Origin of the sequence: Mycobacterium sp. E787, assembly GCF_001668725.1 — a bacterium.
GTDB lineage: Bacteria > Actinomycetota > Actinomycetes > Mycobacteriales > Mycobacteriaceae > Mycobacterium.
Map to the genome: position 1 here is coordinate 168,453 of NZ_LZKL01000055.1, position 55,413 is coordinate 223,865.

Below are 55,413 nucleotides of genomic sequence, written 5' to 3' on the forward strand. Positions count from 1 at the left end.
GAAGCTCAAGGAGCTGGCCTACATGCACGCCGAGGGGTTCGCCGCCGGGGAGCTCAAGCACGGCCCGATCGCGCTGATCGAAGACGACCTGCCCGTCATCGTCGTGATGCCCTCGCCCAAGGGCCAGGCCACGCTGCACGCCAAGCTGTTGTCCAACATCCGTGAGATTCAGACCCGCGGCGCGGTGACCATCGTGATCGCCGAGGAGGGCGACGACACCGTGCGCCCCTACGCCGATCACCTCATCGAAATCCCTTCGGTGTCAACGCTTCTGCAGCCGCTGCTGTCGACCATCCCGCTGCAGGTGTTCGCCGCGTCGGTGGCGCAGGCCCGCGGCTACGACGTCGACAAGCCGCGAAACCTGGCCAAGTCCGTCACCGTCGAATAGCCGAATGGGTTCCGCCGTACAATCTCCGGGCGGTCAAGTCGTGCGAGCGAGGGGGAGGCGCATTGTCGGCGGATGGTTCGGCCCAGCGGGGCAGGCGCTCGGGGCGAGTGTTGATCGTCGGTCTGGTGGTTCTGTTCGTCGCGACCTACGCCATCACGGTGGGGCTGTATTCCCGATCCGGCTGTGGCTGCCCGCGTCAGGTCACCCAGGGCCAGCCGGCGCCCGACGGGACCACGGTGACGATCGATCTCCAAGAACTCCAGTCGGTCAAGGGCGGGCTGAGCGGCAATATCACCGTTTCGCCGGGGCATGAGCTGCTGGATCCGCTGACCGGCGGCCTCACCGAAGATCTCGCCGTCGCCGTCCACTCCGCGGTGACGCCCACCAAGCGCAGCTGGGCGAAGGGCACGGTGCCGGGCGTGTCTCCCGTCCCGCTGACCATCACGGGCGACCCTTCGGATTGGCCTTTCGACCACTACCACTCGGGGCCGATCACGGTCGATCTGTTCCGCGGCGCCTCGCCGGTGCCGCAACGGGCGTCGGTCACCTTCATCGACCGCATTCCGGGCTGGCGCGTCGACATACCGGTCAGCGCCAGATCGGGTATCGCCGCGCCCATCGCCGCGCCTTACCGGGTGGAATTGCGCCGGTCGCCGAGCACGGCGGCATTCGCCGCCGTCATCGTCGCCATGATGATCGCGATCGCCGCGATCGGACTCTCGGTCGCCGTGCTGACGGCGCTCGACCGGCGAAAGTTTCAGCCGCCGATGACGACGTGGTACGCGGCGATGCTTTTCGCCATCATGCCGCTGCGCAACGCCCTGCCGGACGCGCCGCCGATCGGGTCGTGGGTCGATGTCACCGTCACGTTGTGGGTGATCGTCGCGTTGGTGAACGCGATGCTGCTCTACATCTTCTGCTGGTGGCGGCACCTGAGACCCGAGCCGGCCACCGTCGCGTAGCAACGCCGGGCGTGCAAAAGTTGAACTTGTGGCGAACGCATCGGTGGGGACCCGGCTGCGGCGGATCTGGCTCGCGGTGTGGCATTTCGTCACCGGAGCGCCGCTGACCTACTGCTGGCTGCTCGTGCTGACGATCACCACGATCATCCAGAACGAACTGCCCGGGCGGCAGCTGCACTGGGTGCTGCTGCACCGGTCCACCAACATTCACGCGCTGGGAACCGACCCGCTCGACGTGCTGTTCTCCAGCCTGCTGTGGCTCGACGGCAAGGACCTGGAACCCTACCTGCTGCTGTTCACGCTTTTCCTCGCGCCCGCCGAACACTGGCTCGGCCAATTGCGTTGGCTAACAATCGGTTTGACCTCTCACATCCTGGCCACCTACATCAGCGAGGGCATCCTGTACTACGCGATCGAGGAACACGAGGCGCCGGAACGGCTGGTGCACGCCCGCGACATCGGGGTCAGCTACTTCCTGGTCGGCGTGATGGCCGTGCTGACCTATCACATCGCGCGGCCGTGGCGGTGGGGTTACCTCGGGGTGCTGCTCGTCATCTTCGGCTTTCCGTTGCTGATGATGAGTCGCCACGGGGTGAACTTCACCGCGATCGGTCACTTCGCCGCGATCCTGATCGGGCTCTGCTTCTACCCGATGGCGCGGGAACGCAAGGGTCCGGCCTTGAATCCGGCGAGACTCAGAACCGCTTTCCGGCGAGTCGGTTCCGGGGGGTAGGCGGTGGGGCGGCCGGTCCGCGCGCCCAGCCGTCGCCCGACGCCATCGCGTGCGCCCACCTCGTCGCCGACGACGCCCACGAGCCGGTCCAGCGCGCGAAACCACGCGCCCGCCGCGGCTAGGTACGCTTGGCGCTGACGTAGTGCAGCCCGGTGCCCGTCTCGCGGTCCGCGCCGGCGGGCAGCGGAAAGCCCTGGGCGGCAAACAGATCCGCAACGCTCACGGCCGAGGTCGCCCAGCCGTGGCCGTCCAGGTACTCGACCACGTCGTGGCGGTCGCCCGCATACCACAGGTCGGTCATCTCGATGTCGAAGCCGTGTTCGCGCCATTGGTCGGTGACGTCCCGCATCCGGTCGGCCATTGCCTGCACCGCATCGGCGGGCCCCCGGAAGTTCTCGGTGGCCAGTTGGCTCCCGGGCGGGCTGAGCTCGGTGATGTTGTCCAGCAACCGATCCTGCGCGTCCGGCGGCAGGAACGGCAGCAGGCCCTCGGCGCTCCAAGCGGTGGGGCGGGCGGGGTCCAGGCCGGCCGTGCGGAGCGCCGACGGCCAGTCGTGGCGCAGATCGACAGGCACCGTCCGCAGGTCGGCGGTCGGGGCCGCGCCCAGTTCGGCCAGGGTCGCGGTCTTGAAGTCGATGACCGCGGCCTGGTCGATCTCGAACACCGTGGTGCCCGCCGGCCAGCGCAGCCGGTAGGCGCGGGCGTCCAGGCCCGAGGCCAGGATCACCGCCTGGCGGATCCCGTCTCGGGCTGCGGCCAGGAAGAAGTCGTCGAAGAAGCGGGTACGGATGCCCATCATGGCGCCCATCCGTGCCATCCCGAAGTCCCCGTTGTCGTCGACCTCGGCCGGATCCAACTCACCGCCGGCGACGCGGGTGAAGAAGTCGATGCCGACGGCGCGAACGAGCGGCTCGGCGAACGGGTCGTCGATCAGCGGGTCCTCGCCGCGACTGGCCAGTGCGCGCCCCACCGCGACGCCGGTGGCCGTGGCCCCGACGCCGTTGCTCAGGTCCCACGTGTCGTTGTCTGTCCGTGCCATAACCGCCCCCCGTCCGCCGTTTGATTCGAGCCGTGCGCGAGGGTACGCCCCGACATGGAATGCTTGCGATGATGCGGCATTACTACTCCGTCGACGCGATCCGGGGCGCCGAAGCTCCGCTGTTGGCCAGCCTGCCCGACGGCGCTCTGATGCGCCGCGCGGCGTTCGGGCTGGCCACCGAGATCATCGCCGAGCTGACCGCCCGCACCGGCGGGGTCGCCGGGCGCCGGGTGTGCGCGGTCGTCGGCTCCGGCGACAACGGCGGTGACGCGCTGTGGGCGGCGACCTTCGTGCGGCGGCGCGGCGCGGTCGCCGACGCGGTGCTGCTCAATCCCGACCGCACCCACCGCAAGGGGCTGGCCGCGTTCCGCAAGGCCGGCGGGCGTGTGGTCGAAAGCGTCTCGCCGACAACGGATCTCGTCATCGACGGCGTGGTGGGGATCTCCGGATCGGGCCCGCTGCGGCCGGCCGCGGCGCAGGTGTTCGCGGCCGCAGGGGAGATACCGGTGGTCGCCGTCGACATCCCCAGCGGCATCGACGTGGCGACCGGCGCGATCACCGGGCCCGCGGTACACGCCGCGCTGACGGTCACCTTCGGCGGGCTCAAACCCGTGCACGCACTGGCCGACTGCGGGCGCGTCGAGCTGATCGACATCGGCCTGGACCTACCGGAGACGGACGTGCTCGGCTTCGAGGCCGCCGACGTCGTCGCGCGCTGGCCGGTGCCCGGCCCGCACGACGACAAGTACACCCAGGGCGTCACCGGGGTGATGGCCGGCTCCTCGACCTATCCGGGTGCGGCCGTCTTGTGCACCGGCGCGGCCGTCGCCGCCCACTCCGGCATGGTCCGCTACGCCGGCAGCGCGCACAAGGAGGTGCTGGCGCGCTGGCCCGAAGTGATCGCGGCACCCGGCCCCGCGGCGGCCGGGCGGGTGCAGGCCTGGGTGGTCGGGCCGGGGTTGGGCACCGACGACACCGGGGCGGCGGCGCTGTGGTTTGCGCTGGACACCGACCTCCCGGTGATCGTGGACGCCGACGCGCTGACCATCCTGGCGGCCCATCCCGAGCTGGTGGTCAACCGCACCGCCCCGACGGTGCTTACCCCGCACGCGGGTGAATTCGCCCGGCTGGCGGGTAACCCGCCGGGGGACGACCGCGTCGGCGCGTGCCGCAAGCTGGCCGACAGCTTCGGCGCCACCGTGCTGCTCAAGGGGAACGTCACGATCGTCGCCGACCCCGGCGGCCCGGTGTACCTGAACCCCGCCGGGCAGTCGTGGGCGGCCACGGCGGGGTCGGGCGACGTGCTGTCCGGGATGATCGGCGCGCTGCTGGCGTCGGGGCTGCCGGCCGCCGAGGCGGCCGCGGCCGCGGCCTTCGTGCACGCCCGTGCCGCCGCGATGTCGGCCGCCGACCCGGGCCCCGGCGAGGCGCCGACGTCGTCGTCGCGCATCATCCCGCACATCCGGGCCGCTATAGCCGCCCTGTAGAGACCTGTAGAGAAAGGATCCGCCGTGTCCCGCAGCCATCCGTCCGTGCCGGCCCACTCGATCGCCCCCGCTTACACCACCCGCATGTTCACCGCGCCGATCCCCGCGCTGCGGCTCCCCGAGGAGTCCATGGATCCCGAGGCCGCGTACCGCTTCATCCACGACGAGCTGATGCTCGACGGCAGTTCGCGGCTCAACCTGGCCACGTTCGTCACCACCTGGATGGATCCCGAGGCCGGCAAGCTGATGGCCGAGACGTTCGACAAGAACATGATCGACAAGGACGAGTACCCGGCCACCGCGGCCATCGAGCAGCGCTGCGTCTGCATGGTGGCCGACCTGTTCCATGCCGAAAATCTCAAGGACGACGACCCCTCGAGCGCCATCGGCGTGTCCACCATCGGCTCCAGCGAGGCCGTGATGCTGGGCGGCCTGGCGCTGAAGTGGCGCTGGCGGGCCAAGGTCGGAAAGGGCTGGGAGAGCCGCCGGCCCAACCTGGTGATGGGCTCGAACGTCCAGGTGGTGTGGGAGAAGTTCTGCCGCTACTTCGATGTCGAACCGCGCTACCTGCCGATGGAGGAGGGGCGCTACGTCATCACGCCCGAGCAGGTCGTCGACGCCGTGGACGAGGACACCATCGGCGTGGTGGCGATCCTGGGCACCACCTACACCGGCGAACTGGAACCGATCGCCGAAATCTGCGCGGCGCTGGACAAGCTCGCGGCCGGCGGGGGCGTGGACGTCCCGGTGCACGTCGACGCCGCCAGCGGCGGCTTCGTCGTGCCGTTCCTGCACCCCGATTTGGAGTGGGACTTCCGGCTGCCGCGGGTGGTCTCGATCAACGTCAGCGGCCACAAGTACGGGCTGACGTATCCGGGCGTCGGGTTCGTGGTGTGGCGCAGCGCCGAGCACCTGCCCGAGGATCTCGTGTTCCATGTCAACTACCTTGGCGGCGACATGCCGACCTTCACGCTGAACTTCTCCCGCCCCGGCAACCAGGTGGTCGGCCAGTACTACAACTTCCTGCGGCTGGGGCGCGAGGGATACACCAAGGTCATGCAGAGCCTGTCGTCGACGGCGCGCTGGCTCGGTGCGCAGCTGCGCGAGGGGGAGCACTGCGAGCTGATCTCGGACGGTTCGGCGATCCCGGTGGTCAGCTTCCGGCTGGCCAAGGACCGCGGCTACACCGAGTTCGACGTCTCCCACGAGCTGCGCGGCTACGGCTGGCAGGTGCCCGCCTACACGATGCCCGACAACGCCACCCACGTCTCGGTGCTGCGCATCGTCGTGCGCGAGGGCCTCTCGGCCGACCTGGCCCGGGCGCTGCACGACGACGCGCGCGCCGCCCTCGCGTCGCTGGACAAGCTCAAGCCAGGCGGGCACTACGACGCCCAGCACTTCGCGCACTGAGCGTTTGGCGCCGAGCGTCGACTTGTTGGGCAATCAGGGCCGTGATCTGCGCAACAAGTCGACGCTCGGCGACGCTTGGCGGGGTTCTGGGAGAATGGCGCCCGTGGTCGTTACGCCGATATCCCTGACGCCCGGTGTTCTCGCCGAGGCCGTGGTGGACCTGGGCGCTGTTGCGCACAACGTCCGGGTGCTGCGCGAGCGCGCCGGCGCCGCGCAGGTGATGGCCGTCGTCAAGGCCGACGGTTACGGCCACGGTGCCACCCCGGTCGCCCGCGCGGCGCTGGCCGCCGGGGCGGCCGAGCTGGGCGTCGCCACCGTCGACGAGGCGCTGGCGCTGCGCGCCGACGGCATCACCGCGCCGGTGCTGGCATGGCTGCACCCGCCCGGCATGGACTTCGGGCCGGCGCTGCTGGCCGACGTGGAGATCGGCGTGTCCTCGGTGCGCCAGCTCGACGAGGTGGCCGACGCGGTGCGCCGAACCGGTCGGACGGCGACGGTCACCGTCAAGGTGGACACGGGGCTGAACCGCAACGGCGTCGCCCCGGCGCAGTACCCGGCTATGCTGACCACGCTGCGCCGGGCGGTCGCGGAGGACGCCATCCGGCTGCGGGGGCTGATGTCGCACCTGGTGTTCGCCGATCAGCCCGAGAACCCCATCAACGACGTTCAGGCCCAACGGTTTTCCGACGCGCTGGCACAGGCGCGCGCCGAGGGTGTGCGGTTCGAGGTGGCGCATCTGGCGAACTCATCGGCCACGATGTCGCGACCCGACCTGGCCTACGACCTGGTACGCCCCGGCATCGCGGTGTATGGCCTGAGCCCGGTGCCCGACCTCGGCGACATGGGATTGATCCCGGCGATGACGGTGAAATGCCCTGTCGCGCTGGTGAAGTCGATTCGCGCCGGCGAGAGCGTGTCCTATGGGCACACCTGGACGGCGCGGTGCGACACCACCCTGGCGTTGCTGCCGATCGGCTACGCCGACGGCGTGTTCCGCTCGCTGGGCGGGCGCCTGGAGGTGCTGATCAACGGCAGGCGCCGCCCCGGTGCCGGCCGGATCTGCATGGACCAGTTCGTCGTCGACCTGGGTCCCGGGCCCGTCGACGTGGCCGAGGGCGACGAGGCCATCCTGTTCGGGCCCGGAACCCGCGGCGAACCCACCGCACAGGACTGGGCCGACCTGCTCGGCACCATCCACTACGAAGTGGTCACCAGCCCCCGAGGGCGGATCAGGCGAACCTATCGCGAGGCCGAAACCGTTGAGCCCTGAGGAAACCCGCAGGCGCCACCGGGGCAGGGCCTGGCTTGCGGGTGGCGCCGGCGTGACCGCCGTCGCCACCATCGTCGGAGCCTCGGCCCGCCGATCGATGACCCAGCGCACCACCACCCGCGAAGACCCTTACGCCGACGAGGATTTCGAGCGGATCGACGACGACCGCGCCTACGTGGTGACCACCCGCGACGGGGTGGCGCTCGCGGTCCGCGAGGCCGGCCCGTTGGACGCGCAGGTCACCATGGTCTTCGTCCACGGATTCTGCCTGCGCATGGGCGCCTTCCATTTCCAGCGGACCCGGCTGCCCAACCGGCTCGGTGCGCCCGTGCGGATGGTGTTCTACGACCAGCGCGGACACGGGCGCTCGGGCGCCGGCGAGCCCGAGACCTACACGCTGACTCAACTGGGCGAGGACCTTCAGACAGTGCTGAGGGCGGTGGCGCCGCGCGGGGTTGTCCTGCTGGTCGGCCACTCGATGGGCGGCATGACGGTGTTGTCGCACGCGCGCCAGTTCCCCGAGCAGTACGGCAGCCGGATCGTCGGCGCCGCGATCATTTCCTCCGCGGCCGAAGGGGTCACGCGGTCCCCGCTGGGCGAGATCCTGAAAAACCCTGCGCTGGAAGCGTTCCGGTTCACCGCCCGGTCCGCGCCCAAGCTGATGCACCGCGGCCGCAACGTGTCGCGGTCGCTGATCGGCCCGATCCTGCGGGCCGCGTCCTACAGCGACCTGCAGGTCAGCCGGAGCCTGGACGCGTTCTCGCAGCGGATGATGAACGGCACACCGATCGCCACCATGGTCGGCTTCCTGGACGCCCTGGAAAAGCACGACGAAACCGCCGGGCTGTGGACGCTGCTGAAGGTCCCCACCCTGATCGCCTGCGGTGACCACGACCTGCTCACGCCGGACGAATACTCGCGCAAGATGGCGGCCTCGCTGCCGTTGTCGGAGTTGGTGATCGTCAGCGGCGCGAGCCACCTGGCGCTGCTGGACAAACCCGAAGCCATCAACGACGGGCTGGTCCGGCTGGTGCACCGCGCCGTCCCGGGCAAGGTGGCCCTGCGCTACCGGCGGCTCAAGCAACGGCTGCGCCGCCGTGGCTGACGGTGATGCGGGCACTGCCACGTGCGAGCGCGTCGAGGACACCGTCGCGCTGGGATCGCGGCTGGGTGAGCGGCTCAAGGCCGGCGACGTGGTGGTGCTCTCCGGCCCGCTCGGTGCGGGAAAGACGGTGCTGGCCAAGGGAATTGCCGCGGCGATGGACGTCGACGGGCCCGTCACCTCGCCGTCCTACGTGCTGGCCCGGGTGCACCCGCCGCGGCGGCCCGGCGCGCCGGCGATGATTCACGTCGACATGTACCGGTTGCTGGATCACGGCGCCGACCTGCTCGGCGAGCTCGACTCGCTCGACCTGGACACCGATCTCGAGGACGCCGTCGTCGTGGTCGAGTGGGGCGAGGGCCTCGCCGAACGCCTCTCCGAGCGGCACCTCGACGTCCGCCTGGAGCGGGTCAGTCACTCCGACGTCCGGATCGCCACCTGGCAGTGGGGGCGGCCGTGAATCTCGTTCTCGCCCTTGACACCGCCACCCCGGCCGTGACGGCGGGCCTGGTACGGCTCGAGCGTTGCGTCCACACCGTGCTGGCCGAGCGGGTCACCGTCGACGCCCGGGCGCACGCCGAGCGGCTGACACCCAACGTGGTGGCCGCCCTCGCCGACGCCGCGCTGACGATGGCCGATCTCGACGCCGTCGTGGTGGGCTGCGGCCCCGGCCCGTTCACCGGGCTGCGGGCCGGGATGGCCACCGCTGCGGCGTTCGGCCACGCGCTGGGCATCCCGGTGCGTGGGGTCTGCAGCCTGGACGCCATCGGGGTGCGCACCTCCGGCGACGTCCTGGTGGTGACGGACGCCCGCCGGCGCGAGGTGTACTGGGCCCGCTACCGCGACGGGTTCCGCATGGCCGGACCCGGAGTCGGCGCCCCCGCCGACGTCGACCCCGGGCCGGCGCGCGCGGTGGCCGGCTCGCCCGAGCACGCGGCGCTGTTCGGCCTGCCGGTATGCGGGCCCGTCTCGCCGACGCCGGCCGGCCTGGTGGCCGCGGTACCCGACTGGTCCGAGCGCCCGCTCCCCCTGGTCGCGCTGTACCTGCGCCGGCCCGACGCCAAGCCCCTGGCGGCCCCCCGATGACGGCCTGCAGCGAGTCGGTGACCATCGGCGCGTTGACACCGGCGGACGCACCGCGCTGCGCCGAGCTGGAGGCCCAGCTGTTCCCCGGCGACGACCCGTGGCCCGCGGTGGCCTTCAACCGCGAACTGGCCGGCAAGCACAACCACTACGTGGGCGCGCGCGTCGCCGGCACGCTGGTCGGCTATGCCGGCATCTCGCGGCTGGGCCGCACCCCGCCGTTCGAGTACGAGGTGCACACCATCGGCGTGGACCCGGCCTACCAGGGCCGTGGCATCGGCCGCCGCCTGCTCGACGAGCTGCTCGCCTTCGCCGAGGGGGGCGCCGTGTACCTGGAGGTGCGCACCGACAACGAGGCCGCCATCGCGCTGTACCGCAGCACCGGGTTCGAGCAGATCGGCCTGCGCAAGCGCTACTACCGGGTCAGCGGCGCCGACGCGTACACGATGCGCAGGGAGCCGCGGTGACGGTCGTACTGGCCATCGAAACCTCGTGCGACGAAACGGGAGTCGGCATCGCGCGGCTCGACGCCGATGGAACCGTGACGCTGCTGGCCGACGAGGTGGCCTCCAGCGTCGACGAACACGTCCGCTTCGGCGGCGTCGTCCCCGAGATCGCCTCCCGCGCCCACCTCGAGGCGCTGGGCCCCGCCATGCGCCGCGCGCTGGCGGCCGCGGGCCTGGACGGGCCGGACCAGAAACCGGACATTGTCGCGGCCACCATCGGGCCCGGGCTGGCCGGCGCCCTGTTGGTGGGAGTCGCCGCGGCCAAGGCGTATTCGGCGGCCTGGGGTGTGCCGTTCTACGCCGTCAACCACCTGGGCGGACACCTGGCCGCCGACGTCTACGAACACGGGCCGTTGCCCGAGTGTGTGGCGCTGCTGGTGTCGGGCGGGCACACCCACCTGCTGCACGTGCGGTCCCTCGGCGAACCGATCGTCGAGCTGGGCAGCACCGTCGACGACGCCGCCGGCGAGGCCTACGACAAGGTGGCGCGGCTGCTGGGGCTGGGCTATCCCGGCGGCAAGGTGCTCGACGACCTCGCCCGCACCGGCGATCGTGACGCCATCTCGTTCCCGCGCGGCATGACCGGCCCGGGCGACGACGCGTACGCCTTCAGCTTCTCCGGGCTGAAGACCGCCGTCGCGCGGTACGTGGAAAGCCACCCCGAGGCCGCGACCGCCGACATCGCCGCCGGCTTCCAGGAGGCCGTCGCCGACGTGCTGGCCAAAAAGGCGGTACGCGCGGCGACCGCGCTGGGCGTCTCCACCCTGCTGATCGCGGGGGGTGTGGCCGCGAACTCGCGGTTGCGGGAGCTGGCCACGCAGCGTTGCGCGGCGGCGGGCCTGACGCTGCGCATCCCCCGGCCGCGGTTGTGCACCGACAACGGCGCGATGATCGCGTCCTTCGCCGCGCATCTGGTGGCCGCGGGGGCGCCGCCGTCGCCCCTGGACGTGCCCAGCGACCCCGGTCTGCCGGTGGTAAAGGCGCAGGTGGGCTGATGTTCGCTCAGCGCGGACAGGCTGACACGACAGAAGCACCAGGGCGGCCTTGAGTGCTAGCACTCGCATGTATAGAGTGCTAGGTGGCAATCGGCCAAGCCCTGTGCCGGCACCCGCGACGACGGCGCTCGGGCAACGGATGGATGCTGGATCAACTGATGATTCGGACGGTTCGGGGCTGGCCCCGGACCGACCGCCAACTCCGGTCCGGGGCACCCCGCCCCGGACCCGAGACCTACAAATGTCCGGGGTGAACGCCCCGGACGCGTAATTAACCCCGTCGGGGCCGCAGGCCCCGGCCCGATCGAACTAGTGGAGGGCTCCAATCGTGGCGAAGGTGAACATCAAGCCACTCGAGGACAAGATTCTCGTGCAGGCCAACGAGGCCGAGACCACGACCGCGTCCGGTCTGGTCATTCCTGACACCGCCAAGGAGAAGCCGCAGGAAGGCACCGTCGTCGCCGTCGGCCCCGGCCGCTGGGACGAGGACGGCGAGAAGCGGATCCCGCTGGACGTCTCGGAGGGTGACACCGTCATCTACAGCAAGTACGGCGGCACCGAGATCAAGTACAACGGCGAGGAGTACCTGATCCTGTCCGCCCGCGACGTGCTGGCTGTCGTATCCAAGTAAGGACCGTGTTCCGCCCCGGCGATCCCCGTCATTGCGCGGGTGATTTCCGGGGCGGCATGCGTTCGCGGAGTTTGAATTGCCCGGCTCTTCAGCGGTCCGTTCACACGGACCGCATCGTCGCCGGGCGGAGTTCGAGTTGCCCGGCTCCTCAGCGGTCCGTTCACACGGACCGCATCGTCGCCGGGCGGAAGGAGCCTGATGAGCAAGATCATTGAGTACGACGAAACCGCGCGCCGCGCCATGGAGGCCGGCGTGAACAAGCTCGCCGACGCGGTACGGGTGACGCTGGGACCGCGGGGCCGCCACGTGGTGCTGGCCAAGGCATTCGGCGGCCCGGCGGTGACCAACGACGGCGTCACCGTCGCGCGTGAGATCGACCTGGAGGACCCGTTCGAGAACCTGGGCGCGCAGCTGGTGAAGTCGGTGGCCACCAAGACCAACGACGTCGCCGGTGACGGCACCACCACGGCGACCGTGCTCGCGCAGGCCTTGGTCAAGGACGGGCTGCGCATGGTCGCCGCCGGCGCCAACCCCATCGCCCTGGGCGTGGGGATCGGCAAGGCCGGTGACGCGGTGTCCGAGGCGTTGCTCGCCGAGGCCACCCCGGTGGCCGGCAAGGAAGGCATTGCGCAGGTGGCGACGGTGTCGTCACGCGACCAGCAGATCGGCGAGCTGGTCGGCGAGGCGATGACCAAGGTCGGTGCCGACGGCGTGGTCAGCGTCGAGGAATCCTCCACCCTGAGCACCGAGCTGGAGTTCACCGAGGGCGTCGGCTTCGACAAGGGCTTCTTGTCGGCATATTTCGTCACCGACTTCGACTCCCAGGAAGCGGTGCTCGACGACCCGGTGATCCTGCTGCACCAGGAGAAGATCAGCTCGCTGCCCGATCTGCTGCCGATGCTCGAGAAGATCGCCGAGAGCGGCAAGCCGCTGCTGATCGTCGCCGAAGACGTCGAGGGCGAGGCCCTGGCGACGCTGGTCGTCAACTCGATTCGCAAGACGCTGAAGGCCGTCGCGGTCAAGGCGCCGTTCTTCGGCGACCGCCGCAAGGCGTTCCTCGAGGACCTCGCGGTGGTCACGGGCGGCCAGGTGATCAACCCCGACGCCGGACTGCTGCTGCGCGAGGTCGACACCGACGTGCTGGGCTCGGCGCGGCGCGTGGTGGTCGGCAAGGACGACACGATCATCGTCGACGGCGGCGGCTCCAAGGAGGCGGTCGAGGCCCGCATCAAGCAGCTGCGCGCCGAGATCGAGAGCACTGACTCGGACTGGGACCGCGAGAAGCTGCAGGAGCGGCTGGCCAAGCTGGCCGGCGGCGTGGCCGTCATCAAGGTCGGCGCCGCCACCGAGACCGCCCTCAAGGAGCGCAAGGAAAGCGTCGAGGACGCCGTGGCGGCGGCCAAGGCCGCGGTCGAGGAGGGCATCGTCGCCGGCGGCGGAACGGCACTCATCCACGCCCGCAAGGCGCTGAAGGAGCTGCGCGGGACGCTCAGCGGCGACGAGGCGCTCGGCGTCGACGTGTTCTCCGAGGCGTTGGCGGCGCCGCTGTACTGGATCGCCAGCAACGCGGGGCTGGACGGCGCGGTCGCGGTCAACAAGGTCAGTGAGCTGCCCGTCGGGCAGGGGCTGAACGCCGAAACGCTCGCCTACGGCGACCTGCTCGGTGCCGGCGTCATCGACCCGGTCAAGGTGACCCGGTCGGCCGTCGTCAACGCGGCGTCGGTGGCCCGGATGGTGCTCACCACCGAGACGGCGGTGGTGGACAAGCCCGCCGAGGCGGAAGACGACCACGGCCACGGCCACGGTCATCACCACCATCACTAAGTAGTTGATGCCCGACTGTGGGGCTGATGTAGAAAACTCGAGGGTTTTCATGCACAGGCCCCACGGTCGGCGTCCTGCGGCAGGCCCCCGCATCCGTCCAGGAACGGGGGCCCTGCGCATCGGCGGTGAGCTTCGGTCCTAGCCCGTGCGGCTTTCCGTCGCTGCGCAATACGGTTATGTGTCTGCCGCTCGACGAGACGGTCACGTTCGTCACGGTTAGTCCCACCTGATGACCGCCCGGGTGACGGCTCGTTCGACGGCTTGAATCTGCTCGTGCTACTTGAGTGCCCTCGGCCCGATGGTCGGGTGGGTTTTCGTCTCAAGGTGCGTCACAATCGATGCCAAAGCATCACGTTCACGCTCATCTGCGGGTCATAACCCGGCGGCTTGCTCGAGGTCTTTGAGCGACGTCTCCAGGTGGACCAGCAGGCGCTGCAGGTGTGGCACGGCGCGGCGGCATCCCACGAGGCCGAAGTCAAGCCTGTCGCCGCTTCCCACCAGCGTGATGTTGAGCGCCTGCCCGTTGGCCGCGATCGACATCGGATAGCTGCCCTGCAGCCGAGCGCCCTTGGCATACAGCGGGTTTCGGGCGCCAGGGACGTTGGAGATGCACAGGTTGAACGGCGGTGGCCCTGCCGCGGTCCCCATCACACCGCCCAAAACGACCGGCGAGAGCAACATCATCCCCAACGCTATCGCCTCGGGTCTCGGCATTTCGGCCAGCACCGCCTTGTTGTTCCGCATGCACTCGCTGATCGTCGTCAGACGCTGGGCGGGGTCGTCGACGTGCGTCGCCAAATTGGTCAGTACCGCCGAGACCGCGTTGCCCCCGGGGGCGTCGTCGGCGGTACGCAGGCTGACCGGAACCATTGCAACTAAAGGCTTTTCGGGCAATGCGTTCTGGTCGGCGAGGTATGCCCGGAGAGCGCCGGCGCACATTGCGAGTACGACGTCGTTGACGGTGGATCCGGTGGCGTTCTTGACGTCTTTGATGCGCTGCAGTGGCCATGACTGCGCGGCGCAGCGCCGAGCACCGCCGATCGAAACATTCAGCATGGTGTTCGGTGCCCGAAACGGCAATGTCAGCTGCTGCTCAAGCACAGCACTGCGCACCAGGCCGAGCGTCGAGGCGCCGACGCGCGGAATCGATTTGATGGCCCCGGCCAGCGTCTGCTTCGACGAAGCGCGCGCGTTGCCATCAGTCGGGGTCGGCAACGCCCATGGCGCGCGGACCTCCTGGTCGAGTGGATCCGCATTCAGCGCACCCTGAAGGAGGTTGATCGTCGCTATCCCATCGACCAGGCCGTGATGAATCTTGGTGTACACCGCGAAGCGTCCGTCGTTCAGCCCTTCGATGATGTGGGTCTCCCACAACGGACGGTGCCGGTCGAGCATGCCGGAATGCAGCCGCGAAGTCAGTTCGAGCAGTTCCCTGACCCGACCGGGACCGGGCAGCGCCGAGTGCCGAACGTGGTAGTCGAGTTCGATGTCGGTCGCTGACGACCAGCCGGCGGTCAAACCTCCCGGCATCACGGCCGGGTGCTTGCGGAAGAGGGGCTGCACATCATCGCACGCCCGCAGCGAGTCGCAGTACTCGCGGACGAACTCCGGCCCCGCGTCCTGCGGTGGCTGAAACAGCTGTAATCCGGCGACATGCATCGGGTGTCCGGGCGACTCGGCGAGCAGCATCATCGACTCGACCGGTGACATCAGGTTCATGGCTCGTCCTTTGCATGAGTTGTTGCTCCGAAAGGTAGGTGGCGAGCGAGTGGGAAAACTCGTGCCGACGGGCCAATCTCGCCGATGTAGGTTGTGACGGCGTCACAACGGAGTATGTTCACCCGCCATGGAACTCACGTGGGAACCATTGCGTGAGCCAGGCTCTGAGCAGGTCTGGGAGAAGCTGCTGCGTCCGATCGCCGCCGAACTGCGCTCGCGCGCGGCCGACCTCGCCGAACGGGCAGCCGCCCGCATGCAGGCTGAAATGCCAGTGCTATTTCCCGACCCGCAGTCCGTCAAGGAGAACGTGGTCAGCACCGAGGCGGGCATCCGCCAGCTGGCCGACATCATCGACGTGGCCGGCGACCCCCGCGATGTCGAGTTGCCCGCGCCGACGCTGGCCATCGCTCGCACCGGTGTACAGCGCCAGATTCCCCTTGCCAGCTTGATGCGGTTTTACCGGGTGACCCAAGAGCTGGTGTGGCAGTGGATGTGGGACCGGATCACGGCGGCCGCAGCGGATCAGAAGCAACAAGCCGCGGCACTTCGCCTCGCCACCAGCTTTATGTTCGGCTACGTCGACGCGGCCCTGAACCGCGCCGAGCAGGCCTACGAGGCCGAACGCGAAATCTGGTTGCGCAACACGGCCGCCGCCCGTACCGGTGCCATCGACGACATCCTGACGCAGCGGGAACGTGACCAGCAGCGGGCCTCGAAACGGCTGCGCTACGACATTGGCCGCCACCATGTCGGAGCTGTCGCGTGGGTCGATTCGGTCTCGGCTGACCGCGACGCCCAGAGATCGCTGACCGAGGCGATCACCGTCCTTGCGCGCGAGATGGGCGCCGAGTCAACCCTCATCCACCCGGTCGGCTCTCTCGTGGCGTTCGGCTGGTTGAGCCGCCAAAGCGATTTCACCGCAGTCGATTTCGGTTCAGGTACCACGGTGCGTCGGCCAAAACTCCCGGACGGCGTCCAGGTCAGTATCGGCGAGCCCGGACACGGCCTCAAAGGCTTCCGCCGCAGTCATATCCAAGCTGAGAACGCGCGACGGGTGGCATCGTTGGTCGGGAAGCGCGCCGCCCCACTGACGCGCTACCGGGATGTCGCGGTCGCCGCGCTGGCCAGTTGCGACGCCGAGCACGCGGCATTGTTCGTTCAACGGGTGCTTGGTCCGCTGGCCGCCGACGACGAGGCGACGTACCGGGTCGCGTCGACGTTGTTGGTGTACCTGCAAGAGAACCGTAGCCGAGCCAAAGCCGCGCGACGGCTCACCGTGCACCCCAACACCATCAGCTACCGCGTCGATCAGGCCCAGATGATCCTCGGTCGCAGCATTGACATCGACAGCCTCGACCTCGCGGTGGCGCTGGTCTTGCTGCCCGCGCTGCGGGGACTCGAGCGCCGCAGCGCCGAAGCGTCCGCTCGGTCTGTGACCTGAGCACAAACCAGGCCACCAACCTTGGCACCGCGTGCCAAGGAATTCGCTGCGCCCGTACCTACCGTTTCGGGTAGTTGGCCGACCGGCCACAAGAACCGAGGAGGCCCCGATGCAGACCGTGCAAGAGCTAGACGTCAACTACATGAGCGGCGCCGACAACCCCTGGATTCCGTTCACCCCTCTCAGCGATCAGGTGTTTCTCAAGTACTGGAAGGTCGACCCGGTCCGCGCCGAGATCGTCGTGTCGATGAAGTTTCCGGCCGGACTGGAGCTAGCCCCGCACTACCACACGGGCATCGTGGTCGGGCATACCGTCACCGGGGCGTGGCGCTACCAGGAAAACAACTGGATCTCCCGCGCGGGCGACACCGTCTACGAAGTTGCCGGCTCCAGGCACACCCCAGAGAGCCTGGAGGACGCCGAGGTGTTCTTCTTCATCGTGGGCGAGCTGTTGTTCATCGACGAGAACAACACAATCTTGTGGCAGGAAAATCATAAGACCTCCATCGAGCGGTACACCAATTACTGCGCCAGCCACGGCATCGCTGCCCGCGACCTGACGAGCTGGGACGCCTAGGCTTGAACACCTGGTAAGGAAGCACCCCCGGTCGATTGGCCGGGGGTGCCTTCGTTTGTTGAGCATGAGCGCCCCCACGCTTGACGCGCCGCCGGACGGGGGTGCAATGTGATACTGGTCATATGACCACTGGTCACTCCGGGCAGGAAGGCGCAGCTCATGACCACGAGGGACAAGTACACGAACGTGCCCACGCCCTACTCGTGGCAGGTCGCCAGTGCCGGCGACGCGCGCTTCACGTGGGAGTACGACGAGGGGCGGGCCCGGCTGCTGTCCCTCTACCAAAAGGGCAAGGACAAGCAGTGGGATGCCCGGTCGCGCATCGACTGGGCGCACGACGTCGACCCGACCAACCCGGTCGGGCTGCCCGACGAGTTTCATCCGCTGTTCGGTAGCCCGGTGTGGGAGGCCGCCGACGAATCCCGGCGCGCCGAGATGCGCCTGCACTCCCAGGCGTGGCAGTTCTCGCAGTTCCTGCACGGGGAGCAGGGGGCGATGATCTGCTCCGCCAAGATCGTCGAGGTCGTCCCGGACCTGGACGCGAAGTTCTATGCGGCCACCCAGACCATGGACGAGGCCCGGCACGTCGAGGCGTTCTCGCGCTTCCTGCAGGAGAAGGTCGGCCTCGTCTACCCGATCAACACGCACCTGACCGCGCTGCTCGACGACACCCTGCGCGACTCGCGCTGGGACATGCCCTACCTCGGCATGCAGGTCCTCATCGAAGGGCTCGCACTCGCCGCCTTCGGGGTGCTGCGCGACATGGTGCCGCAGCACTCGCTGGCCAAACAGCTGTTGGCGTACGTGATGCAGGACGAGGCGCGGCACGTCGCCTTCGGCCGGATCTCGCTCAAGGACTATTACTCCGAGCTGACCGAAGCCGAACGGGACGAGCGCGAGGAGTTCGTCGTGGACGCCTGCTACCTGATGCGCGACCGGTTCCGCGGCGAGGAGGTCTTCGAGACCCTCGGCCTCGACGTCCAAGCGTGCGCCGAGTGGGTCGACAATTCGCCGCTGATGATCCAGTTCCGCTCGCACCTGTTCAGCCGCATCGTGCCGATCGTCAAGGACATCGGGCTGTGGGGCAACAGGGTGCAGAAGGCCTTCCGGGACATGGGCGTCCTCGACATGAGCGGCTTGGACATCGAGGCGCTGATGAAAGCCGACGAGGATCAGGCCGATTCGCTGGACAAGGCGCACGCCGAGATGGCCGAGCGGGCCGTCGAAGTGGACCAGGTGATCGCGGCGGGCGCGAGCTGAGGCCTGGCCACGGCTGATCGGCGGCGACGGCGCGTCACCGGCTGGGCGGCAGGCTGGGAGGCGTCGTCGTGTAGGACGGCGTCGACGTGGCGGTCGGGGTGCTGGTGACCGTCACGGTGCTGGTGCTCGTGCTGGTCGACGGCGGTGGCACCGACGTGGTGACCGTGGTGACGCTGGTGGTCTCAGTGGTCGACGATGTCGTGGTCGCGGACGCCGCGGTGATCACACCGCAGGCGATGCGCTTGCTCGATTCAGCGGCCGGGGCGCCGCCGAGGTTGTCCGCCGTCTGGTGGATGACCAGCGCGGTACCCGAGCTGTTTCTCAGGTCCGCGGCGGTGAACAAGTTGCTCGTCGTGACGAGTTTCGCCGAGCCGTCGGAGCGCACCTGCAATGCGGTCAGGTCGCCGCTGGCGGGATAACCGGTGTGATTCGGCGCCTGGTAGACGCTTCCGGCGGAGCTGAAGTCGGCGACGTCGCACTTGCCGACCGAGTGGATTTGCAGCCCGTGGAAGCCCGGGCTCAGAACCTGGTTGGGTCCGGCGTCAACCGTCACCGTCGCATAGCCGTTCGCGAAATCGAAGGTGGCGGTGGCGATCTGGGTCCCGTCGGAGCTCCTCACCTGCGTGGTCATCCGCTCGGTGCCGGGTGGCGCGCTGGAGGACGTGGCGGACTGGTTACCGCTCTGGTTTGCGCATGCAGCTAACGGTGCGATGGTCGCGGTAAGCGCCGCGGCGGCGAAGGCCAAACCCTTATTCATTGACCGGTCTTACCCCCGTTAGCGCATGCCGAAACGAGCTGAACCCCCCTATGCAAACCCGTCCACGGGCGCAATGCTCATCGCAGGCGGGGACTACGCAGGAGGAAAGAGATGTCAGCACCCACAGCCGATGAGATCCGCGCGGCGGTCGGGCGGCACGTGGAATTGTGGAATGCCGGTGACAAGGAGGCGTGGCTCGCGCACTGGAAGCGCGTCGTGCCGGGCGAGGTCACGATGGAGGATCCTGTCGGCACGCCGGTCAAGCGGGGATGGGACGTCATGAGCGAGGTGTGGGACGCCTCGCCGAACGCCGAATGGAAGCTGGGCATCGACCTGCTCTACGTATGCGGTGCCACCGGCGCGGCCGTCATCCGCAACTCGGGCACCGTGAACGGGCAACCGGCGGTCATTCAGAGCATCGAGATCTACAAATTCGGCGACGACGGCTCGTTGCACACATCGACCTTCTGGGACCTCTCGGCCGGCAACGAGTACGCACAGTGGACGGCGGAGACGGGCGAGGCGCGGTGAATCAGGCCGGCCGGGGGGAGCGGGCCGATCAGGCCGAGCGGCGGATGCCGCGGCTGCGGCCGATGTCGCCCTTCAGGAGCAGGTCGCGCTCGGACTCCGACAGGCCACCCCAGACGCCGTAGGGCTCGCCGACCTCCAGGGCGTGGGAACGGCACTCCTGGATGACAGGGCACTGCCGGCACATCTCCTTGGCGCGCTGCTCGCGCTGCATGCGGGCGCGACCCCGCTCGCCGTCGGGGTGGAAGAACATCGACGAGTCAACGCCACGGCACAGGCCTTGCAGTTGCCAGTTCCAGATGTCGGCGTTGGGCCCAGGTAGCTGCTCCGGCTGTGGCATAGGATCGTTCCCTCTCTGCACGGCACGCCCAGAAGGACGGGTTTCGCGAAGCGCCCGAGAAGCGACCGTGCAAACTGATTTGGAGTGGAGTCACCGATGACTACCCGACAAACCTAGAACTTAGGTGCGGCGGCGAATTTCCGTCAATAGCCACTTAGGTCGGCAAAATATGTAAGCGTTGTAGCAAAATTTACTCGCCGTTCATCTGCCACCCATTCGGCGACCGAAAACCGTGCTAGCAGGCACTTGACCGAACCGAGATTTCCCAGCTCAGCGGCCGCGGCGGGAGGTGGAGCAATTAGTACGCGACCCATTGTGATTAACAGTTCGGTAACACGATCAGCACGAAGTGTTTACTACTATCACCGTGATTGAAACTCGTCACACTTCCGTGATTCAGCACACGCTGGCCGGCGCCGCCTTCGGCGGGCGACCGGATAGCTGGCCGCTGCCCGCCGCGACCGCTCCGGAGCAACTGTGGTTGCGCGCCGTCGCGGCGGGCGGGCAGGGCCGCTACGGCAGCGCCTATTGCGACCTGGCGGCGCTGCGGCGCGACGCCGCGGACGGCCGGCTGATCTCGCTGGCGCACAGCACCCAGGGGTCGTTCTTGCGCCAGCTCGGCTGGCACGCGGTGGCGCGGGGCTGGGACGGGCGCGCCCTGGCGCTGGCGGGCACGGATCCCGAGGCCCGCGCCGACGCGCTGATCGGGCTGGCGGCCGACGCGCTGGGCGTCGGCCGCTTCGCCGCCGCGGCAACGTTGTTGGGTCGCGTGGACCTCGGACACGACGCGGTCCCCGACCGGCTGCCGGTGCGCCGGCGGTGGGTGGCCGCCGAGCTGGCGATGGCCACCGGCGACGGCGAATCGGCCGTGCGGCACGCCGAGGAGGCGGTGGAACTCGCCGACGCGATGGGCCAACCCTCGGCGCGGCACCGGGTGAAAAGCGACGTGGTGCTGGCCGCCGCGCTGTGCAGCGCCGGCGACGCAGAGCGCGCCCGCGCGGTCGCGGAGGCGGCGCTGGACGCCACCGGTCGGCTGGGCCTGATACCGCTTCGCTGGGCGTTGGCTTGCTTGCTGAGCGACATCGAAAGCGTCACGTTTTCAGCACAAAAACTGGTTGAAATTCGCGATATCTGCGCAGGCCAGGTGCGGCGCGCCGGGGGCGCGTGGCGTTGCGCTTAAAACGGCCTTCCGCCCGCTATTGTCATTTCGACTGTTAGCCCGCGATGTGTCCCATTCGTAACGTTGGAGATACCGCCGTCGATGACAATTCAAGGCGAACGTCTCGACGCTGTGGTTGCGGAGGCCGTGGCGGGAGACCGCAACGCACTACGGGAGGTGCTGGAGACCATCCGTCCGATTGTCGTGCGATATTGCCGGGCGCGAGTCGGCACGGTCGAACGGGGCGGTCTGTCAGCAGACGACGTAGCTCAGGAGGTGTGCTTGGCCACCATCACGGCGCTGCCGCGGTACCGGGAGCGCGGGCGCCCGTTCCTTGCTTTCCTGTACGGCATCGCGGCCCACAAGATCGCCGACGCGCACCGAGCGGCCGGCCGTGATCGCGCCTACCCCGCCGAAACCGTTCCGGAGCGCTGGTCGCCCGAGGCGGGCCCGGAGCAGCGGGCCCTCGAGGCCGACTCGGTCAGCCGGATGAACGAGTTGCTCGAGATCCTGCCCGCCAAGCAGCGGGAGATTTTGATCCTGCGCGTGGTCGTCGGCCTGTCCGCCGAGGAGACCGCCGCCGCCGTCGGGAGCACCACCGGAGCGGTCCGCGTGGCCCAGCACCGGGCGCTGTCCCGGCTCAAGTCCGAAATCGTCGCGGCGGGTGACTATGCCTGAATCCCTGGACGAGTTCGCCCACACCGATTTGCTCCTCGACGCGCTCGCCGAGCGGCGACCGGTCGATCTGGACGATCCCGACGACCCCAATTTCGAAGCGCTGGCCGTGCTGCTGGAGGACTGGCGCGACGACCTGCGGTGGCCGCCGGCCAGCGCGCTGGTGTCGCCCGAGGAGGCCATCGAAGCGCTGCACACCGGGCTCGCCGAGCGGCGGCGCGCCCGCCGGGGCCTGGCGACCATCGGATCGGTCGCCGCCACGCTGCTGGCGCTGAGTGGGTTCGGCGCCATGGTGGTCGAGGCCCGTCCCGGGGACACGCTCTACGGCCTGCACGCGATGTTCTTCGACCAGCCGAGGGTCAACGACAGCCAGATCGAGCTGTCCGCCAAGGCCGAGCTGGCCAAGGTCCAGCAAATGATCGACCAGGGTCAGTGGGCGCAGGCCCAGAACCAGCTGGCCCAGGTGAGCAGCACAGTGCAGTCCATGAACGACGGGGCAAGCCGGAACGACCTGCTGGACGAGGTCAATCTCTTGAACACCCGCGTGGAATCCCGCAACCCGAACGCGACGGTGCCGCCCGCCGCGCCGAAACCCAAGGCGCCGGCCGCCTCGTCGACGTCGCCGGCCCAGCCCGGTCCGACCACGACACCGCCGAGCCCAACAGCAAGTTCCACGACGAGCCCGACAACGACGAGCCCGTCCTCGGGGCGGCATCGGCATCACGCGCATTCGTCGACGCCGTCATCGGCGGCGCCGGACGAGACGCCCTGACTCAGCGGCGGTGGAATCCGTCGGCGTCCGACGTCGCCTCGTTGAGTGAGGCGTCGGCGTAGCCCCGGCAGTAATCCCACGTGACGTAGGAGTCCGGTTCGGGGTCATAGGCGGGCTCGTGCGGGCGGACCGTGCCGTCGATGAGCAGCTGCAGCAGGTTGGCCCGCAACATGTCCCAGTCGTGGTAGTGGTCTTGCTGGCACTCGTCGCAACAGACCACCAGCCCGCGAATCCCCTTGTGCGCCAACAGGGCCTCGTACACGGCCAGATCGGCCAGGTCGGCCTCGACCGCCATCCGCTCCTGCTGATCCAGCGGTTGCCCGGGCTCGACGGCTTCGAGCGCCGCCGACGGATCGCAGGGGTCGTCGGCGAACGGGTCGGGTGGCAAACCCGGTGGGAGGTGGTCACGCACGCCCCTAGCCTACGCAGGGGGGCCGTCATAGCGCCAGCAGGGACATGCCCGCCGCCCGCCCTGCGCGGCACGCCCGGACAAGCGGGTCCGGGTGCCGCGGGAGCCGATAGGATGGGCTTCTCACTCCGCGCGCGTATGGAGGGCCTCCCGATGACCCGTGGCATGTCCCACTTGGAAGAAAGCTCCGACCTCGTTGTCGGCCCGTACGTGCGCGACCCCCGTCTCGCGGGACTGGCCGACGAGCCGGTGCCGACGGGCGGCGACAACCCGGACAAGATCGCGATGCTCGGCCTGACGTTCGACGACGTCCTGCTGCTGCCCGCGGCCTCCGACGTGGTCCCCGCGACGGCGGACACCTCCAGCCAGCTCACCAAGAAGATCAGGCTCAAGGTGCCGCTGGTCAGCTCGGCGATGGACACCGTCACCGAGTCACGGATGGCCATCGCGATGGCCCGGGCCGGCGGCATGGGCGTGCTGCACCGCAACCTGCCGGTCGCCGAACAGGCCGGCCAGGTCGAGATGGTGAAGCGCTCGGAGGCCGGCATGGTCACCGATCCCGTCACCTGCCGGCCGGACAACACGCTGGCGCAGGTCGACGCGCTGTGCGCCCGCTTCCGGATCTCCGGGCTGCCGGTGGTCGACGAGTCCGGCGCTCTCGTCGGCATCATCACCAACCGCGACATGCGGTTCGAGGTGGACCAGACCAAGCAGGTCGCCGAGGTCATGACCAAGTCCCCGCTGATCACAGCCCAGGAGGGCGTGTCCGCCGACGCGGCGCTGGGGCTGTTGCGGCGCAACAAGATCGAGAAACTGCCCGTCGTCGACGGCCACGGCCGGCTGACCGGACTGATCACCGTCAAGGACTTCGTCAAGACCGAACAGCACCCGCTGGCCACCAAGGACAGCGACGGGCGGCTGCTGGTCGGCGCCGCCGTCGGCGTCGGCGGTGACGCCTGGGTGCGGGCGATGATGCTGGTCGACGCCGGGGTCGACGTGCTGATCGTCGACACCGCGCACGCGCACAACCGGCTGGTGCTCGACATGGTCGGCAAGCTCAAGGCCGAGGTCGGCGACCGCGTCGAGGTGATCGGCGGCAACGTCGCCACCCGGGCGGCGGCCGCGGCGCTCATCGACGCCGGCGCCGACGCCGTCAAGGTCGGTGTGGGACCGGGATCGATCTGCACGACGCGCGTCGTGGCGGGCGTCGGCGCGCCACAGATCACGGCGATCCTGGAGGCCGTCGCGGTCTGCCGGCCGAGGGGTGTGCCGGTGATCGCCGACGGCGGGCTGCAGTATTCCGGCGACATCGCCAAGGCGCTGGCCGCCGGCGCGTCGACGGCCATGCTGGGCTCGCTGCTGGCCGGGACCGCGGAGGCGCCCGGCGAGCTGATCTTCGTCAACGGCAAGCAGTTCAAGAGCTACCGCGGCATGGGCTCGCTGGGCGCCATGCAGGGTCGCGGCGGCGGCAAGTCCTATTCCAAGGACCGCTATTTCGCCGACGACGCCCTCTCCGAGGACAAGCTGGTGCCCGAGGGCATCGAGGGCAGGGTGCCGTTCCGTGGGCCGCTGTCGTCGGTGATCCACCAGCTGACGGGCGGGCTGCGGGCGGCGATGGGCTACACCGGCTCGCCCACCATCGAGGCGCTCCAGCAGGCGCAGTTCGTCCGGATCACCGCGGCGGGCCTGCGCGAGAGCCACCCGCACGACGTCGCCATGACCGTCGAAGCCCCCAACTACTTCGCGCGGTGAACAGCGAACTGGCCATGGTCGAGATCGGGATGGGCCGCAACGCCCGTCGCACCTATGAACTGTCCGAGATCAGCATCGTGCCGTCGCGGCGCACCCGCTCGTCGCAGGACGTGTCGACGGCCTGGCAGCTGGACGCCTACCGGTTCGAGATCCCGGTCATCGCGCATCCGACCGACGCGCTGGTGTCGCCGGAGTTCGCCATCGAGCTGGGCCGGCTCGGCGGGTTGGGCGTGCTCAACGGCGAGGGGCTGATCGGCCGGCACGCCGACGTCGAGGCGAAGATCGCCCAACTGCTCGAGGCCGCCGAGAAGGAGCCGGAACCGTCGGCGGCGATCCGGTTGCTGCAGGAGCTGCACGCCGCGCCGCTCGACCCGGACCTGCTGGGCTCGGCGGTCGCCCGCATCCGCGAGGCCGGCGTGACCACCGCCGTCCGGGTCAGCCCGCAAAACGCGCAGGCGCTGACCCCGGCGCTGCTGCAGGCCGGGATCGACCTCCTGGCCATCCAGGGCACCATCGTCTCGGCCGAACGGGTCGCCAGCGACGGTGAGCCGCTGAACCTGAAGACCTTCATCTCCGAGCTCGACATCCCCGTGGTCGCCGGTGGGGTGCTGGATCACCGGACGGCGCTGCACCTGATGCGCACCGGCGCCGCCGGGGTCATCGTCGGCTACGGCTCCACCCGCGGCGTGACCACCAGCGACGAGGTGCTGGGCATCAGCGTGCCGATGGCCACCGCGATCGCCGACGCCGCCGCCGCACGCCGCGAATATCTCGACGAGACCGGCGGCCGGTATGTGCACGTGCTGGCCGACGGCGACATCCACACCTCCGGCGAGCTGGCCAAGGCCATCGCGTGCGGCGCCGACGCGGTGATGCTGGGCACGCCGCTGGCCGAGGCCGCCGAGGCGCTCGGCGGCGGGTGGTTCTGGCCGGCCGCGGCGGCGCACCCGTCGCTGCCGCGCGGGGCGCTGCTGCAGATCGCCGTGGGCGAGCGCCCGCCGCTGCGGCAGGTCCTGGGCGGCCCGTCCGACGATCCGTTCGGCAGCCTGAATCTGGTCGGCGGCCTGCGCCGGTCGATGGCCAAGGCCGGCTATTGCGACCTCAAGGAGTTCCAGAAGGTCGGCCTGACGGTCGGTAGCTGAGTTTCGGCGGCCGAACGTGCGGCCAGCTTCACGCTCGGCTCCCAGTGTGCGGCCAGCTTCACGCTCGTGCCAACGGCTCGGTGCTCGAGGCCCCTGGTTAGTTACCGGCGGGTACGGCCATACTGGTTGCCATGAAGCCGGATTACGACGTCCTGATCATCGGTTCGGGGTTCGGTGGCAGCGTCAGCGCGCTGCGGCTGACGGAAAAGGGCTACCGCGTGGGGGTGCTGGAGGCTGGCCGCCGCTTCTCCGACCAGGAATTCGCCGAGACCTCCTGGGACCTGCGCAAGTTTTTGTGGGCGCCCAAGTTGGGTTGCTACGGCATCCAGCGGATCCACCCGCTGCGCAACGTGATGATCCTGGCCGGCGCCGGCGTGGGCGGCGGTTCGCTCAACTACGCCAACACCTTGTACGTGCCGCCGGAGCCGTTCTTCAAAGACCCGCAGTGGGCCCACATCACCGACTGGCGTGACGAGCTGGCGCCGCACTACGAACAGGCGCAGCGGATGCTGGGCGTCGTCGAGAACCCGACGTTCACCGACGCCGACCGCCTGGTCAAGGAAGTCGCCGACGAGATGGGCTGCGGCGACACCTGGGTGCCGACGCCGGTGGGGGTGTTCTTCGGCCCGGACGGCACCAAGGCGCCGGGCAAGACCGTGCCCGACCCGTATTTCGGCGGGGCCGGGCCCGACCGCACCGGCTGCCTGGAATGCGGCTGCTGCATGACCGGCTGCCGCTACGGGGCCAAGAACACCCTCGTGAAGAACTACCTCGGCCTCGCCGAATCCCATGGCGCGCAAGTCATTCCGATGACCACGGTGAAGAGCTTCGAGCAGCGTCCCGACGGCCTGTGGGAGGTCCACACCGTGCGCACCGGGAGTTGGCTGCGGCGCGACCGGCGCACCTTCACCGCGGAAAACCTGATCCTGGCCGCCGGCACCTGGGGCACGCAGCACCTGCTGTTCAACATGCGCGACAAGGGCAAGCTGCCCCGCCTCTCGAAGCGCCTCGGCGTGCTGACCCGGACCAACTCCGAGTCGATCGTCGGGGCCGCCACGCTCGAGGTGCTGCCCGAGCTGGACCTGACGCACGGGGTGGCGATCACGTCGTCGATCCACCCGACGTCGGACACCCACATCGAGCCCGTCCGCTACGGCAAGGGCTCCAACGCGATGGGGCTGCTGCAGACGCTGATGACCGACGGCCCCGGGGCGGAGGGGCCCGATGAAGACTACGTGCCGCGCTGGAAGCAGTTGCTACAGCAGGGCCGGGAGGACCCGCGCGGCATCCTGCGGATGATCAACGTGCGCCAGTGGAGCGAGCGCACGGTGATCGCGCTGGTGATGCAGCACCTGGACAACTCGATCACGACGTTCACCAAGCGCGGCAAGCTCGGAATCCGCTGGTACTCCAGCAAGCAGGGGCACGGCCAGCCGAACCCGTCGTGGATCCCGGTCGGCAACGAGGTCACCCGGCGCATCGCCGCGAAGATCGACGGCGTGGCCGGCGGCACCTGGGGCGAGTTGTTCAACATCCCGCTGACCGCCCACTTCCTCGGCGGCGCGGTGATCGGCGACAGCCCCGAACACGGCGTCATCGACCCGTACCACCGGGTCTACGGCTACCCCACGCTGTTCGTGGTGGACGGCGCGGCGATCTCGGCGAACCTGGGCGTCAACCCGTCGCTGTCCATCACCGCACAGGCCGAGCGGGCCGCGTCGCTCTGGCCGAACAGGGGCCAGAACGACGTCCGGCCGCTGCAGGGCGACGCCTACCGCCGGCTGAATCCGATCCCGCCCGAGCGTCCGGTGGTCCCGGCGCACGCGCCCGGCGCGTTGCGCTGGCTACCGATCGACCCGGTGAGCAGCGCGGGCTGACGGCCGTGACGATCGCGAGGCGCGCGTTGGGGGCACCTCCCGCTTGCGGGGGACCGGGCGCTGCGGGTCGTCACCACCCCTGCAGGTCAGCTCGCGAGCGCGTCGAGCGGGGCACCGCTGACGACGCGGCTGCGTTGCCCGTGCACGTTGACCGGCACGTCACCCATCAGCGTCACCCGGTGCATCAGCCGACGCTGGCCGTCGTAGTCGTCGATCGCCCGGTGCTGGGTCGCCCGGTTGTCCCAGATCGCGACGTCGCCGTACGCCCAGCTCCAGCGAATGGTGTTCTCGGGCATGGTGATTCGACGCTGCAGCAGATCGAACAGCATGCTCGATTCGTAGCTGTCCAGCCCGGTGAAACCGCGCACGAAATCTCCCAGCACCAGCGTCCGCTCACCGGTTTCCGGGTGCACGCGCACCACGGGGTGCTCGGTCTGGAACTCCTTTTTCTCGAAGGCCTGCCGGAACGCCCGCTGCGCGTCGGTGAGCTGTTCGGCGTTCACGTAGTCATACCGGTTGGTGTGCAGCGCCCAGAGGTTTTCGACGAGGCACTTCAGCGGCTCGGGCAGCTGCTCGTAGGCGGCCGCCGTCGACGCCCACAGGGTCGAGCCGCCATAGCTGGGCAGGGTGACCGCGCGCAGGATCGACGCCGCCGGGTAGTTGGCCGCGAACGTGACGTCGGTGTGCCAGCGGTTGGCCTTGCCGTATTCGGAGTTGATCGGGGTGATGACCGGTGCGTCCTTGCCGGCGAGGAACGCCGCGGCCGGGTGGCCGATCGGGGTGCCCAGCAGCCGGGCGAAGGCGAGCTGTTGCTCGTCGTCGAGATGGTCCTGTCCGCGGAAGAAGATCACCTTGTGGGTCACCAGTGCCCGGTGGATCTCGTCGAGGGTGCCCCGGTCGAGGTCGCCGCCGAGGCGCACGCCGTCGAGTCGGGCGCCGATCCGGCTGCCCAGCTTGGTGACGGTGATGGAGTCGGTCATTTCTTCCGTCCTTCGGTCAAGTTCGCTGTAGTCAACTGACTACATGGGTTAGTGTAGTCATATGACTACGCGTTCGGCAAGGGCCGCTGGGACAAATTCCGCCGGGCAGGGAGCCCTCACCGGGCAGGGAGCGCCGACCGGCCGGGAACAGGTGGGCGCCGCCATCCTGGAGGCCGCCACCGACCTGTTCGCCGAGCGGGGCCCGGCCGCGACGTCGATCCGCGACATCGGCGCCCGGTCAAAGGTCAACCACGGGTTGGTGTTTCGCCACTTCGGCACCAAGGACAAGCTCGTCGGCGCGGTGCTCGATCACCTCGGCGCGACCACGACGGCGTTGCTGCAGAGCGACCCGACCCCCGAGGAGGCGGAGCGAGCGTTGGACCGACACCTGCGGGTGATGGCACGCACGCTGCTCGACGGCTACCCCGCGGGCAAGTTGCAGTCCCGGTTTCCGGGCGCCTCGCAGCTGTACGACGACATTCGTCCCCACCACGGCCCCGGCCCCGAGGGCGACCTCAGCGCGCGCCTGGCGGTCGCGAATGCCTTTGCGCTGCAGTTCGGTTGGCGGCTGTTCGCGCCGTTCCTGCGTTCGGCGGTCGGCATCGAGGACCTGACGGAGGCCGACCTACGGCAGGCGGTCGTCGCCGAGATGGGCCGGATCGTCGAACCTCATTGAGTTCGGGCCAGGGCGCGCCGGTGCATCGGCTCGCGACCCGGCGGTTGCTGCGGCAGCGGCAGCAGCGGCTTGCGGACGCGCACGGCGACGGTCGTCGGCGAATCGGTCTTCAGCGTCAGTTGTTCGCCGGAGTGCCGGAGGGTGAGCTCGTGATCGGGCCCGTCGTCCACCGCGTAGGTGACCTCGGAGTGGTTGACGTCGACGGTCAGCCGGAACTCTTGCCAGCGCAGGCGGAACCGGAGGCGCGAAATGCCGTCGGGCAGTTGGGGATCCAGTGACAGGATGCCCTCGTCATCGCGCAGGCCGCCGAACCCCGCCACCAGCGTCATCCAGGCCCCGGCCAGCGAGGCCATGTGCAATCCGTCGCGGGTGTTGTGGTGCAGGTCGCGCAAGTCGATCAGCGCGGCCTCGTAGGCGTAGTCGTGGGCCAGCTCCAAATGCCCGACCTCGGCGCACATCACGGCTTGCGTGCAGGCCGACAGCGACGAGTCGCGCACCGTGCGCCGTTCGTAGTAGTCGACGTTGCGGGCCTTCTGTTCCGGCGTGAAGGCGTGGCTCTGCCACTGCATCGCCAGCACGAGGTCGGCCTGTTTGATCACCTGGGCCGGATAGAGCCGCACGTAGGCCTCGTGCAGCAACAGGGGATAGGTGGTGTTCTTCTGGAAATCCCATTCGGCGAAGGTGGTGAATCCCTCGCACTGCTGGTGGACGCCCAGTTCGGCGTCGTACGGGATGTTGACGGCGTCGGCCGCGTCGCGCCAGGAGGCCGCCTCCTCGGTGGTGACTTCCAGCGCCGCCGCCTGCTCGGGGTGGCGGTTGCACGCGTCGGCCGCGGTCACCAGGTTGTGCGCCGCCATCAGGTTCGTGAAGACGTTGTCGCGGACGATCGCCGTGTATTCGTCGGGTCCTGTGACCCCGTCGAGGTGCCAGACGCCGTGCCGGTCATGGTGCCCGAGCGACATCCACAGCCGGGCGGTCTCGACCAGTACCTTCAGGCCGCAGTCCCGCTCCAGGTCGTGGTCTCCGGTGACGACGCGGTAGCGCTCGAAGGCCATCGCGACGTCGGCGTTGATGTGCCAGGCCGCCGTGCCGGCCGGCCAGTACGCCGAGCACTCCTGCCCGCGGATCGTTCGCCACGGGAAGCTGGCCCCGTCCAGGCCGAGTTCGGCCGCGCGCTCCTTGGCCAGTTCCAGCGTCGACGCGCGCCAGCGCAACGCGTCGGCGGCGGCGTGCGGCGCGGTGTAGGTGAGCACCGGCAGCACGTAGGCCTCGGTGTCCCAGAAGGCGTGGCCGTCGTAGCCGGTTCCGGTGAGCCCCTTGGCGGCGATGGCGCGGCGTTCGGCGCGGGCGCTGGCCTGCAGCAGGTGGAACATCCCGAACCGCACGGCCTGCTGGGATTCGGGGTCGCCTTCGACCTCGACGTCCGCGTTCTCCCAGAAGTTGTCGAGGTAGGACCGCTGCGCTTCCAGCAATCCCTGCCAGCCGGTGTAGCGGGCGCTGTGGATGGCCGCGGCGGCCTGGTCGCGCAGGGCAGGTCGGGAGCGCATGCTCGACCAGCCGTATGCCAGGTACTTGACGATGCGCAGCTTCTGGCCGGCCCGAAGCCCGCAGATCACGGTGGTCCGGGCCAGGTCCGGGCGGGCGTCGGTGCTGAACTCGACGCGCCCGGGCACGTCGATCTCGTGATCCATCGCCGCGGACATCATCAGGGCACTGGCCCGGGTCCGGTGCATGAGAAGCGCTCCGGTCTCGGTGTTTTCGTGGTCGACGGCCTCGAGCGGGCGCTCGAGGATCGCCGACACCCGCGGGTCGTCGGAGGTCTCCGGCTGGTCCTCGTTGGTGACCAGTTCGGATTGCACGGTCACGCGCACGAATTCCTCGACCGCCTCGACGACGTACTCGATGGCCGCGACGCCGCGCTGGGCCAAGGAGACCAGGCGGGTGGACACGACCCTGACCTGCTTGCCGTTGGGCGAGCGCCAGTCCGCGCGACGGGTCAGTGTCCCGGCGCGCAGGTCGAGCACCCGCTCGTGGGAGAGCAACTCGCCGTAGCGGACGTCGAACGGCTCGTCCTCGACGAGCAGCCGGATGATCTTGCCGTTGGTGACGTCGACGATCGTCTGGCCGGCCTCGGGGTAGCCGTAACCGGCCTCGGCGTACGGCAGCGGCCGGATCTCGTAGAAGGAGTTCAGGTAGGTGCCCGGCAGGCCGTGCGGTTCACCCTCGTCCAGGTTGCCGCGCAGCCCGATGTGCCCGTTGGACAAGGCGAACAGCGATTCCGATTGGGCCAGCAGGTTCAGGTCGAGCCGCGTCTCGCGGACCTGCCACGGTTCGACGGGAAATTCTTCCTCGGTGATCATGGGTTCAGCAGCTCGGCCAGATCGGTGACGACGACGTCGGCGCCGTTGCGGCGCAGGTCCTCGGCCTGGCCCACCCGGTCGACGCCCACCACGTAGCCGAAGTTACCGGCGCGGCCGGCCTGCACGCCCGACAGTGCGTCCTCGAAGACGGCCGCGGCGTCGGCGCTGACGCCGAGCAGCTCCGCCCCGCGCAGGTAGGAGTCGGGTGCCGGCTTGCCGGCGATGTGTTCCTCGCGCAGCGTGACGCCGTCCACCCGTTGCTGGACGAACCGGTCCAGGCCGGTGATCTCGAGGACGTCGCGGGTGTTCGCGCTCGAGGACACCACGGCGATGCCCAGGCCCGCGGCCGAGACCGCCTCCAGGTAGCGCCGCGACCCGTCGAAAACCTCGACGCCGTCGTCGTGCAGCACCTTCTGGAACATCTCGTTCTTGCGGTTGCCCAGGCCGTAGATCGTTTCCTTGTCGCCGGCGTCATCCGGGTCGCCGTCGGGCAGCTCGATTCCGCGGCTGTCCAGAAACGACCGGACCCCGTCTTCGCGCTTCTTGCCGTCGACGTATTCGCGGTAGTCGCGGGCCGGGTCGAACGGGACGAACTTCTCCCCGGTCCGCTCGGCCCGTTCGGACAGGTAGGCGTCGAACATGGCCTTCCACGCCTTGGTGTGCACGCTCGCGGTGTCGGTGAGCACACCGTCGAGGTCGAACAGACAGGCACGCACCTTCTCCGGCAGACCCAGCGTTGGGCTCACTGCGGACCTCACTCTCAGCTGGCGGGCGATTACTTGGTGCGATACCCACTCCACCATGCCGAGATGCCTGCCGCCAGGGATCGCCGGTCGTTGCGCTGCCGACTCAGGTGTCGTTCAGCAGACCGCGCTCGATGAGGTCCAGCACCCGGGCCCGCAACGATCTGATGGCGGCTGGGCTCGCGGGCAGCGGTCCGTCGAGGAGCAGGCCGGCCAGGCCGTGCACGGCGGACCAGGCGGCGACCTCGGCCCCCTGCCTGCGGCGGGCGTCCAGCAGGCCGGCGGCCTGGGCTTCGTCGAGCACCTGGCCGAGAACCTCGAAGGGGTCGGCGGTGGCGTCGGTCGGCTCGGCGGACGTCGCGGGATGCGAGGTGAACGCGGTGCGAAACAGCCCCGGCTCGGAGATCGCGAAGTCGATGTAGGCGGTGCCGACGGCGCGCAGTCTCTTGCGCGGGTCGGTGCTGCGATTGACCCTTTGGCGCATCTGCTCGGCGAGTTCATGGCGCGCGAAGCGCGACACCTCGGCCAACAGCGCCTCGCGGTCCGCGAAGTGGCGGTAGGCGGCCGAGTGTGACACCCCGGCGGCCCGGGCCGCCTCGCGCAGGATCACGCGGTCGGGCCCGCCCTCGCGGGCCAGGGCGATGCTCGCCTCGATCAGGGCCGACTGCAACGCACCGTGGTGGTAGCCCTTTTTGCCGGCCGGCGCGGCGTCGTCGGAACCCATGCCACCAGAATCTCATGCCCGCCGGAATGTTGACAACGGTCACATCCCCGTCCATACTGCAGATGTAACCACTGGTCACATCTCGAAAGGGGAACTCCAATGACGAACGCACGCGTGCTGGTCACCGGCGCCACGGGAAAGGTCGGCGGCGCGGTGGTGAGCCAATTGCTGGAACGGGGCGTGGCCACCAGGGCATTGGTGCATCGCGACGACGGCCGCAGCGCCCGGCTACGCTCCCTGGGCGCGGAGGTCGTCGTGGCGGATATGCTTGATATTCAACAGGTTCGGGCTGCGGTCCACGGCGTGGATCGACTGTTCTTCAACCCCCCGTACCACCCGCATGCGCTCGACAGTGCGGTCAGCTTTGCCGTGGCCGCGCGCAGCGCCGGCGTCGAGGCGGTGGTCGCGCTGGGCCAGTGGCTGGCCAGCCCCGAGCATCCGTCGTTGATGACGCGCCAACAGTGGTTGTCCGACAAGCTGTTTGCGCTGCTGCCCGACACCGCTCACGTCGCGGTCGATCCCGGCTTCTTCGCGGACAACTACTTCCAGGTCCTGCCGGTAGCGGCCCAACTCGGGGTGCTGCCGATGCCGGCGACGGGGGGCCGACTCAACGCGCCCCCGTCCAACGAGGACATCGCCCGGGTCGCGGTGGGCGCATTGCTCGACCCGCACCGTCATGACGGACGGGCCTACCGACCGACCGGGCCAAAGCTGTTGTCCGGCAAAGACATCGCCGACGCGGTCGGTGAAGCGCTCGGCCGGCGCGTCCGGCTCATGGAGATTCCCCCGTGGATGTTCCTGCGAGCGGTGCGCGTGAACGCCAAGCGACTCGGAGCCGACACGTTCTTCCAGTCCGGGTTGCGCCATTACCTGCCCGAGACCGCTCTGGGAAGCTGGGAAGTGGGCGGCCCGACCACCGACGTGCGTGATGTCGCCGGCGTGGAACCCGAAGACTTTCTCACCATCGCCCGCCGCTACGTCGCAGCCGCGGACACCCGGCGCACCGCGGGCAGGATCGCGCGCGAGATCGGGAATCTCATGCTGACCGGGTTGGTGCCCACGCCCCGGCTCGACCGCTTCGACAGGCGCCAGCAGCATCCGCAGCCTGCCCGGCCCCGGTATTCCGCCGAGTCGGCCGTGTGGCGAAGCGAGCACGTCCCGTCAGTTGACGCGACCCACTACCGGTTCGCCCGTGCCGGGACGCCGCCCGCAGCGGCGGCCCCGGGCCGACTCTGGGACGAACGGTTGTCGTCCTAGCGACCGCGCCCGGTCAGCGGTGACGCCCGTCGTGCAGCGGTCACCACGCCTGGGCGGAAAGGCACTGGCTTGGCTCGGATTCGCAAAATGGTGTGACTCCGCGGAACCGATACCGGTGGGCGGCCACCCATCGGTACACGGCCTCTTGTATCGGGCCCATCCCGGGTATGCGGTAGACGCGCAGCGGCAGTTGTGTGCCCAGCGCAGCTGAGAGTGCCGCGTTCACCGCCTCCGCGCCGGCGAACACTGCACCGGATCGGTCCAGCCACCAAACGGATTGCAGCAACCGCTCAGTCGAAACGCCCAGCCGTTGGGCGGTACCGGGTCTTTGCATCGGTTCGGTTCGCAATCGGCCGGTTCGGTTCAACCGGAGCAGAGCGTTGCGCGCGCGCGTGCACATCCCGCAGTTGCCGTCGAAAAAGAGAACTTCATCCATAGTGTTCATCATGCGCCCCTTTCGGCGGGTAGAGCCTCGAGCCGCCACCGACGAGTGCGGGCACTGCGTGGCCGCCTATCGCACCAGTGCCGCCGGCGACAAATATGCGCACGCGCATCCCTCTTCGTCGAAATCGGCTACGTGGCGCCGAACACCAGTGGGACGGTCAGTGGTCCGCGGACGGCGGGGGTGTCGCGCCAGCGCACATCGCCAGCCAGAATGGGTTGGCGGTTAAGGATTCTCGGTAGGGCCTGGGTCAGCTCGAGTCGCGCGAGCGCGGCGCCGAGGCAGTAATGCGCCCCGTACCCGAACGACAGGGGGGCGGGCCCGGTGCGATCGAGCCGGAATTGAGCGGGCTGGTCGAAAACGGCTGGATCGCGGTTCGCTGCCGCGACGGCGACCAGAGCGCTGTCCCCGGCCAGGATTTCGACTTCCGCGACGATGCGGTTCGTGGTGGCGGTGCGCACCGTGGACTGCACGGGTCCGTCAAGTCGAATGAGTTCGGTCACCATCGCCGGATCCGCGGCGTCGACGTCGTCGGCGATCCGTCGCCCGTCTGGCCCGGGTGTCAGCAGCCTCGTCAAGCCCGCCCCGAGGAGATTTGCGGTTGTTTCGTGGCCCGCGACGGCGATGAGGATGGCCGTCATGACTACCTCGTCGAGCAGGAGCTCGGGGTCGGCGGCGATGAAGCTCAGCAGGTCGTCGCCCGGGCGGGCGCGCCGATCGGCGGCCATCGGCAAAAACTGGGCCATGAGGATGGCCGAGGCGGTCGTACCCGAGGCGATCTCGTCGGGGTCGGCGAGCGTCCCCAGCATGCGGATGATGGTCGGCGACAAGTCACGCAACAGGCGGGAGGTCTCCGGGTCGAGGTTGAGCCATTCGCCGATCACGGTGATCGGCAAGGGCAGGGCGATTTCGGACATGAAGTCGAACACCGTGCCGGCCGCCCGCTGCCCGATCAGCGCATCGGCGATCGCCTCGACGCCCGCAGTGAGCTCGACGACGAAGGATTTGGTGAAGCAGTCGCGCACCGAGCCACGCAAGCGGTGATGGTCGGCGCCATCGGCGAAAAGCATTGAGCGCCGGATGAAGTCATGGCTGACCGCGTCCGTCGATGCTCGCACGAGGGCATTGGCCAGTGGATCGCTCGTCCATCCGGCTCCCCCCAGCACCTGGCGCGCAGCGTCGTAGCCTAGGACGAGCCAGGCTTGGGCGGTGTCGTCCCACACGACGTCGCCCTCGCGGCGACGCGCCTCGTAGTAGGGGTAGGGATCGGACGGATCCCACGGCAGGCGAGCGCCCGCTACATCAGTGGTCGTCATGGTGGTCCATTCCGTAGGGCAGGCCGCGATCACGCACCCAGGCGTCGTGTTGGTGGCCCAGTTCGGTGATCGGGGCGGCCACGCCGTCCATGTCGTCCAGCATTGCTCGTGCATAAAATGCCGCGCGCAGGGTGGTGAAGACCGCGTTCATCGAAAGGTTCAGCCGCGAGAAGAAGACGAAGTCCGGGGGCACCGCCATGCGGCGCAGGGGGTGATCGGCCGCGCGCACGTCGAGCAGAAACTGGATGGCGCGTTCAGAGGCCTCCTCGCTGTAGGTGGCCGGTTGCGGTGCCAGCAATTCGTAGATGATTCCCTCCCACCACTGATAGGCCTCGGCGGCACTCAGGGTCGAATCGGCGGTGAGGAAACCGCTTTCGATCATCAGTTCCCGTAGCTCGCTCGTGCGTCGATTCACAGCGGCGTGCACCATGCCCACGATCCGGCGGCGTAGGTGCTCGGGGAGGATCTTCACGCAGCCGAAGTCGACGAATCCCACCGTGCCGTCCGCGCCGAAGCGATAGTTGCCGGGGTGCGGGTCGGCGTGGAACAGGTTGGCGTGCCGGTAGGAGCCGGTGGCAAACCGCGCAATCACCTCGGCCCAGGTGTTCTTGAGGGTCTGATCGGCGTCCTGAGCCGCGGCCCAATCCCATCCGTCCAAGTAGGTCATGGTGAGCACGCGATCTCCCGAGGCCTCCGGAACCACTTCGGGAACCCGGATGAACGGATGCCCGCGATAAAGTTCGTTGAACGCGGCGATATTGGCGGCCTCGTGCCGGTAGTCGACTTCCTCCGAGATGCGCGCGGAAATCTCTTCAGCGGCCTTGTCGATGTCGGGCATCGCGGCGCCCAGTACGCTGGCGGCGCCGGCGGCGAACCGGAATACGGTCGCCAGCAGCTCGGTGTTGGAGAGGTCGTCCCGGATCGCCTGCGCGACACCGGGATATTGAAGCTTGACGGCCACCTGGCGCCCGTCATGCAAAACGGCGCGATGGACCTGGCCGATGGAGGCGGCCGCCATCGGCTCGTCGGTGAACTCGGCGAAGACCACCCCGGCGGGCCGGCCGAGCTCGTCCTCCAAAACCTTCCGGGCGAGCGTCGAGTCCATCGGTGGGGCGTCGGCCTGCAACCGCGCCAGCGCCTTTTGATACGGGGAGAGCTCGCCGGCACCAACCGCGGCGGCGTCGACCATCGAAACCAGTTGCCCCGCCTTCATCAGCACGCCTTTTGAGTGGCCGAGCAAGTCCGCATAACGCTCCGCGGTTCGTTCATGGAATCGCTCGATCGCGCCCGCGTCGCCGGCTTTCTCCCGCAGGGCGGCCACCATGCGGCCGCCGGCGGCGCGGGCGGTGAAGCCGGCCAGGGGCATCGTGCGGCGCATCCTGCCGCGGGGCACGGAACGATCGGTGTCTGCCATCTCGACCTTCCCCTGCCCCAGCGCCGGTGTTATATAGTGCCCTTGTACCGAATATAAGCATCCACATATAGGACGGTCAAGGTTGTCGACATCGACGAAGGAGCGGTTGGTCACCGAGGCCATGCGCTTGTTCAGCGAACAGGGCTACCGCGCGACCAGCATCAACCAGATCGAGAAGGCCGCGGGCCTGGTGCCCGGCTGCGGCGCGCTGTACAACCACTTCAAATCCAAAGAAGCACTTCTCGCCGCCGGCATCGACCGCCAACTCGATCGCCGTCGCGCGATGCACGACATCAGCGCGCTGTTCGCCGGCCAGGGTGATCTGCGCACCGAACTAATGCTCCTGTGCCGCTACCTCATGAGCGTCCTGGACCGCGAAAGCGAATTCCTCCAAGTCGCCGCCCGCGCCCCCGCGGGCCAATCGACTCGCCTGCACGACGCCTATGCCGCGCTCGTCGACGGGCTGTACGGCGAACTCGCCGACTGGATCACCGGGTGCGCGCCGAAGGTCAAGGAGTCCGAAGCCAAAAGGATCGCCATCGTCGGCGTCAGCGCCCTCCTCGGAAAGCGGGCCACCCGAATCGTCTTCCACAGCACACAAGTTGACACACCCGACGAGGAGTTCGTTGCCGACTGGACGGCGATGCTGGCCGGCCGGATCGAATCGGCCACGCGTACTTAGTCTCCGCGCCGGACCGGAAGCCGGCACGCCGCCGGGGCACGAAGAAGCCGCGACGCAGCGCGGGTTTGGTTCATGAACCGGTCGCGTGCCGGATGATGCGGACCATCTCGGCGGGGCGCTCGAGGGCCGAGAAGTGGCCTACACCGCTCACCGTGATGGCCCGCACACCGAGTAGGCGAGCGACCTCGTCCCGCTCCGCTGGACGCGACCAATCGCGCTCGCTGTACACCAGCGTGACGGGTGTACTCACCTGCGCGTAGCGGCTTTTCGCTTCGATGAACCCGGCGAGGCTGCGCATGATGGCCCGATTCACCTTCGGGTAGCCGGGCCGGCGGCCGCTTCGCCGCAGCTCGGCGACGAAGTCCTCCGGCAGCGCGTGACGGTCGGCGAAGCCGCCGGCCAGCACGCCTTCGAGGATGATGCGGTTTTCCAGTCGGGCGAAGATCGGTCCCGACCCGGGCGGGCGGACGCCGGAACCGATCAGGCGGGCGAACCAGTTGCCGCGTTCGAGGCCGCTCGGATAGTCGTAGGGGTTGAAGGCCACGACACCGCGCACGTTGTCGGTCAGCTCTATCGACGCCAACAGCGCCAGCGCCCCTCCCATCGACTCACCCGCCAGCGTGGCGTTGTGCAGGTCGAGCTCGGTGATGAATTCGACGACGGCGCCGCGCAATTCAGGCTCACCATAACGCGCGCCGGGGACGATGTCCGACCATCCCATGCCGGGGAGGTCCAGCGCGTACACCGTGAAGTCGTCCGACAGCGCGGGCACGACGCGCTGGAAGTAGTCCAGCTGTGTGCGGACGGTGTGGAGCAGGACCAGCGGCGGGCCGGTTCCGGTCGTGAAGTAACGCAACCGGGAGCCGTCGGACCGCGGCAGGAACCCGACCGCGCCCCGGCCGCGGCTCCAGGTCAGCGTGTAGTGCTGGTCCGTAATCTCGTTGATCTGCATGGTGTTTACGCTTCCGCAATCGCCTGGATCGCGCGAAGGCGCCCGTCGGCCAGGGCCTGGGTGAGATTTTCGGCTTTTCGGCGGAAGTCGGTGACGAAGGCCTGCAGGCCCAGCGGGTTGTCGGGCTGGGCCAGCAAGGCCTGCATGAGCGCGGCCGCCTGGTCGGTGAGGTCGTTCCACGCTTCGACGGCGAATCCGGCGGATTCGACCAGGGCGCGCAGCTCACCGGGGGTCACCAGGTGGCTGCGTGCGGGGTGGTCGGCCCACGGCAGGGGATAGTCGAGCGCGCGGCCGTCAACAATCGTGATGTCCCACAGGGCAAGGCGCCCGCCATCTTTCAGCACCCGGTGCGCTTCGGCGTAGAGGCGCACCTTGTCGGCCACGTTCATCTGGACGTGCTGACTGACGGCGACGTCAAAACCGCCGTCGGCGAAGGGGAGTTCGGTGACGTCCGCCTGACGAACAGATATCCGGTCGTCGAGCCCGACGAGCCGGTTGAGCCAGCGATTGGTTTCGCAGTATTCGTCGGTGAGATCCACGGCGGTGACTCGGGACCCGTAGCGGTCGGCGACGTAGCGGGCCGTGCCGCCGACTCCGCTGCCGGCGTCGAGCACTTCGCTGTCGGCGGTGATGCGCGCCAGACCCACCAGCTCGGCGGTGGCGAAGCGGCCCATCGTGTGGAAGTCCTCGAGCAGGCCCAGGTCGGCGGGCGCGAGGCTCTCGAGGTCCTTGCCGGCGGAACGCAGCGCCCGTTCGATGTTGTTGCGCGACAGGCCGGTCGAGTACTGGGCTTCGATGGTGTCGTTCATTTCTGCACCTTCGTCCATGCGGTGATGATCGGGGGCATCGTGATGAGGGCGTCGGCGGCCCGCGCCTCTTCCCGGAAGCGTGGCACGAAATCGTCGATGTCGGCGACCTCGTCGATGGCGAAGCCCCCTCGTTCCGCGACGGGGGAGACCAGCCGCCAGACCTCCGCGGCGTAGGCCAGTAAGTCGGCGTCGGCGGCGGTGCCGGTCGGCGTGCCCTGCGTCAACCGCGGTACGCCCAGGCCGGCGTCGGCGAAGATGGTGTGCAACGTGGCGCCGAACCGCGCGCTGAGCCCCATGGCCCCGAAGGCGCGGGCGATACCCGCTATCACCCGGTCGAACAGCGGCAGGTCCGGGACGCAGCGCGCGGAGGTGACGTCGATCTCCGAGAACGCGATGATGCCGCCGGGGCGCACAAACGAGCTGAGGTGCCGCAGCGTGGCGGCAGGGTCGGGCAGGTGCATCAAGATCAGCCGGCCGACGACGGCGTCCACGGGTTCGTCCAGGGTGATCGCGTCGATTGCGCCGTGGGTGAAACGCACTGTTGCCAGGCCCTTTTCGGCGGCGCGGGCGCGGGCCAGCTCGACCATCGCGGGCGCGGCGTCGACGCCGAGCACGCTACCGCCTGCGCCGACCAGCCGCGCGGCGACGAACGACACATCACCGGGACCGCTGCCGATATCGAGCACCCGCATGCCCGGAAGCAGGCCGGCGAGCCGCAGCGCATGCTCGGTGTAGTCGTCGTACAGCCTTCCCTGCAGGAGGAGCCGCTGCACCTCCACGTCGGCGTGGCCGAGGACATACGTGCTGTCGGTTGTACTCATCAGTTCCCTGCCGTTCTCTGTGGTGGGGGCTAGGCCTCGGCCAGCGCGGGGGACGGCGCCGCTTCCCGCGCGCGGGCCGGCAAGAGCCAGGCCACAGCGATCGCGGCGCCCAGCGCGATGCCCGCGCACACCAGCGAGCTCACCTGCAGGCCGTCCAGGAATGCGCGATCGACGACGGCACGGACGTGGCCGGCCTGCTGGGCGGGCAACCGTCCGATAACCGTGTGCGCCAACGCCATCGAGTGCCGCATCGCCTCGCCGGGTAATCCGGGCAGAGCCGTTGACCCGAGATGCCCCGAGTACACCGACGCGAAGATGCTGCCGGCGATGGCAACGCCGAGGGTGCCGCCGAGTTCGCGCGTCGTGTCGTTGACGGCCGAGCCGACCCCGGCCTTGTCGACCGACAGCGATCCCATGATGGCCTCGGTGGCCGGCGAAACCGTCAGACCGAGGCCGCCGCCGAGCAGCAACATCTGCATGGCGATTTGGTCGTAGGGGGTGGCGGCGTCGGCCGTGGACGCCCACGCCAGGCCGGCGGCGAACACGGTCAGCCCGCCCGCGACGACTGCGGTGGTGCCGACCCTTTCCACCAGGCGCGGCCCCACGAGGCTGGCCAGCGCGATGGAGACGGCGACGGGCAGCAGGCGCACGCCGGCCTGGAACGCCGTGTAGTCCTTGATGAATTGGAAGTACTGGGTGATGACGAAGATGAACCCGAACAGCGTGAGGAAGCCGGCGGTCACCGCCAGGCTGCCGCCGGAGAACCGGCGGTTTCCGAACACCGAGACGTCCAGCATCGGGTGGGTGCTGCGCCGCTCCCATGCGGCAAATCCGGCGAGAACGACCGCGGCGAGCGTGAACCCGGCTGCCGTGCGGACGTTCGTCCATCCCCACGTGGGCGCCTCGATAACCGTGTAGACCAACGTCGTGATCCCGGCCGCGGACAGGATCAGGCCGGGAATGTCGACGCGCGGCGCCGCCGGGTCGCGCGAGGTCGGGACGAACAGGACACCGCCGGCGATGGCCAGCACCGCGATGGGGATGTTCACCATGAAAATCGAGCCCCACCAGAAGTGTTCGAGCAGCCAGCCGCCGCTGATCGGTCCCACGGCCACTCCGACGCCCACCATCGCCGCCCACAGCCCGATCGCCTTCGCGCGCGGCGCCGGGTCGGTGAAGATGTTGGTGATCAGCCCCAGCGTGGTTGGGAAGATCACCGCCGCGCCCACGCCCATGGCGGCGCGGGCCGCGATCAGCGCGTCGGCCGAATTAACCTGCGCCGCAACGCCGGAGGTCAGGGCGAACAGGGCCAGGCCCAGGCTCAGCGAACCGCGCCTGCCGAAGCGGTCGGACAGGCTGCCGGCCGACAGCAGCAGCCCCGACATCACCAGGGTGTAGGCGTCGACGATCCATTGCAGCTGGGCGGTGTCGGCGTCGAGTTCGCGCGACAGGGTGGGCAGCGCGACGTTGACGATGGTGGCGTCGACGCTGATGACGAAGACGCCGAGGCAGATGACGCCGAGCGCGGCGATCGGGCGATTCCGGAATATCGGTTCGGTGGGCATGGACAAGACGCTAAAGCTGATAGACAAATAAATCAAGTAAAGAGTTGAAAAAGACGTCTATGCGCAGGTAGACTGGCATGGTGGCGTCCCGCAGGAACTACAACCAGAACTGCCCGATCGCGCGTGGCCTCGACGTCCTCGGCGAGCGGTGGACGCTGCTGATCCTGCGCGAGCTGGTCGGGGGCGCCCGCCGCTACGGCGACCTGCGCGACGCGCTGCCCGGCATCGCGACCAATCTGCTGGCCGAGCGGCTAAAGGAATTACAAGAGGCGGGGATCGTCGACCGGATCGACCTGCCCGCCCCGATCGGGCGTACCGTGTACACGCTCAGCGACCTGGGCTGGCAGCGGGTGCTGCCGGTGTTGCGGAGCGTCGCGTGGTTCGGGCTGGACCGGATGGACCCGATCGAGGACGGCCCGGGAACGCCCTTGAACGGTTTCCTGGCCGGATTCCTGCTCGGCTTCGATTCGGCCGGCGCGGCTGGCCTGGAGGCCACGATCCGCATCGAGATAGACGGCCGCCGTTTCGAATTCGCGGTCACACAGGGCAGGCTCGCCGGCGCGCGTGGCGAGCCTGCGGTGACCGTGACCGCCAGCGCGGCCGATCTGGTCGCCGCCCGCCTCGGGGCAACCGAGGCCAAGCGCAAGGCGGGGCTGCGGCACATCACCTTCGACGGCGACCCCGCGGCCGTCGACGCGGTGCGCCGGGCCTTCGCGCTGTAGTGCCTCACGCCTGCATTGCGCTGATCCACTTTTCGAGCCGGCGTGCCTGATGCGCCATGACCTCGGGCCGCGCCAGGGCGTTGGTCAGCACCGCGCTGCCCTCGTAGGCGATGACGAGTTCGAGCGCCAGGTCACGGGCGTCGCGGCGGCCCATGGCTTGGAATTGCTGCTCGGTCCAGTCCAGCAGGGTTTGCATGATCGGCGCGGTGAGCGCGGGCGACTGGCCCGGCTGGTTCGCCAGCTCGGTGCACAGCGTTCCCAACGGGCAGCCGTGGTCGGCGATGGTGTCGCGCGACTCCGCCAGCATCCCCACGAGTGCCCTGAGCCGGGCCTTGGGGCTGCCGTGCCGGCGCTGCAGCGCGGCGGTGGCGGAGCGGATCTCCTCGGTGCGCGCCTCGACGACGGCGGCCACGATGTCGTCTTTGGTCTTGAAGTAGTAGTACACGTTGCCCAGCGGCACCTCGGCGGCCTCCGCGATGTGCGCGAGTGTGGTGCCCGCGATGCCCTGGCGGTAGAACAGGTCGCACGCGGCCGCGATCAGTCGCTCTCGCTTACCGGTTGAGTCAGCCATATCACTCACGGACTATAGACGGCACGCTTCCATGCTCAGGTTCCACAGCAGGTCCCGGTTCTCCGGCGTGTTGTGCGCGGTCCTGACCTTCTTCGCCCTGCGGTTCGCGAAGTACTGCCCGGAGAGCTGGGCCGCTTCGGGTGAGTCGGCGAGGAACACCGACGTCGCGGCGCCTCTGTCCGGGGACCGCGAAAAGGGCAGCGCCGCATAGGAGATCGCCCGGAAGACACCTTCAGCCCCGCGCATCATCGGCGTCCTGACGATCCCGGGGTGTACGGCGTTCGCGGTGACGCGCGTCGGCGCCAGCCGCTGCGCCAGCTCGACGGTGAAGAGCAGCACGCACAGTTTGGACGCGGCGTAGGCGCCGATGGTGGAGAACCGGCGCTCGCTTTGCAGGTTCTCGGGTTCGAATTTACCGGCGCGGTAGACGCTCGAGCTGAGGTTGACGACCCTGCCCTGTGGGCTCTTTTCCAGTGCGTCGAGCAGCAATTGGGTGAGGTAGAACTGCGCGAGGTAGTTGACCTGGAACGTCGTCTCGTAGCCGTCCTCGGTCAGCGCGCGCTGCGGCATGACGACGCCGGCGTTGTTGACCAGCACGTCCAGCCGCGGGTAGCGCGCCGCGAACTCCTGGGCCAGCCGGTGCACCTGCGCGAGCGACCGCAGGTCGGCGGTGAGGTAGCCGACGTCGCGGTTGCCGGTGGACGCCACGATTTCCGATGTGACGGTCGCGGCCTTGGCCTCGTTGCGCGCGGCCAGCACGACGGTGTGGCCCTTGCGGGCCAGCGCGGTCGCGGTGACCTTGCCGATGCCGTCGGTGGCGCCGGTGATGAGGCAGATCGGGTTGTCCATGGACTACGCGGTGGTCGTCGTGGCGCGGGTGGGCCGTGCCAACATGCGCGACATCATCGAGCGGGTGACGGCGGCCGGGACGAGCGCGGTCGTCACCCGGTTGAGCCGGCCCGGGATGCAGTGGGTTCGATTGCGCTCCAGTGCGCGCAGCGCCTCACGCGCGCAAGCGTCCGGGGCCATGGGCGGCATCGGCAATTTGTCGGGGTGCAGGCCCAATTGGGCGATCGCCGGGGTGCGGGTGGGCCCGGGGTGCAGCACCGTGACATGCACACCGTGCTTGGCCAGCTCGCCGTGCAGGCCGGCGCCGAGGCTGGCCACATAGGCCTTGCTCGCCGCGGTGTTGGCCAGGTACGGGACGCCGTGTTTTGCTCCCAGCGCGGAGACCAGCACGATGCCGCCGCGGCCGCGCCGCGCGAGCCGCTCGCCGAAGTGGTGCGTGAGGCCCAGGTGCGCGGCCGTGTTGAGCCGCAGGATTGCCCGCTGCGCCTGCAGATCGGAGCCCACAAAGGGCCCGGGCAGTGCCTCGCCGGCGTTCGACACCAGCAACCCGACGTCGATGTCGTTGGTAGCCTGGGTGATTGGCGTCAGCATGCCCGGGTCGGACAGGTCGACGCAGACGGCGCGACAGTCGACGCCGTACCCCCGGGCCAGCGCCGCGCCGAGGTCCTGCAGGGCGGCCTGACGCCGCCCGACCAGCACCACGTTGATGCCCGCTTCGGCGAGCTGGTGTGCGAACTCGCGCCCGATGCCCGACGACGCCCCCGTCACGACCGCCCAGGGCCCGAACCGATCTGCGTTGATACTCATGGTGTTTGGACCTCTCCTCAGACGCTCCGCAGGGCCAGAGCGGGATTGTGGCTTAGTTGCACAACTTACTATTCCGATAGGTTCTCTGGCAAGGGCTGATTGATGACCACCTGAATACCCAAATAATTCGCTGCTAATGGCCATTGCGTTGGGACGGTTGGGGTAGCTACTGTGTTGGTCAGCTGACTTAATCCGCACGATGACATCGAGGCCGAGAATGAGTGTCGTCAAACGCGCGTGGATTCCGCTGGTGGTCGTGCTCGTGGTCGCTCTCGCGGGTTTCGCCGTCTACCGGCTGCACGGGGTCTTCGGCGCCCGGGGTGCCGCGTCGGCGACCGCCGCGCGACCCGATGAGATCAAGCCCTTCGATCCCAAGCGCGTGACCATGGAGGTCTTCGGGCCGGCCGGAAGCGTCGCCGACATCAACTATCTCGACGTCGACGCCGCACCGCGGCGCGCCGACGCCGTGCCCCTGCCGTGGACGTACAGCGCGGCCACGACTGACCCGGCGGTCAGCGTCAACGTCGTCGCGCAGGGCGACGACGCGGTCATCGGCTGCCGCATCACGGTGAACGGCGGCGTCAAGGCCCAGCGAACGGTCGCGGGAATTCATCCGCAAACCTTCTGCCTGGTGAAGTCCGCGTGATCGCGCGCACGGTACGCCGGCTCTCGGTGCCCATCCTGCTCTTCTGGCTGGGGCTGGCCGCGGTCACCAACATCGTTGTCCCGCAACTGGAAGCGGTCGGCGAGGCGCACGCGGTGTCGATGAGCCCCGACGACGCCCCGGCGGTGCGGGCCATGAAGCGCATCGGCCGGGTGTTCAACGAGTTCGACTCCGACAGCGCGGTGATGGTGGTTCTCGAGGGCCAGACGCCGCTGGGCGACGCGGCGCACCGCTTCTACGGCGACCTGGTCGGCAAGCTCGCCCAGGACCGCAAGCACGTCGAGCACGTCCAGGACTTCTGGAGCGATCCGCTCACCGCCGCCGGCTCGCAGAGCCCCGACGGCAAGGCCGCCTACGTCCAGGTCTTCCTCGCCGGCCGCCAGGGCGAGACGCTGGCCAACGAGTCCGTCGACGCCGTCCGGCGGATCGTGTCAAACACCCTGCCGCCCAACGGGATCAGGGCCTACGTCGCCGGACCCGCTGCCGTGACCACCGATGAGCTCGAATTCGGCAACAAGAGCGCCCGCAAGGTGATGGGCGTGACCGTCGGGGTCATCGTGCTGATGCTGCTGATCGTGTACCGCTCGCTGGTCACCGTGCTGCTGACACTGCTGATGGTCTTCATCGAATTGCCCGCCGTGCAAGGGGTGATCGCGGTCCTCGGAGACCACCGGATCCTCGGGCTCTCGACCTTCGCCGTGCAGATCCTTCCGATTCTCGCCATCGCCGCGGGGACCGATTACGCGATCTTCCTCGTGGGCCGATATCAGGAGGCCCGTCAGGCCGGCGAGGACCGCGAAGCCGCCTACTACACCATGTTTCGCGGCAGCGTCCACGTGGTCCTCGGGTCGGGCCTGACCATCGCCGGCGCGATGCTGTGCCTCAGCTTCACCAGGCTGCCCTATTTCCAGACCCTGGGCGCTCCCTGCGCGATCGGGATGTTCACGTTGGTGGCGGCCGCGCTCACGCTGGGTCCGGCCGTCATCACGGTGGGCAGCCGATTCGGCCTCTTCGACCCCAAACGGACGATCAAGACGCAGGGGTGGCGGCGCGTGGGCACCGCCGTGGTCCGCTGGCCCGCACCGATTCTCGCCGCCTCCGGCGCGACCGCGCTCGTGGGGCTGCTGGCGCTGCCGTCGTTCACGACTAGCTACAACGACCGCCGTTACCTGCCCCCGACCACGCCGTCCAACATCGGCTACGCCGCCGCCGACCGGCACTTCTCACCCGCGCGGTTGAACCCCGACCTGATGTTGCTGCAGACCGACCACGACATGCGCAACCCCGCCGACATGCTCGTCCTGGACCGGGTGGCCAAGGGCGTCTTTCAAGCCGACGGCGTCGCTCGCGTCCAGTCCATCACCAGGCCGCTGGGCGCCCCGATCGCGCACACCTCCATTCCCTTTCAGATCAGCATGCAGGGCACCACGCTGACCGAGAACATGAAGTACCTGCACGACCGCATGGCCGACATGCGCGCGATCGCCGATCAGATGACCGGCGTCATCGACACCATGCAACGCATGCTCGTACTGATGCACCGGCTCGCCGGCACCACCCACGACGTCGCGGGCCGGACGAGGCAGGTCGTCGCCGACACGAACGAGGTACGCGATCGCATCGCCGATTTCGACGACTTCTTCCGGCCGCTGCGCGGCTACCTTTACTGGGAGCGGCACTGCTTCGACATCGGAGTCTGCTGGGCGCTGCGGTCGGCGTTCGACGCGCTCGACGGCGTCGACAAGGTCACCGACGACCTCGGCGGTCTCGTGAACGACACCGACCGGCTGGATGACCTGATGCCGCAACTGATCTCGCTGCTGCCGCCGATCATCGACGCCACGACGACCATGCGCGCCATGACGATGACGATGTACAGCACGTTCGCGGGCCTGCTGGATCAGATGGACGCCGCGCAGCAGGGTGTCGCCGCGATGGGGCAGGCCTTCGACGCGGCCAAGAACGACGATTCCTTCTACCTGCCGCCGGAGGTCTTCGACAACCCGGACTTCAAACGCGGCCTGGCGATGTTCCTTTCGCCCGACGGCAAGTCCGCCCGCCTCATCATCACCCACGACCGGGATCCCGCGACCCCCGAGGGGGTTTCGCACGTCGACGCGATCGAAAGGGCGGCGCGCCACGCCGTCAAGGGAACTCCCCTGGCGGAAGCCAAGATCTACCTCGGTGGCACGGCGCCGACGTACAAGGACATGAGTGGCGCGGCGAAATACGACCTGCTGATCGCGGGAATCGCCGCGGCCTGCCTGATCTTCGTCATCATGCTGGTCATCACAGGAAGCGTCGTCGCGGCCCTGGTCATCATCGGCACGGTGGTGCTGTCGTTGGGCGCCTCGTTCGGGCTGTCGGTGCTGGTGTGGCAGGACATCCTCGGTATTCCGTTGCACTGGCTGGTGATAGCGATGGCCGTGATCATCCTGCTGGCCGTGGGGTCGGACTACAACCTGTTGCTGGTCTCCCGGTTCAAGGAGGAGATCGGGGCCGGCATCAAGACCGGCATCATCCGCGCCATGGGTGGAACCGGTGCGGTGGTGACCTCGGCGGGCCTGGTGTTCGCGTTCACCATGTCGTCCTTCGTGTTCAGCGACCTACGGATCATCGGTCAGTTCGGCACGACCGTCGGCATCGGACTGCTCTTCGACACGCTGGTGGTGCGGTCGCTGATGACGCCGTCGATCGCCGCCCTCCTCGGACGCTGGTTCTGGTGGCCCCGGCGGGTGGGCGTCGGCCGTCGGGCGCGCCGGCCCGACGCTGTCTCGACTCGTACCGCCCGGGAGGGCGTGCCCACATGAACCCGCAGACACTGTCCGACTCGATACGCATCGCCGCCCCGCCCGACCGGGTGTGGGACCTGATCACCACCGTCGCCACCATCGCGGAGTGGTACGACACCTGGGACGCCGTCGAACACGCCACCGGCGACCAACGACTGCAATTGGGCACGTCGTTCCGCCTGATCCGGCACCGCGGCGGACGCGATGACAGCGCGCTGTGCCGCGTGACGTCGCTGCAACCGCGCCGGCGATTGTGCTGGGTGCAGTCCGCCCCGCACCGGCCCATCATGTCGGTCGAGTTCCGGCTGGTCGCCGGGGCCGACGGGGCCGCCGGCACCCTCCTGAGCCACACCAGGAGCTGGATCGAACCGGGCCTCGGGTAACGCCTCGCCATCGTCACCAGGACACCGGAAGCGCGGTGAGCCCGCCGGCGAGCACGTCGCTTCGCGTGGGCAACGCCGCGGGATCGACCGTCAGGCGCATCGACGGGAATCGCGGGATCAGTTGCCCAAAGACGGTTTTCAACTCGATGCGCGCCAACGGAGCCCCGAGGCAATAGTGTGCGCCGTGCCCGAACGTGAGGTGCGCGGCGTGCTTGCGGGCGACGTCGACGCGTTGCGGTTCGGCGAACGTCGTGGGGTCGCGGTTGGCCGCTCCGATGTCCAGCAGCACCAGGTCGCCGGCGCGGATGGCGACACCGTCGATGTCGAAGTCCGTTCGCGCGTAGCGGGGAATGCCGCCCACCCCACCGCCGGACGCCGTCGCTCGCAGCAGTTCCTCGACGGCGTTGGGGATCAGCGCAGGGTGATCGACGAGCGCCTGCCACTGATCGCGGTTCGACAGCAATAGCGTTGCTCCGAGCCCGATTTGGACCACCGTGGTCTCGTGCCCGGCGAACAGCAGGAACATCGACATGGTGGCGGCCTCCTCGTCGGAGACGCCGTCGGTCGCGCACAGCCGCGAGATCACGTCGTCGTCCGGGTGCGCGCGCTTGCGCTCGACCAACCCGCGACCGTAATCGAACAGCTCGGCCAGCCCGCGCTCGGAGCGGGCGTGATCGCGCACGTTGCCGGCGTCCTCCGCCCACGCGCGGAACTGGTCACGGTCGGAATAGGGCACCCCGAGCAGCTCGCAGATCACCAGGATGGGCAGCGGCAGCGCCAGCCGCGCGTGCAGGTCGGCCGGCGGGCCCTGGTCCGCCAGTTCGTTCAGCAGCCCGGTGGTGAGCGTTTCCACTCGCGGCTCCAGCGACCGCAGGTGCCTGGGCGAGAAATGGGGCTGCAGCAGCGCCCGCATCCGCGCGTGGTCGGCCGCCTCGGTGTCGAAGTCGCCCAGGGGGCCGCCGAACAACGCGGATTCCCCCGTGCGCGCGGCCGTTTCGGGTTCGCGGTGAGAGCGACCGAGGCGATCGTCATCCAGCAGCCGTCGCACCTGGGCGTAGTCGGTGACCAGCCAGGCCTCGTCGCCGACGGAGGTGAGTACCGATTGAATGGATGCCATCGGAGCCTCTTGTATAGAGCAGCATATACAAGGCTACTTGTATACTGTCTTCTAGACAAGAGGAGGTTGGCGTGACGACCGTCCAATCCGAGCCGACCCGGCGGCTGCCCCGCGCCCAGCGGCGGGAACAGATCCTCGAGGCCGCCACGCGCGCCTTCGCCCGCGGGGGCTTCGCCAAGACGGGGCTCGATGCCATCGCCGCGGAGGCCGGTGTCACCCCGGTGATCCTGTACCGGCACTTCGCGTCGAAGGCCGACCTCTACCGGGAGGTGATCGAGAGCGGTCACACTCGGCTGCGCGAGGCCACCGGCGGGCAGGAGTTCGACGATGCCAGCATCCCCGCGTTCATTCGTGCGGCTGCGGCGGATCCGGACGCCTTCCGGCTGCTCTACCGTCATGCCGCACGCGAAGCGGAGTTCCGCGACGTGATCGACACCCTCATCGAGGGTTCGGCCGAGATCACCGGGCGGTACCTCGCGGACATCGCCGACCAGCGATGGCGGGGCTGGGCGGCGCGACTGCTGCCCACCATCACGATCGACGCCGTCATCGCCTGGCTCGACGCCGGCCAGCCCGACCCCGACGAAGCCGCCACCCGAATCCGGAGCATCGTCGACGCGGTGATCGCCGCCGCGTCCGCGCAGTGAGCGCGGTCGTCGCCAGCCACTAAACTTGCGGCGTGGCCGAACCTGCCGACCCCGACGTGGTATCGCCCCGCCCCGTGCTGGTGGTGGACTTCGGGGCACAGTATGCGCAGTTGATCGCCCGACGCGTCCGCGAGGCTCGGGTGTTTTCCGAGGTGATCCCGCACACCGCCACGGTCGACGAGATCAAGGCCCGCAACCCGGTGGCGGTCGTGCTCTCCGGCGGACCGGCCAGCGTCTACACCGAGGGTGCCCCGCAACTGGACCCTGCGCTGTTCGACCTCGAGGTGCCGGTGTTCGGCATCTGCTACGGGTTTCAGGCCATGGCCCAGGCCCTGGGCGGCACGGTCGCCCACACCGGCACCAGCGAGTACGGCCGCACGGAGCTGAAAGTCCTTGGCGGCGAGCTGCATTCGGGCCTGCCCGACGTCCAGCCGGTGTGGATGAGCCACGGCGACGCCGTCACTGCGGCGCCGGACGGATTCGACGTGGTCGCTTCCAGCGCGGGCGCGGCGGTGGCCGCCTTCGAGAACCGGGGGCGACGCCTGGCCGGGGTGCAGTACCACCCGGAAGTGATGCACACCCCGCACGGGCAGCAGGTGCTCAGCCGGTTCCTGCACGACTTCGCCGGGCTCGGTGCGGAGTGGACGCCCGCCAACATCGCCGACGCGCTCGTCGAGCAGGTCCGCGCGCAGATCGGGGACGGCCACGCGATCTGCGGTCTGTCCGGCGGGGTCGATTCGGCGGTGGCCGCCGCGCTGGTGCAGCGCGCCATCGGCGAGAGACTGACGTGTGTGTTCGTCGACCATGGCTTGTTGCGCGCCGGCGAACGCGATCAGGTGCAGCGCGACTTCGTGGCCGCCACCGGCGCCAACCTGGTCACCGTCGACGCCGAGGAGACCTTCCTGCAGGCGCTGTCGGGGGTGCACAACCCCGAGGGCAAGCGCAAGATCATCGGGCGGCAGTTCATCCGGGCGTTCGAGGGCGCGGTGCGAGACATTGTGGGCGACACCGATTCTCAGGTCGACTTCCTGGTGCAGGGCACGTTGTATCCGGACGTGGTGGAGTCCGGCGGGGGCAGCGGCACGGCGAACATCAAGAGCCACCACAACGTCGGCGGCCTGCCGGGTGACCTGAAGTTCAAGCTCGTCGAGCCGCTGCGGCTGCTGTTCAAAGACGAGGTGCGCGCCGTCGGGCGTGAGCTGGGCCTGCCGGAGGAAATCGTTGGGCGCCAGCCATTTCCGGGCCCGGGGCTGGGGATCCGGATCGTCGGCGAGGTCACCGCGCAGCGGCTGGACACGTTGCGGCGCGCCGACTCGATCGCCCGCGAGGAGCTCACCGCCGCCGGCCTGGACAACCAGATCTGGCAGTGCCCGGTGGTGCTGCTGGCCGACGTTCGGTCCGTCGGCGTGCAGGGCGACAATCGCACCTACGGGCACCCGATCGTGCTGCGGCCGGTGTCCAGCGAGGACGCCATGACCGCCGACTGGACCCGGGTGCCCTACGAGGTGCTGGAGCGCATCTCGACCCGGATCACCAACGAGGTGCCCGAGGTCAACCGCGTGGTGCTGGACGTCACCAGCAAGCCGCCCGGCACCATCGAGTGGGAGTAGCTCGGCTCTCTGCGGCGAGTGTGCGGCCAGCCGCACGCTCGAGGCCGAAGGTGCGGCCAGCCGCACACTCGCGCGGTTACGCGACGAATTCGAGTCTGCCGTAGGCAATCTGGGCCGCCTCCCAGTTCCCGCCGGCATCGCCGACGAGCCGGCGGGCGACGTCGAGGTCGTCGTCCCCGGCGACCACGATCAGGGTGTGGTCGGTGGTGGTGACGGACCCGCCCCGGATGCGCTGGCGGGCGACCGGATCGGCCGCCAGCGCGGCGCCGAAGCGCGCGATGTCGACGTCCGGCACGGCGATGAGGATCGCGTCCTCGTCGGGCGCGCGCTGCGGCAGGTAGTCGAAGGTCAGCACCGCTTCCTGGTCGAACTGGCGGCGCAGCGCGTCGGCGGCGGCGTGCGACGAGCCGCTGCACAGGTGGAATTCGCGCGAGCGCTCGGGGATGCTCCGTCGCTGCGCGCTGGACCAGTACACGCCGTCGAGCGGGGTCGATCCCGTCACCGCCGCGCCGCTGAGCGCGATCGTCACGGTGGCCTGCGCCTCGAACAGGGGGTCGGCGGTCTCGGTGGCGAACAGCTCCGCCGGTTGGCAGGGCGCGGCCCGGGCGGGCGTCGGCAAAGTGCAGCAAAAAAGCACCATCAGCCACACCAGCACCGACCGCATAAAGCAGCCTCTCACGTTTCTTGACGGTTGTCGGAGGGTGGGTGTTTACTCGCCAATGTATCGAACAAACTTTCGAATGGAGGCTGGTCATGACTGCGGCTATGGCCTCCGATCACCGCGCTGAGCAGCTGGAATCGCTGCGCCGCCGGATGGCTGAGATCTCCGGGAAGATCTCCGGCAAGGTCTCCGGGCGCGGCGTCCCCGCCGACGACCTGCTGCCGGATTCGGAATCCGGGCTGGCGCTCCCGCGCTGGCTCGCGGAGTCGCTGCCGGTGCCGTTGCCGCGGGGAACGGTGGCCGTCCTGTCGGGGGCCCGGTCGCTGGTGTTGAGCGTGGTGGCCGCGGTGACGGCGGCCGGTGGCAACGCCGCCATCGTCGGCCAGCCGGACATCGGGCTGCTGGCCGCCGCGGAGATGGGGGCGGACCTGAGCCGGCTTGCGGTGATACCGGACGCCGGGACCGATCCGGTCGAGGTGGCCGCGGTGCTCGTCGACGGCATGGACCTGGTGGTGCTCGGCCTGGGCGGGCGCCAGGTGCCGCACACCCGGGCGCGGGCGGTGGTGGCGCGGGCCCGCAACAAGGGGTGCACCCTGCTGGTCACCGACGGCGACTGGCAGGGTGCGCCGACGCGGTTGGAGGCGCGGGTCTGCGGTTACGAGCTCACGGCGGGTGCGGGCTTCGGCCGCATCGGCGGGGTGCGGCTGCGGGTCAGCGGGCTGTGCGCGGGCAGGCGGGTGATCGGCCGGTCGCGAGCCGGGTGAGTTCGGATGGCTTCCTCACGCGCGCTGGCGATCTGGTGCATGGACTGGCCCGCGGTCGCGGCCGCGGCCGCGGCGGACCTGCCCGCGACGGCCCCGATCGCGATCACGTTGGCCAACCGGGTGATCGCCTGCTCGTCGGCCGCCCGCGCGGCGGGAGTGCGGCGCGGGCTGCGGCGACGGGAGGCGGCGGCCCGGTGCCCGCAACTTCACGTCGCGACCGCCGACGCCGACCGCGACGCGCGCTTCTTCGAAGGGGTGATCGCCGCGGTGGACGACCTGGTGCCCCGGGCCGAGGTGCTGCGGCCCGGCCTTCTGGTGTTGCCGGTACGCGGGGCGGCCCGCTATTTCGGGTCCGAGGAGCGGGCCGCCGAGCGGCTGATCGACGCGGTGGCCGCCGCCGGTGCCGAGTGTCAGGTCGGGATCGCCGACCAGCTGTCCACCGCGGTCTTCGCCGCGCGCGCGGGCCGGATCGTCGAGCCCGGGGGCGACGCGAGGTTCCTGTCGACGCTGTCGATCCGGCAGCTGGCCACCGAGCCGAGCCTGTCCGGTCCGGGGCGCGAGGAGCTGACGGACCTGTTGTGGCGGATGGGAATTCGCACCATCGGGCAGTTCGCCGCGCTGTCGCGCACCGACGTGGCCTCCCGGTTCGGCGCCGACGGGATGGCCGCGCACCGGTTCGCCCGCGGCGAACCCGAGCGGGGACCGTCCGGGCGCGAGCCGCCGCCGGAACTCGAGGCCGTGCTGGACTGCGACCCGCCGATCGACCGGGTCGACGCCGCGGCCTTCGCCGGGCGCTTCCTGGCCGGCACGCTGCACCAGACGCTGATGTCCGCGGGGGTGGGGTGCACCCGGCTGGCCATCCACGCCGTCACCGCCAACGGCGAGGAGCGGCAACGGGTCTGGCGGTGCGCCGAGCCGTTGACCGAGGACGCCACCGCCGACCGGGTGCGCTGGCAGCTCGACGGGTGGCTGAGCAATCGGACCGCCGACAGGCGTCCCACCGGGCCGGTGACGCTGTTGCGGCTGCAGGCGGTGGAGGTGGTGTCGGCCGAGGCGCTGCAGTTGCCGCTCTGGGGCGGCCTCGGGGAGGAGGACAGGCTGCGGGCCCGCCGGGCGCTGGTGCGGGTGCAGGGCCTGCTCGGGCCGGAGGCGGTGCGGGTGCCGGTGCTGTCCGGCGGCCGCGGGCCCGCCGAGCGGATCACGTTGATCCCGCTGGGTGACGAGCCGGTGCCCCGGGCCGACCCGGG

General features: G+C 69.3%; 55 protein-coding genes (2 of these 55 running past the window's edge). 34 read left to right on the forward strand and 21 right to left on the reverse strand.

Annotation, left to right across the window (positions count from 1 at the left end; translation table 11 throughout):
- The 3 genes from glmS to A5705_RS11895 all read left to right on the forward strand — a co-directional run.
- A protein-coding gene (glmS, locus tag A5705_RS11885) for a glutamine--fructose-6-phosphate transaminase (isomerizing) (RefSeq protein ID WP_068277617.1) crosses the window boundary here: on the forward strand, window positions 1-388 show its final stretch. 1,490 nt of this gene lie to the left of the window's left edge; only the last 388 of its 1,878 coding nucleotides appear in the window; its start codon lies beyond the left edge, outside the window; the stop codon is at window positions 386-388.
- A 62-nt stretch (window positions 389-450) separates the two neighbouring features.
- Window positions 451-1,350, forward strand: a complete 900-nt coding sequence (locus tag A5705_RS11890) for a DUF4436 domain-containing protein (RefSeq protein ID WP_068277622.1) — start codon at window positions 451-453, stop codon at window positions 1,348-1,350.
- 28 nt (window positions 1,351-1,378) lie between these two features.
- Entirely contained in the window at window positions 1,379-2,083 is a 705-nt protein-coding gene (locus A5705_RS11895) for a rhomboid-like protein (RefSeq protein ID WP_156738232.1), read from the forward strand.
- Window positions 2,084-2,201: 118 nt separating this feature from the next.
- On the opposite strand, the gene A5705_RS11900 is transcribed toward A5705_RS11895, so the two are convergent.
- Window positions 2,202-3,122, reverse strand: a complete 921-nt coding sequence (locus A5705_RS11900; protein ID WP_068277625.1) for a class I SAM-dependent methyltransferase — start codon at window positions 3,120-3,122, stop codon at window positions 2,202-2,204.
- Between the two features lie 71 nt (window positions 3,123-3,193).
- Here A5705_RS11900 and A5705_RS11905 point away from each other — a divergent pair, with 71 nt between their 5' ends.
- From A5705_RS11905 to groL, 10 genes are all read left to right on the forward strand, one after another.
- Window positions 3,194-4,609, forward strand: a complete 1,416-nt coding sequence (locus A5705_RS11905) for an NAD(P)H-hydrate dehydratase (RefSeq protein ID WP_067873807.1) — start codon at window positions 3,194-3,196, stop codon at window positions 4,607-4,609.
- Between the two features lie 24 nt (window positions 4,610-4,633).
- Window positions 4,634-6,019, forward strand: coding sequence for a glutamate decarboxylase (locus A5705_RS11910; protein WP_067873585.1), 1,386 nt, complete (start codon window positions 4,634-4,636; stop codon window positions 6,017-6,019).
- Window positions 6,020-6,122: 103 nt separating this feature from the next.
- Window positions 6,123-7,289: an alanine racemase gene (alr, locus tag A5705_RS11915; RefSeq protein ID WP_197516877.1), complete on the forward strand. Its 1,167-nt coding sequence runs from the start codon at window positions 6,123-6,125 to the stop codon at window positions 7,287-7,289.
- A gap of 52 nt (window positions 7,290-7,341) precedes the next feature.
- Entirely contained in the window at window positions 7,342-8,394 is a 1,053-nt protein-coding gene (locus tag A5705_RS11920; protein WP_197521259.1) for an alpha/beta fold hydrolase, read from the forward strand.
- On the forward strand, window positions 8,387-8,851 hold the full coding sequence (gene tsaE, locus A5705_RS11925; RefSeq protein WP_068277632.1) for a tRNA (adenosine(37)-N6)-threonylcarbamoyltransferase complex ATPase subunit type 1 TsaE: 465 nt from the start codon (window positions 8,387-8,389) through the stop codon (window positions 8,849-8,851). Before A5705_RS11920 ends, tsaE begins: the two co-directional genes overlap by 8 nt.
- On the forward strand, window positions 8,848-9,477 hold the full coding sequence (gene tsaB / locus A5705_RS11930; protein ID WP_068277713.1) for a tRNA (adenosine(37)-N6)-threonylcarbamoyltransferase complex dimerization subunit type 1 TsaB: 630 nt from the start codon (window positions 8,848-8,850) through the stop codon (window positions 9,475-9,477). Before tsaE ends, tsaB begins: the two co-directional genes overlap by 4 nt.
- On the forward strand, window positions 9,474-9,941 hold the full coding sequence (rimI, locus tag A5705_RS11935) for a ribosomal protein S18-alanine N-acetyltransferase (protein ID WP_068277635.1): 468 nt from the start codon (window positions 9,474-9,476) through the stop codon (window positions 9,939-9,941). The genes tsaB and rimI overlap by 4 nt, the downstream gene beginning before the upstream one ends.
- Window positions 9,938-10,975, forward strand: a complete 1,038-nt coding sequence (tsaD, locus tag A5705_RS11940; RefSeq protein WP_068277638.1) for a tRNA (adenosine(37)-N6)-threonylcarbamoyltransferase complex transferase subunit TsaD — start codon at window positions 9,938-9,940, stop codon at window positions 10,973-10,975. The genes rimI and tsaD overlap by 4 nt, the downstream gene beginning before the upstream one ends.
- Window positions 10,976-11,303: 328 nt before the next feature.
- Window positions 11,304-11,606 (forward strand): co-chaperone GroES, encoded by a 303-nt coding sequence (gene groES / locus A5705_RS11945; RefSeq protein WP_007167930.1) that lies wholly within the window; start codon window positions 11,304-11,306, stop codon window positions 11,604-11,606.
- A 198-nt stretch (window positions 11,607-11,804) separates the two neighbouring features.
- Window positions 11,805-13,430: a chaperonin GroEL gene (gene groL, locus A5705_RS11950; RefSeq protein ID WP_068277642.1), complete on the forward strand. Its 1,626-nt coding sequence runs from the start codon at window positions 11,805-11,807 to the stop codon at window positions 13,428-13,430.
- A gap of 372 nt (window positions 13,431-13,802) precedes the next feature.
- Here groL and A5705_RS11955 read toward each other — a convergent pair whose 3' ends face one another.
- Window positions 13,803-15,149, reverse strand: a complete 1,347-nt coding sequence (locus A5705_RS11955) for a wax ester/triacylglycerol synthase family O-acyltransferase (protein ID WP_068277647.1) — start codon at window positions 15,147-15,149, stop codon at window positions 13,803-13,805.
- A gap of 127 nt (window positions 15,150-15,276) precedes the next feature.
- On the opposite strand from A5705_RS11955, the gene A5705_RS11960 reads away from it, so the two are divergent.
- The 3 genes from A5705_RS11960 (at window position 15,277) to A5705_RS11970 (ending at window position 18,427) form a co-directional block, all read left to right on the forward strand.
- Window positions 15,277-16,590, forward strand: a complete 1,314-nt coding sequence (locus tag A5705_RS11960) for a CdaR family transcriptional regulator (RefSeq protein WP_068277651.1) — start codon at window positions 15,277-15,279, stop codon at window positions 16,588-16,590.
- Between the two features lie 109 nt (window positions 16,591-16,699).
- Window positions 16,700-17,167: a 2,4'-dihydroxyacetophenone dioxygenase family protein gene (locus A5705_RS11965; RefSeq protein ID WP_068277654.1), complete on the forward strand. Its 468-nt coding sequence runs from the start codon at window positions 16,700-16,702 to the stop codon at window positions 17,165-17,167.
- Between the two features lie 159 nt (window positions 17,168-17,326).
- Complete coding sequence (locus tag A5705_RS11970; protein ID WP_068277660.1) at window positions 17,327-18,427, forward strand: ferritin-like domain-containing protein; 1,101 nt, start codon at window positions 17,327-17,329, stop codon at window positions 18,425-18,427.
- Between the two features lie 34 nt (window positions 18,428-18,461).
- Here A5705_RS11970 and A5705_RS11975 read toward each other — a convergent pair whose 3' ends face one another.
- The gene (locus tag A5705_RS11975) at window positions 18,462-19,184 is read right to left on the reverse strand and encodes a superoxide dismutase family protein (protein WP_068277663.1); all 723 of its coding nucleotides are present in this window, start codon (window positions 19,182-19,184) and stop codon (window positions 18,462-18,464) included.
- Between the two features lie 111 nt (window positions 19,185-19,295).
- On the opposite strand from A5705_RS11975, the gene A5705_RS11980 reads away from it, so the two are divergent.
- A complete protein-coding gene (locus A5705_RS11980; protein ID WP_068277666.1) occupies window positions 19,296-19,715 on the forward strand; it encodes a hypothetical protein in 420 nt (139 codons plus the stop codon).
- A gap of 28 nt (window positions 19,716-19,743) precedes the next feature.
- On the opposite strand, the gene A5705_RS11985 is transcribed toward A5705_RS11980, so the two are convergent.
- Complete coding sequence (locus tag A5705_RS11985; RefSeq protein ID WP_067873618.1) at window positions 19,744-20,052, reverse strand: WhiB family transcriptional regulator; 309 nt, start codon at window positions 20,050-20,052, stop codon at window positions 19,744-19,746.
- 367 nt (window positions 20,053-20,419) lie between these two features.
- Between A5705_RS11985 and A5705_RS11990 the strand changes: the two genes are divergently transcribed.
- From A5705_RS11990 to A5705_RS12000, 3 genes are all read left to right on the forward strand, one after another.
- The gene (locus A5705_RS11990) at window positions 20,420-21,232 is read left to right on the forward strand and encodes a hypothetical protein (RefSeq protein WP_068277669.1); all 813 of its coding nucleotides are present in this window, start codon (window positions 20,420-20,422) and stop codon (window positions 21,230-21,232) included.
- Window positions 21,233-21,313: 81 nt separating this feature from the next.
- Window positions 21,314-21,889, forward strand: a complete 576-nt coding sequence (locus tag A5705_RS11995) for a sigma-70 family RNA polymerase sigma factor (protein WP_067873813.1) — start codon at window positions 21,314-21,316, stop codon at window positions 21,887-21,889.
- Complete coding sequence (locus tag A5705_RS12000; RefSeq protein WP_082956426.1) at window positions 21,882-22,658, forward strand: anti-sigma-D factor RsdA; 777 nt, start codon at window positions 21,882-21,884, stop codon at window positions 22,656-22,658. Before A5705_RS11995 ends, A5705_RS12000 begins: the two co-directional genes overlap by 8 nt.
- A 1-nt stretch (window position 22,659) precedes the next feature.
- On the opposite strand, the gene A5705_RS12005 is transcribed toward A5705_RS12000, so the two are convergent.
- On the reverse strand, window positions 22,660-23,070 hold the full coding sequence (locus A5705_RS12005; protein WP_066933952.1) for a DUF5319 domain-containing protein: 411 nt from the start codon (window positions 23,068-23,070) through the stop codon (window positions 22,660-22,662).
- Between the two features lie 150 nt (window positions 23,071-23,220).
- Between A5705_RS12005 and guaB the strand changes: the two genes are divergently transcribed.
- The 3 genes from guaB (at window position 23,221) to A5705_RS12020 (ending at window position 27,838) form a co-directional block, all read left to right on the forward strand.
- Complete coding sequence (gene guaB, locus A5705_RS12010; protein ID WP_068277716.1) at window positions 23,221-24,819, forward strand: IMP dehydrogenase; 1,599 nt, start codon at window positions 23,221-23,223, stop codon at window positions 24,817-24,819.
- A gap of 14 nt (window positions 24,820-24,833) precedes the next feature.
- A complete protein-coding gene (locus tag A5705_RS12015; RefSeq protein WP_068277719.1) occupies window positions 24,834-25,961 on the forward strand; it encodes a GuaB3 family IMP dehydrogenase-related protein in 1,128 nt (375 codons plus the stop codon).
- 131 nt (window positions 25,962-26,092) lie between these two features.
- Window positions 26,093-27,838 (forward strand): GMC oxidoreductase, encoded by a 1,746-nt coding sequence (locus A5705_RS12020; RefSeq protein ID WP_068277675.1) that lies wholly within the window; start codon window positions 26,093-26,095, stop codon window positions 27,836-27,838.
- 86 nt (window positions 27,839-27,924) lie between these two features.
- Here A5705_RS12020 and A5705_RS12025 read toward each other — a convergent pair whose 3' ends face one another.
- Window positions 27,925-28,818: a TauD/TfdA family dioxygenase gene (locus tag A5705_RS12025; RefSeq protein ID WP_068277677.1), complete on the reverse strand. Its 894-nt coding sequence runs from the start codon at window positions 28,816-28,818 to the stop codon at window positions 27,925-27,927.
- Window positions 28,819-28,879: 61 nt separating this feature from the next.
- Here A5705_RS12025 and A5705_RS12030 point away from each other — a divergent pair, with 61 nt between their 5' ends.
- On the forward strand, window positions 28,880-29,494 hold the full coding sequence (locus tag A5705_RS12030) for a TetR/AcrR family transcriptional regulator (RefSeq protein WP_082956427.1): 615 nt from the start codon (window positions 28,880-28,882) through the stop codon (window positions 29,492-29,494).
- Here the strand turns inward: A5705_RS12030 and A5705_RS12035 are convergent.
- From A5705_RS12035 to A5705_RS12045, 3 genes are read right to left on the reverse strand one after another with little or no spacing between them, the layout of a single operon-like run.
- Window positions 29,488-31,854: a glycoside hydrolase family 65 protein gene (locus A5705_RS12035; RefSeq protein ID WP_068277679.1), complete on the reverse strand. Its 2,367-nt coding sequence runs from the start codon at window positions 31,852-31,854 to the stop codon at window positions 29,488-29,490. The two genes, A5705_RS12030 and A5705_RS12035, sit on opposite strands and share 7 nt — an antisense overlap.
- A complete protein-coding gene (locus A5705_RS12040) occupies window positions 31,851-32,657 on the reverse strand; it encodes a beta-phosphoglucomutase family hydrolase (protein WP_082956428.1) in 807 nt (268 codons plus the stop codon). Before A5705_RS12040 ends, A5705_RS12035 begins: the two co-directional genes overlap by 4 nt.
- 46 nt (window positions 32,658-32,703) lie before the next feature.
- On the reverse strand, window positions 32,704-33,321 hold the full coding sequence (locus A5705_RS12045) for a TetR/AcrR family transcriptional regulator (protein ID WP_068277684.1): 618 nt from the start codon (window positions 33,319-33,321) through the stop codon (window positions 32,704-32,706).
- 99 nt (window positions 33,322-33,420) lie between these two features.
- Between A5705_RS12045 and A5705_RS12050 the strand changes: the two genes are divergently transcribed.
- On the forward strand, window positions 33,421-34,578 hold the full coding sequence (locus tag A5705_RS12050; protein ID WP_068277687.1) for an NmrA family NAD(P)-binding protein: 1,158 nt from the start codon (window positions 33,421-33,423) through the stop codon (window positions 34,576-34,578).
- A gap of 40 nt (window positions 34,579-34,618) precedes the next feature.
- Here A5705_RS12050 and A5705_RS27155 read toward each other — a convergent pair whose 3' ends face one another.
- The 3 genes from A5705_RS27155 to A5705_RS12060 form a co-directional block, all read right to left on the reverse strand.
- Entirely contained in the window at window positions 34,619-35,026 is a 408-nt protein-coding gene (locus A5705_RS27155; RefSeq protein WP_369829597.1) for a thiol-disulfide oxidoreductase DCC family protein, read from the reverse strand.
- A 125-nt stretch (window positions 35,027-35,151) separates the two neighbouring features.
- The gene (locus tag A5705_RS12055) at window positions 35,152-36,336 is read right to left on the reverse strand and encodes a cytochrome P450 (protein WP_068277691.1); all 1,185 of its coding nucleotides are present in this window, start codon (window positions 36,334-36,336) and stop codon (window positions 35,152-35,154) included.
- A complete protein-coding gene (locus A5705_RS12060; RefSeq protein ID WP_082956430.1) occupies window positions 36,323-37,750 on the reverse strand; it encodes an AarF/ABC1/UbiB kinase family protein in 1,428 nt (475 codons plus the stop codon). The genes A5705_RS12055 and A5705_RS12060 overlap by 14 nt, the downstream gene beginning before the upstream one ends.
- Window positions 37,751-37,871: 121 nt before the next feature.
- On the opposite strand from A5705_RS12060, the gene A5705_RS12065 reads away from it, so the two are divergent.
- A complete protein-coding gene (locus A5705_RS12065; protein WP_068277725.1) occupies window positions 37,872-38,432 on the forward strand; it encodes a TetR/AcrR family transcriptional regulator in 561 nt (186 codons plus the stop codon).
- A 70-nt stretch (window positions 38,433-38,502) separates the two neighbouring features.
- Here the strand turns inward: A5705_RS12065 and A5705_RS12070 are convergent, their stop codons facing one another.
- The 4 genes from A5705_RS12070 to A5705_RS12085 are packed head-to-tail and all read right to left on the reverse strand — an operon-like array spanning window position 38,503 to window position 42,579.
- Window positions 38,503-39,384, reverse strand: a complete 882-nt coding sequence (locus A5705_RS12070; protein ID WP_068277694.1) for an alpha/beta fold hydrolase — start codon at window positions 39,382-39,384, stop codon at window positions 38,503-38,505.
- Window positions 39,385-39,389: 5 nt separating this feature from the next.
- Complete coding sequence (locus A5705_RS12075) at window positions 39,390-40,193, reverse strand: class I SAM-dependent methyltransferase (RefSeq protein ID WP_068277695.1); 804 nt, start codon at window positions 40,191-40,193, stop codon at window positions 39,390-39,392.
- A complete protein-coding gene (locus tag A5705_RS12080; protein WP_068277698.1) occupies window positions 40,190-41,014 on the reverse strand; it encodes a class I SAM-dependent methyltransferase in 825 nt (274 codons plus the stop codon). The genes A5705_RS12075 and A5705_RS12080 overlap by 4 nt, the downstream gene beginning before the upstream one ends.
- A gap of 29 nt (window positions 41,015-41,043) precedes the next feature.
- A complete protein-coding gene (locus A5705_RS12085; RefSeq protein WP_068277700.1) occupies window positions 41,044-42,579 on the reverse strand; it encodes an MFS transporter in 1,536 nt (511 codons plus the stop codon).
- Between the two features lie 77 nt (window positions 42,580-42,656).
- On the opposite strand from A5705_RS12085, the gene A5705_RS12090 reads away from it, so the two are divergent.
- The gene (locus tag A5705_RS12090) at window positions 42,657-43,301 is read left to right on the forward strand and encodes a helix-turn-helix domain-containing protein (RefSeq protein WP_067873660.1); all 645 of its coding nucleotides are present in this window, start codon (window positions 42,657-42,659) and stop codon (window positions 43,299-43,301) included.
- A 4-nt stretch (window positions 43,302-43,305) separates the two neighbouring features.
- Here the strand turns inward: A5705_RS12090 and A5705_RS12095 are convergent, their stop codons facing one another.
- The 3 genes from A5705_RS12095 to A5705_RS12105 are packed head-to-tail and all read right to left on the reverse strand — an operon-like array spanning window position 43,306 to window position 45,528.
- A complete protein-coding gene (locus tag A5705_RS12095; protein WP_067873663.1) occupies window positions 43,306-43,872 on the reverse strand; it encodes a TetR/AcrR family transcriptional regulator in 567 nt (188 codons plus the stop codon).
- 12 nt (window positions 43,873-43,884) lie between these two features.
- Window positions 43,885-44,721, reverse strand: coding sequence for an SDR family oxidoreductase (locus tag A5705_RS12100; RefSeq protein WP_067873666.1), 837 nt, complete (start codon window positions 44,719-44,721; stop codon window positions 43,885-43,887).
- Window positions 44,722-44,724: 3 nt separating this feature from the next.
- Complete coding sequence (locus tag A5705_RS12105) at window positions 44,725-45,528, reverse strand: SDR family oxidoreductase (protein ID WP_067873669.1); 804 nt, start codon at window positions 45,526-45,528, stop codon at window positions 44,725-44,727.
- Window positions 45,529-45,745: 217 nt separating this feature from the next.
- On the opposite strand from A5705_RS12105, the gene A5705_RS12110 reads away from it, so the two are divergent.
- From A5705_RS12110 to A5705_RS12120, 3 genes are read left to right on the forward strand one after another with little or no spacing between them, the layout of a single operon-like run.
- Window positions 45,746-46,174, forward strand: coding sequence for an MmpS family transport accessory protein (locus tag A5705_RS12110; protein WP_231964220.1), 429 nt, complete (start codon window positions 45,746-45,748; stop codon window positions 46,172-46,174).
- Window positions 46,171-49,002: an RND family transporter gene (locus A5705_RS12115; RefSeq protein ID WP_067873675.1), complete on the forward strand. Its 2,832-nt coding sequence runs from the start codon at window positions 46,171-46,173 to the stop codon at window positions 49,000-49,002. The genes A5705_RS12110 and A5705_RS12115 overlap by 4 nt, the downstream gene beginning before the upstream one ends.
- Window positions 48,999-49,367 carry an SRPBCC family protein gene (locus tag A5705_RS12120; protein WP_067873679.1) on the forward strand — a complete coding sequence of 123 codons (369 nt, stop codon included), beginning with the start codon at window positions 48,999-49,001 and terminating at the stop codon, window positions 49,365-49,367. Before A5705_RS12115 ends, A5705_RS12120 begins: the two co-directional genes overlap by 4 nt.
- Window positions 49,368-49,380: 13 nt before the next feature.
- Here A5705_RS12120 and A5705_RS12125 read toward each other — a convergent pair whose 3' ends face one another.
- A complete protein-coding gene (locus A5705_RS12125; RefSeq protein ID WP_067873682.1) occupies window positions 49,381-50,484 on the reverse strand; it encodes a cytochrome P450 in 1,104 nt (367 codons plus the stop codon).
- Window positions 50,485-50,555: 71 nt separating this feature from the next.
- Between A5705_RS12125 and A5705_RS12130 the strand changes: the two genes are divergently transcribed.
- Complete coding sequence (locus A5705_RS12130; RefSeq protein WP_067873685.1) at window positions 50,556-51,131, forward strand: TetR/AcrR family transcriptional regulator; 576 nt, start codon at window positions 50,556-50,558, stop codon at window positions 51,129-51,131.
- A gap of 32 nt (window positions 51,132-51,163) precedes the next feature.
- Entirely contained in the window at window positions 51,164-52,741 is a 1,578-nt protein-coding gene (guaA, locus tag A5705_RS12135; RefSeq protein WP_067873688.1) for a glutamine-hydrolyzing GMP synthase, read from the forward strand.
- A gap of 76 nt (window positions 52,742-52,817) precedes the next feature.
- Here guaA and A5705_RS12140 read toward each other — a convergent pair whose 3' ends face one another.
- Window positions 52,818-53,405: a hypothetical protein gene (locus A5705_RS12140; RefSeq protein ID WP_156738235.1), complete on the reverse strand. Its 588-nt coding sequence runs from the start codon at window positions 53,403-53,405 to the stop codon at window positions 52,818-52,820.
- An 89-nt stretch (window positions 53,406-53,494) separates the two neighbouring features.
- On the opposite strand from A5705_RS12140, the gene A5705_RS12145 reads away from it, so the two are divergent.
- A complete protein-coding gene (locus A5705_RS12145) occupies window positions 53,495-54,166 on the forward strand; it encodes a hypothetical protein (RefSeq protein WP_067873691.1) in 672 nt (223 codons plus the stop codon).
- 6 nt (window positions 54,167-54,172) lie between these two features.
- A protein-coding gene (locus A5705_RS12150) for a DNA polymerase Y family protein (RefSeq protein ID WP_197516879.1) crosses the window boundary here: on the forward strand, window positions 54,173-55,413 show its 5' portion. 334 nt of this gene lie beyond the right edge of the window; the window shows 1,241 of its 1,575 coding nt (coding positions 1-1,241); it begins with the start codon at window positions 54,173-54,175; the stop codon falls past the right edge of the window.

Excerpts from the sequence above, each read along its gene's own strand:
- guaB (WP_068277716.1), top strand. The coding sequence starts at position 23,221 with ATGACCCGTGGCATGTCCCACTTGGAAGAAAGCTCCGACCTCGTTGTC.
- A5705_RS12020 (WP_068277675.1), top strand. The coding sequence starts at position 26,093 with ATGAAGCCGGATTACGACGTCCTGATCATCGGTTCGGGGTTCGGTGGC.
- A5705_RS11985 (WP_067873618.1), bottom strand. The coding sequence starts at position 20,052 with ATGCCACAGCCGGAGCAGCTACCTGGGCCCAACGCCGACATCTGGAAC.
- A5705_RS11965 (WP_068277654.1), top strand. The coding sequence starts at position 16,700 with ATGCAGACCGTGCAAGAGCTAGACGTCAACTACATGAGCGGCGCCGAC.
- A5705_RS12040 (WP_082956428.1), bottom strand. The coding sequence starts at position 32,657 with ATGGTGGAGTGGGTATCGCACCAAGTAATCGCCCGCCAGCTGAGAGTG.
- A5705_RS12125 (WP_067873682.1), bottom strand. The coding sequence starts at position 50,484 with ATGGCATCCATTCAATCGGTACTCACCTCCGTCGGCGACGAGGCCTGG.
- A5705_RS11970 (WP_068277660.1), top strand. The coding sequence starts at position 17,327 with ATGACCACGAGGGACAAGTACACGAACGTGCCCACGCCCTACTCGTGG.
- A5705_RS12140 (WP_156738235.1), bottom strand. The coding sequence starts at position 53,405 with ATGCGGTCGGTGCTGGTGTGGCTGATGGTGCTTTTTTGCTGCACTTTG.
- A5705_RS12060 (WP_082956430.1), bottom strand. The coding sequence starts at position 37,750 with ATGGCAGACACCGATCGTTCCGTGCCCCGCGGCAGGATGCGCCGCACG.
- groL (WP_068277642.1), top strand. The coding sequence starts at position 11,805 with ATGAGCAAGATCATTGAGTACGACGAAACCGCGCGCCGCGCCATGGAG.
- A5705_RS12085 (WP_068277700.1), bottom strand. The coding sequence starts at position 42,579 with ATGCCCACCGAACCGATATTCCGGAATCGCCCGATCGCCGCGCTCGGC.
- A5705_RS11975 (WP_068277663.1), bottom strand. The coding sequence starts at position 19,184 with ATGAATAAGGGTTTGGCCTTCGCCGCCGCGGCGCTTACCGCGACCATC.
- A5705_RS12050 (WP_068277687.1), top strand. The coding sequence starts at position 33,421 with ATGACGAACGCACGCGTGCTGGTCACCGGCGCCACGGGAAAGGTCGGC.
- A5705_RS12080 (WP_068277698.1), bottom strand. The coding sequence starts at position 41,014 with ATGAGTACAACCGACAGCACGTATGTCCTCGGCCACGCCGACGTGGAG.
- A5705_RS12015 (WP_068277719.1), top strand. The coding sequence starts at position 24,834 with ATGGTCGAGATCGGGATGGGCCGCAACGCCCGTCGCACCTATGAACTG.
- A5705_RS12055 (WP_068277691.1), bottom strand. The coding sequence starts at position 36,336 with ATGACGACCACTGATGTAGCGGGCGCTCGCCTGCCGTGGGATCCGTCC.
- A5705_RS12120 (WP_067873679.1), top strand. The coding sequence starts at position 48,999 with ATGAACCCGCAGACACTGTCCGACTCGATACGCATCGCCGCCCCGCCC.
- A5705_RS12090 (WP_067873660.1), top strand. The coding sequence starts at position 42,657 with ATGGTGGCGTCCCGCAGGAACTACAACCAGAACTGCCCGATCGCGCGT.
- A5705_RS11995 (WP_067873813.1), top strand. The coding sequence starts at position 21,314 with ATGACAATTCAAGGCGAACGTCTCGACGCTGTGGTTGCGGAGGCCGTG.
- A5705_RS12045 (WP_068277684.1), bottom strand. The coding sequence starts at position 33,321 with ATGGGTTCCGACGACGCCGCGCCGGCCGGCAAAAAGGGCTACCACCAC.
- A5705_RS12105 (WP_067873669.1), bottom strand. The coding sequence starts at position 45,528 with ATGAGTATCAACGCAGATCGGTTCGGGCCCTGGGCGGTCGTGACGGGG.
- A5705_RS12025 (WP_068277677.1), bottom strand. The coding sequence starts at position 28,818 with ATGACCGACTCCATCACCGTCACCAAGCTGGGCAGCCGGATCGGCGCC.
- rimI (WP_068277635.1), top strand. The coding sequence starts at position 9,474 with ATGACGGCCTGCAGCGAGTCGGTGACCATCGGCGCGTTGACACCGGCG.
- A5705_RS11955 (WP_068277647.1), bottom strand. The coding sequence starts at position 15,149 with ATGAACCTGATGTCACCGGTCGAGTCGATGATGCTGCTCGCCGAGTCG.
- A5705_RS12100 (WP_067873666.1), bottom strand. The coding sequence starts at position 44,721 with ATGGACAACCCGATCTGCCTCATCACCGGCGCCACCGACGGCATCGGC.
- A5705_RS11980 (WP_068277666.1), top strand. The coding sequence starts at position 19,296 with ATGTCAGCACCCACAGCCGATGAGATCCGCGCGGCGGTCGGGCGGCAC.
- A5705_RS11960 (WP_068277651.1), top strand. The coding sequence starts at position 15,277 with ATGGAACTCACGTGGGAACCATTGCGTGAGCCAGGCTCTGAGCAGGTC.
- A5705_RS12145 (WP_067873691.1), top strand. The coding sequence starts at position 53,495 with ATGACTGCGGCTATGGCCTCCGATCACCGCGCTGAGCAGCTGGAATCG.
- A5705_RS12075 (WP_068277695.1), bottom strand. The coding sequence starts at position 40,193 with ATGAACGACACCATCGAAGCCCAGTACTCGACCGGCCTGTCGCGCAAC.
- A5705_RS12030 (WP_082956427.1), top strand. The coding sequence starts at position 28,880 with ATGACTACGCGTTCGGCAAGGGCCGCTGGGACAAATTCCGCCGGGCAG.
- A5705_RS12035 (WP_068277679.1), bottom strand. The coding sequence starts at position 31,854 with ATGATCACCGAGGAAGAATTTCCCGTCGAACCGTGGCAGGTCCGCGAG.
- A5705_RS27155 (WP_369829597.1), bottom strand. The coding sequence starts at position 35,026 with ATGATGAACACTATGGATGAAGTTCTCTTTTTCGACGGCAACTGCGGG.
- A5705_RS12110 (WP_231964220.1), top strand. The coding sequence starts at position 45,746 with ATGAGTGTCGTCAAACGCGCGTGGATTCCGCTGGTGGTCGTGCTCGTG.
- A5705_RS11905 (WP_067873807.1), top strand. The coding sequence starts at position 3,194 with ATGCGGCATTACTACTCCGTCGACGCGATCCGGGGCGCCGAAGCTCCG.
- A5705_RS12070 (WP_068277694.1), bottom strand. The coding sequence starts at position 39,384 with ATGCAGATCAACGAGATTACGGACCAGCACTACACGCTGACCTGGAGC.
- A5705_RS12095 (WP_067873663.1), bottom strand. The coding sequence starts at position 43,872 with ATGGCTGACTCAACCGGTAAGCGAGAGCGACTGATCGCGGCCGCGTGC.
- A5705_RS11900 (WP_068277625.1), bottom strand. The coding sequence starts at position 3,122 with ATGGCACGGACAGACAACGACACGTGGGACCTGAGCAACGGCGTCGGG.
- A5705_RS12065 (WP_068277725.1), top strand. The coding sequence starts at position 37,872 with ATGCGCTTGTTCAGCGAACAGGGCTACCGCGCGACCAGCATCAACCAG.
- A5705_RS12000 (WP_082956426.1), top strand. The coding sequence starts at position 21,882 with ATGCCTGAATCCCTGGACGAGTTCGCCCACACCGATTTGCTCCTCGAC.